Raw genomic sequence first — 57,671 nt, forward strand, 5'->3', positions numbered from 1 at the left:
CCATAGGGTGCGTCCAGCTTGACCTTCTTCGATGAATAATTGAGCAGGTAGGCGACCTGCTCCCCCAAGGCGTTGGTGCCCTCACGCACGGTGACCAGGCCGGCCAGATCCCGGGCAGGACCGCTCAGGCCAGCCACATCCGCCGCATCCGACAGCAGCAGCCGCATACCCTGGGCCGACGGTAGAGTGCCAATCCACTCCGCGCTGCCGCGACCGTAATCATGACGGGTCACAGCCGCATACCGCCCCCAGACCGGGTGGTCATAGGATGCCAGAATCTGAGTGTCGGGACGCGGATTCAGCAGCTCAATCAACCCCTGGCAGGCCGGCCCGGCCTGGTCGGTCCCATGCAAATCCAGGGTAAGACCCTTGCCGGGACGGGTGAACTGGTTGTAGTCGATGCCGAACACGTCGATCAGCAGATGCGGTGCCTTGTCATGCCAAACCTTGAGGTTCTCGTCCGCCACAAAGGAGCGCAGCGTGGCCACCAAGTGACCTCCCTGATGAACGTAATCGGCCAAGACCCTCAGCGTATCCTCATTGGTGCTGTACAAGGCTGGAACCACGATCAGGGCATAGCGACCCAGCCGGGACCGGTCAGCCTTGTCACTGATGAAATCGCACTCGATGTTGAGCTCGAAGAGAGCGTCGTAGACCCGTCTGATCACATCATTGTAGGAGATCTGCCCCTGTTGACGGGGGAAGCCAGTCTCCAGGGAGAACCAGTCCAAAGCGGTCAGGGAGTCGTTGCCCACCATGATGGCGACCTTGTTGCGCTTTTGGAGGTTGATCAGACGCTCCCCCACACCCTTTTGCGCTATCTGCCTGCCGAACTGGCCGGCCTCCTCATAGGTGGGGTTGGGTTCCATGTCCTGTGAAAGCAGCCCCTTCCAGTAGGTCTCGAAGGAGTTGTGGATGGAATGCCAGTGCCAGTACATGACCCCGTTAGCGCCCGATGCCAAATGGCTGTATGCCTGCAGCCGCAGTTGGCCTGGGTAGGGCAGCCAGCCGTTCTGCCCCTGGGCTTCGGTTTCCAGGACTAGGTAGTTGGCGCCGCCCTTCAGACTGCGGTTCATATCCCCGCCAAAGGCGATCTCCTTGCCGGTCAGGTTATCCTCCGTGGGATGGTAGATGTCCACACCGGCCACGTCCAGGCATTCGGCCGCCTCGAAATGATCGACGGCTGGCTGGATGCCGTATGACCAGCCCGGGCCCCAATCGAAATCGAAGTTGTGGGTGACGAATTGGTCCTCGCGGGCATATTCGCGCACAATGCCAGCCTGCCAGGCCAGGTAACGACTGACCTGGCTTCGGCGGAAGCGGTCGAAGGCCGAACCCAAGGATGCATTGATGGTCCCGGTCAGATCGGGAAAGTCCTCCCAGGAGTCAATTCTGTTGGACCAGTAGTCCAGGCCAAAGGTAGCATTGAGACGATCCAGATCATCATCAAATCGCCGTCGCAGATCCTTGACGAAGAGCCGCTGCACGTCGGGCGATACACAGTCGTAGTACTTAGTTTCGTTGTCTACCTGGTAGCCGATCACCTGGGGGTTATCGGACACATGACTTATCAGTTTGCGTATGACGCACTCGCCATAGTACCGGTAGGAGGGGTTGACAATGTCCATGATCTGGCGAGCGCCATACCGGTTGTGGCCGTTGGGGGTGTCCGCCAGAACATCCGGATGCATGGCAACCAGCCAGGCGGGGACGGCATAGGTGGGCGTGCCCACGATGACCTGGATGCCGAAGCGTCCTGCGGCATCCAGCACACGGTCCACATGGCTGAAGTCGAATACGCCGGGCTGGGGTTCCAGAGTGCTCCAGGTGGATTCGGCGATACGAATGGTGGTAATGCCCGCGGACTTCATCATGGACATATCCTTGTCCACCCGCTCATAGGGCATGTATTCGTCGTAGTAGGCGCACCCGAAGATGAGCCTGTCCGGAAGGCGCGTGCTGCCCGCATTGTCTGACATGATGAACTCCAATCTTGATTTACTGGACTCAATTCATAGAACGAAGGTGTTAAAGGACCGCGGCTCCAGCTTTGACTGGAAGCCTTGGCTTTCTTCGCTAGTCCATTCCGGATAGGTTGACGGCTCCGAGGAGTCCTTATGCACCTGCAGAAGTTCGGAATCACCCAATGCCTGGGTTGTTGAGTCGCTCATGGTGTCGATATCTTTCAACTAGTCTTCTCTGACACTCCAATGGCGGAAAAGCCATATCTACCAATCATTAGATAATGATATACCTAACAGTTATTCAATGGTTCTGTCAAGTCAACGACTCTATGCAGGGCCGCGGGTGCCACGACTTCTTTTCTCTCCCCAGACGAGTCAGAACCCTTGTGCTGTTACCAATACGCCCCATGTACCATAAGTATCAACATGTCCAGGAGCAGTGAAAAGGAGTCGCAAGACCAGACAATGACGAGCCGTACCAGAAAATCACCGGAGGTGAGAAGAGCGGAAATCACACAGGCCGCCGCCCACCTCATCAGCCAGCATGGGTACAACGGCATATCGCTCAAAGACGTCGCTGACATGGTAGGGATGTCGCAACCGGGCGTCCTCCATTATGTGGGCAGCAAGGAAGGCCTGCTCTCACTCCTGGTCACAGACATCTACGATGCCTATGGCACCCCTGAGGAATTCCTGCAGACAGGCCTTCCGGGATCCGACCCCGAACATCCGCATCTCCCGGCCTATTTTGACTATTTGGTCGCCCACAACGCCAGCCAGCCCGAACTCACACAGCTTTATACAGTCCTGGAAACTGAGGCTGTAGCGACCAACCATCCCTTGCATGATTATTTCATCCGCAGGCCGGCAGAGGTCTGGGAGCGCTATTCCGAATTCCCATGGCTGCTTCCCAAAGGCATGGAGTGGGCAACAGACATGCGGGTCAGGGTGAGGATGAGTCTGGAAGTCATGGACGGCATACAGATACGGCTGCTGCGTGGGCCGAAAGTCGACTACATCCAGGAATGGGACCGGTTCAAGGCGCTGATCTTCCCCTCACCACTCTGGGATGGATATCGCTGATCAGCTCAGATATTGCGGTGGCCAAACGACGGCTGCCAGACACCAGCCGGCAGGGAGGGCCAAAGAGTCAGCCATCAGTCAGCCAGCTTGATCCATCTTGAAAGGTCGGGCATCATAGGGCGCCTGATACCGACGATCCCTCCAGAAGTATTCATAATCGTGGTCATTGATGGGACGGACGACCTTACAAGGGTGGCCATAGGCGACCACGTTAGAGGGGATGTCCTTGGTGACCAGGGACCCTGCCCCGATGACCGTGTTGCCTCCGATGGACACTCCTGGCATGATGATGGCGCCTGCGCCGATCCACACATTCCTGCCTATGCTGACCGGGGCCGAGAACTGGGGCGTTCCATAGGCACGTATATCGGGGCGAATGGTGTGCCCGGTGGTGACGATGGTGACATTGGGTCCGAACATGGTGTGGTCGCCTATGTCAATGCGTCCATCGTCAACCAGAACCAGGTTGAAGTTGGCGTAGCATCTGCTCCCCCAGTAGGTGTTGCAGGCCCAGTTGGCCCGCACTGGTCCCTCAATCCAGCTGCCTTGGCCAAAGGAGCCGAACATCTTTTTGCAAAGGTTCTATTTTTTCTCCGCCTGGCTGGGACGGCAGGCATTGAACTCGAAGACCAAATCCTGCTGGGCGTCCTGGACCTGCTTCATTTCAGGCGTATCGGCAATGTAGATCTGGTCGGTGTCCAGCAGAGCCTTGATCTCCTCGCGGCTGGTCATGGTAAGCCCCTCTTTCCTTGATCTTCGTGGTTCAGCAGTTCCGAGGCCGCTGCGTTAGCTCCAGACGCCGGCCTCAACCTGGTATCTACAGACTCTCCAGAACCTTCTCTTCGTCCTGGACGGGTGCTGCCTGCCCAGCATCCAGGCCGGTCGATCCCGCAGGCTGTGATTCCACGGCATCCTTGTGGTCCCGGCTGAGTGTTTGCTGGTCGCCCGGCTTCTTGGCAGCGGCGATCATCAGCTTGATCCTGTTGAGCTGGTTGGCCTCCGATGCGCCGGGATCGTAGTCGATCGAGACGATGTTGGCCTCAGGGTAGGTCCTACGGATCTTGCCGAACATGCCACGTCCTGTCACGTGGTTGGGCAGGCAGGCGAAGGGTTGCGCGCAAACGATGTTGGGGGCGCCGGACTGGATCAGTTCAATGATCTCTCCGGTCAGGAGCCAACCCTCTCCAGCCTGAACGCCCAGGGAGGTGACTGATGCGGCCTTTTCCCTCAGCTCACTGATATGGGCGGGAATGTCGAACTTCCCATGGGAGGCCTTGAACCCGGCGATCATGGGGGCGCGGTAGGCATCCGCCGCCTTCAGGACGATCTTCTTGACACCCACCCGGCCGCCTGTGCCCAGCATCTCCTCGTTCCATTCGGCGTTTGAAATGCCGTTGACCATGAAGTCACAGACACCGGGGAGCACGGCCTCGCAGCCCTGGCTCTCAATCAGGTCGACCACATGGTTGTTGGCATCTGGATGGTACTTGACCAGGATTTCGCCTACTACCCCCACACGAGGCTTGCGGGGAATATCGCGCAGCGGCAGCTGGTCGAAAGCCCGGATCATCCTCTTCATCAGCGTGCGGTAAGGCAGATATCCATGACCGTAGACTTTCTTGGCAGTCTTGGAATACCCGTGGTTTTCGATGGTCTCTTTGCAGATCGTGTCCCAAAGCTTGTAGAGCCTGTTGGCTGATCCTGGCTCCTGCTCGTAGGGACGGACCCTGAGCAGGCACTCGATCATGGCATCGCCCAGATAGAAGGCCTTGACAGCACGATGCAGCAACGCCGGGGTTACCTGAAGGCCGGGATTGGCCTTGAAGCCCTGCACGCTCAGCGTGATAATCGGCACATAACCGTAGCCCGCATCAGCCAGGGCCTTGCGCAGAAGGCCATAGTAGTTGGTGGCCCTGCACATGCCGCCGGTCTGTGTGACGATGACCGCGCACTTGTGCGGGTCGAACCTGCCGGAAAGGAAGGCGTTGACCAGCTGCCCCACCACGATGATGGCCGGGAAGCAGGCATCGTTGTTGACGTATTTGACACCGGTGTTGATGTCTTCGGCCGTGGCATGCTTCAGAAGCTCGAAGTGGTAGTCGGCGCTGGAGAAGACTGCCTCCAGGAGAGAGAAGTGCACAGGGGACATCTGCGGTGCCACCACTGTGAATTTGTGCCCCATCTCCTTGGTGAAGCGATGCTCTGTGGCGTACTTGGACAGGGTCGGTTTGGCGGCGGCTCCGCTAGCCTGGACATCCTTGCCTTGGTTGTCGGCTTCTTGCTTCTTCTGCTGCGAAGCCATGGCCTCCCGGATGGGCCTGACGCCCATGGGATGAAGGCCTATCAGACCCTGATCGCTCTTATCGTGCAGGGCCACGAACCGGGCCAGAGCCACAATGTCGGCCTTGCGCTGAGATAGGTTGATTTTCTGCGCGTTGGTGGACCGGAACCCATCGGATTTCTGCTTGTCAGACGCACCTGCATCCATTACTGCAATATGGCTGGCAGACTCTTGAGATTCCTGAGAATCATGGGAATCAGATGGATCCTCCGGCTGAACAAGGTCAGGCAACGAATCAACTTCCTTGGCTCCGGCCTTCACATGCGCCTGCTCCATAACGGGGGCTTCCTCCTGGTCTTCGCTGTCCTCCTGGGCCAGACCCCGCTGGTGACGTTCGTCCATGGCGGCCTTCAGCGAGCGCAGACGGATCTTGGCTGCACCCAGGTTGGAGACCTCGTCGATCTTTAACTGCGTGTAGACATCGCCCTTGTCAGCTAGAATCTCCTGGACCTGGTCGGTGGTGATGGCATCCACACCGCATCCAAAGCTGACCAGCTGGACCAGCTGCAGGTCGGGATACTCGGAGACGAACTTGGCGGCCGAGTAGAGCCTGGAATGGTAGGCCCACTGGTCGGTCACCCTCAAGGGCATCTTCTGATGATCGTCACCGAAGCTTGGTACGGTCTTGCGGAACTTGGCGGCCGTGGGGTTGTTGGAGGCCAGCGCCCGCTCACCTGCCGCTGGAATGATGTAGTCACTCAGCTTAGGCAGGTCATGTACGTCCAGCTCGCAGATGGAGTCCTCGGAGAGCACGGCCATGCCCAAGGAGCAGATGGTTTCGGGAATGCCGTGGTTGACCTCGGGATCCACATGATAGGGGCGTCCGGACAGCACCACGCCTTTGACCCCATACTCCTGCATGTAAGCCAGAGCGCGAAGCCCCTCCTGGCGGATGTCCTCCTTGAACCGGGCATCCTCCCTGTAGGCCTCCTGAACGGCGATCCGGGCCTCCTCCTCGCTCACCTTGGCCCAGTCGAAGACCTTGACGATCCGCTCGACCATCTTCTCCTTGTTGGACAGGTTGAAGTAGGGCCGCATGAAGCGGACACCGTTCTCCTTGAGCTCGGCCATGTTGGCCTCGATCACCACCGGGTAGTTGGCCACGATGGGGCAGTTGTAATGGTTGTCCGTATCGGGAACCAGCTCCTGCTCGTAGGTGACGCAGGGATAGAAGATGGTCTTGATGCCCTTGTCCACCAGGGAGTGGATATGCCCGTGGACCAGCTTGGCCGGGTAGCAGATGTTCTCGGAAGCGATGGACTCCATCCCGCTCTCGAAGAGCTCATGGTTGGAACGCCCCGAGATCATGACCCGGAAGCCCAATGAGGTCAGCAGGGTGAACCAGAAGGGGTAGTCCTCGTACATGTTGAGCACACGGGGAATGCCGATATCGCCCCTGGTGGCCTTGTCCGGGGTCAGACGGCGGTAGGCGAAAGCCCGCTTGTATTTGAAGTCGTAGAGGTTAGGCCTGTCGGAGCGCTTGCGGTTCTTGTCTCCGCCACGTTCGCAGCGGTTCCCAGTCACATAGCGGCCGCCATCTTTGAATTCGGTGATGGTCAGCTTGCAGTGGTTCTGGCAGAGCTTGCAGACATCGTGGGTGGTGGTCATGGAGAGGTTATCCAAGTCGTCCCCTGCCAGGATAGAGCTGGCCACAGTCAGATCCTCGATCTCTTCATTCTGCGGGCAGTGCATACGGGCCGTGAGTGCAGCACCATAGGCTCCCATGAGCCCAGCAATGTTGGGCCTGGTCACCTTGCGGCCGGTCAGGAGCTCAAAGGCCCGCAGAACGGCATCATTGAGGAAGGTCCCTCCCTGGACAACGACCACCGGCCCCAGAGCGTTGGCATCACGCAGCTTGATGACCTTGTAGAGGGCATTCCTGACCACCGAGTAGCAAAGACCGGCGGCGATATCCTCCGGGGATGCGCCCTCTTTCTGAGCCTGCTTGACCGAGGAGTTCATGAATACCGTGCAACGGGAGCCCAGATCGGTCGGGGCCTCGGAGGCCAGCGCCTGCTTGGTGAAGTCTTGGATGCTGATGCCCATGGATTGGGCGAAGGTCTGCAGGAAGGATCCGCAGCCTGCCGAGCAGGCCTCATTGACGCAAATCGAATCAATGACCCCATCGTTGACGGCAATGTACTTCATATCCTGTCCGCCGATGTCGATGACCGAGGTAACGCCGGGGCTGATCTCCTCGGCTGCCCGGTAGTGGGCCATTGTTTCGACCACACCCTCGTCAACATGCAGACCGGCCTTGACCAGACCCTCACCATAGCCAGTAGCGCAGGCGCGGGCGATGTAAGCGTCCTCCGGCAGGGACTTCCTGACCTCCTTGACGATGTTGGCGGCAGCGATCAGCGGGCTGTCCTTATGCACCCCATAAGTGGACCAGACGATAGTCTTGTCGTCATTGATCAGCACGGCCTTGATGGTCGTGCTGCCCGCGTCGATGCCCAGGAAATGCGGCCCCTTGGCCCCAGACAGATCTCCAGTAGGGATGACCTGGGACCCATGCCGGTCGTTGAACTCCATGCGCTCGTCTTCATTCAGGAAGAGCGGCCGGATCGTTCTGGCCGTCGAGGGCATGTTCTCCAAGCCCTTCAATGCCGAAAGGACACCATCCAGCGAAGTCAGTTCAAAGTGCATGTCTTGATTTTGGCTGGCATCCTTGGCGGTTTCGGTCGCCGGAACCTTATTTTCACCGTCCACCACGGTGGTGGTGCGGCCATCCTGCATGGCATCATGCAGAGCCATCTTGTCCAGGCTCGAAGCCTTTCCGGACCGTGCCCTGTCGACCTCCGCCTGGTCCAGTCCCCAAGCCGGGCCGAAGGGGTCGTTCACGTCGGACTCAGGCGAGTAGTCAGTCTTGACCTGCGCCGCGCTGTCCTGGTCATCCTGGTCGTGGCGACCAGCCATGATGGCAGCACCATAGGCCACATAGAGGTGTGCATTCTCGGGAATGATATAGCGGCTGACCCTGTCCTGGAGAATCCGCTTAAAGGCTTCCCTGAGCTCGCTCATAAAGAAGAGGGGCCCGCCCAAAAAGATTACGTTGCCGCGGATGGGACGTCCACAGGCCAGACCGGAAATGGTCTGTGTGGCAACGGCGTTGAAAATGGATGCAGCCAGATCCTCCTTAGCGGCTCCGTCGTTGATCAAGGGCTGGAGGTCGGACTTGGCGAAGACCCCACAGCGCGATGCGATAGGATAAATAGTCTTGTATTTGGAGGCCATATCGTTCAGCCCTGAAGCATCGGTGTTGAGCAGGGTGGCCATCTGATCGATGAAAGCACCGGTCCCGCCTGCGCAGGACCCGTTCATTCGTTGTTCCGGAGTAGGCTTTAGATAGGTGATTTTGGCATCTTCGCCGCCCAGCTCGATGATCACATCCCCTTCTGGATAGGTGGCGTTGATGGCCTCGGTCTCGGCAATTACCTCCTGGGCGAATTCAGCCTGAAGCTGGCTGGCCAGCTCCAACCCGCCCGAGCCGGTGATCACCAGACTGATGGGATTGCCGGCCAAACCAACCCGCGACAGGGAAAGCTTGATGTCGGTGACCAGTTCTGCCACGCACTGCCGCACATTGGCATGATGACGGCGATAGTCATTGAAAAGCGCCTGATCCAGCCCGTCGCCTGTGCCCAGAACCACGGCTTTGACTGTAGTAGAGCCGATGTCCAAGCCCACACGCAGGAGATCCCGCGGCCCTGTGCCCTTATATCGACCTGCTATGTCGACGCCATCAGACATGAAACAACCTCAATCCGTGAGACCGCCGCATGATGGGTTCAAGAAGCAGGAACCGCACCATATCCGGCTTACTCTATTTATGCTACCGCCAGAACGTAAATAACTTCTGCGATATCAGGAATCAGTGCTGTCTCCTTTGACACAGCCGCCAGGAAACCGCCTCTGCTGCAGGTAAGCCGCAGACTAGGGCAGGTGCATCAAAGCGTTGGTTGCAACCCTCGCCTTCCATGCTTTCGCCTCAGTTCCAGCCTGCTAGCGAGTGAAAGAAATGCCACTGTGCCCTCGGCGAAATCAGCTCAGGAGCAACCGGCAGAGGGCCTCTAGAGAGCCTCCAGAGCATATGGAATTGTCCCCGTATTGAGAGACCCTGAGAGAACGTTTCCTTCACTGACCAACCCGAATACCACCTGTACAGGCATGTCAGATGAGTTGGTCAGGCTGGCGAAACCGATGGTCAGGAGGCATCAGATGCGAGCATACATGGATGCGAACATGCAGGGGTCAATGGGTGCGGCGGCTGGCACATCCTCGTCAGGGCTGGCCTCCAAACCTCTTGATCAGCTGCCCCGCCTGGCGCGCGATACCACCGAGGAAGACCCGTGGCCGGTCAGTGTGCTCAGCCAGAAGTACCACGACGCGGTGGCCCGCTGGCCCGGAGCCTGGGTGGAGGGTCAGATCGTGGAGATCAACACCCGCCGGACAGGTTCGGCATACCTGACCCTGCGCGACAACTTCGAGGACATTTCCATCAACGTCATGGGATTCCGCGCCTTCGCCGCCCAGGCCCGGGAATTCCGCCAAGGCGACCGGGTGGTAGTCCACGGGCGGCCTGACCTGTGGATTAAACAAACCCGTTTGAGCTTTATGGCCGACCGGATCAAACGTGTAGGCACCGGCGACCTGAAAGAGCAGATCGACCAGCTCAGGCGCAAGCTCAAGGGCGAGGGCCTCTTCGATGCGGAGAACAAGGTTCCCCTGCCAGAATTCCCCCGGCGCATCGGCCTGATTTGCGCACCCAAGGCCAGGGCCGAGGGGGATGTGATCACCAACGCCCGTCTGCGCTGGCCCACTATCGAATTCTCAGTGGTGCACGCCCACGTCCAGGGCCCTCAGTGCCCCCCCGAGGTGGTCGAAGCCATCCAGAAGCTGGATGCTGATCCGGCTGTGGATGTGATTATTGTAGCCAGAGGCGGCGGCAGTTTCGAGGATCTGCTGGGCTTCTCGGACGAGTCCGTGGTCCGAGCCACGGCAGCCTGCGCCACCCCCATCGTCTCGGCCATTGGCCACGAGGATGACTGGACCCTGATCGACCTGGCGGCAGATCTGCGCGCCTCTACTCCAACCGACGCAGCCAAGCGGGTGGTGCCTGACCTAGTCGAGCAAGAGGGCATCATCCAGGAGGCCCGGATGCGCATAAACGCACGTATCGAAAATATGGTCGAAGGCGAGACGCGTTTGATTGAGGGATATGCCAACCGTCCCAGCCTGACAAGGCCACAGACCATGCTGGACAAGCCCCAACGGCTGGTCGACGAGTCTCTGGTCCGACTGGACATAGCCCTGCGACGGATCGTTGATGATGCCTCCCTGACCGTCGAGAAGCTGCAATCTTCACTGACCGCCCTCTCTCCCCAGTCCACCCTGGACCGCGGATATGCAGTCGTGCAGGCCCTGGACGGGAAGGTGGTCATCAGTCCCCAGCAGGTTCAGGCCGATCAGGATCTGACTCTGACTGTCAAAGAGGGACGCATCGAGACCAGGGTCATCGACGGGCAGTGACCGATTTGACGTAATCAGCCGCATATAATCAACCGCGATAAGCATCTGCGTCATCAGGAATTGGGATAACGCATCGGATAAGAATCAGACAAGAAGAGGAGCAGGCATGAGCGATACCGACGAAGAACAGACCCAGGAGAAAGCGAAGGAACAGCCGGTATTGGCCTCGGCCCTGAGCCAGAAGGAACGCGAAACCATCGCTAAATTGCCCTATGAGCAGGCCCGGGATCAGCTGATTCAGGCGGTTCAAGCGCTGGAAGCCGGCGGCCTGGATCTGGATGCCTCCATGCGTCAGTGGGAGATCGGCGAGGCACTGGCCAAGCGCGCCCAGGAACTGCTGGGCCAGGTGAGGGCCAGGCTCGATGCCGCCCAACAGGAACAGGCCAGCGCTGGGGCACAGGCTGGCACCCAGTCCAACTTGGAAGGCTGAAAAGCCCGCTACTCCACCATCAGAGTGGCCAGCAGAGCCGCGTGATCCGAACCTGCGATGGGTATGGCCTGCAGCCGGCTGGCCCTGATGTCACGGTCCACTACAACATGATCGATGGCCGCCAACCTGGGCAGGGGGGCCTTGTCGGCCGGCCAGGTCATGCTCATGCCATGTCCGGCCTGACGTGCCCCATCGCTGAACCGCTCCCCCAACATGTCTCGGAAAACGGCATGGTCATAGGTAGCATTGAAATCTCCCATCAGCACATACCGGGTGTGGTCATGCTTTCGCAGAGTTCCCAGGTCGGATACGCTGCGTCGCCAGGCATTCCAGCTGCCCGGCTGCGGCGAGGTGGTATGGACTGAGACGAACCTGACGCTGGTCTTGCCTCTGCCGAAGTCGATGCTGGCCGCCGGCATCATGGAGGAACGAGATCCCACGTCATCCTTTGATGGCGACTGCATTGGCGCGGCCGTCCAAAGACCGTTGGCATATTCCTTCGAAGATGTGGAAAGCTGCTCGTGCGGCAGATATCGGTCGATGCCGGCCTTGTGCAATCGGTACACAAAATCCTTGCTGACCTCTTGCAAAGCCAGCACTTCGACCCGGTTGTCGCTGACGGTCTTGACTACCTGATCGGCTTCGGCCTGACCCTTGTAGACGTTCAGGGTCATGACCCGGGCCACATCATCGTACCTGTCGGGATGCTCAAGGGCTATGAGCCGATCAGCTTGCCCGTTGAGTTCAAACCCCTCCTGATAGAAGGGGTACTGCCAGTAGACATTCAGGGCCAAGGCGGCTATAAGCACCAAAGCCGTGAACCATCGTGAAGCCATCAGAGCCAGGACCAGGGCCAGCAGACCCAAAAGGACGAACCAGGGCGTCAGCGCTGCCAGATCCGGCAGATATGGGATCGATGACAGCCATGCCGGGCAGGCACGCGCCACTAAGGCCAGCAAGCTGACCAGCGCCAGCAGCCTAGCCGTCCACCCAAAGACATGCTTCACCAGGAAGGACCGTCTGAATTGCGCCATGGTTTCCTCCAGCTAATCATCGCCAGCTCGGCTCCCTTCCAAGGAACACACAGCCAGCTCGACCGTTGAGCAATTGTAAACCATGACAGTACGGCGGGCATGGATAGGAGGCTAACTTCTCCAGGAGGCGCACGGTCCTAGCCTGCACAGCAGCGACCTGCCCGAGTCGCACTTCGTGGTACAGTAGTTTCCGTTGCCCCGGTAGCTCAGGGGATAGAGCACTTCTCTCCTAAAGAAGGTGTCGTGCGTTCGAATCGCATCCGGGGCACTCTGACGAGTCAGGCATAAGGAAATACCGGGTTTACCGTCCGATTCCGTGCTTTCATCATCTAAATTCCGCGTCTTCGGTTTCCCAACGACCCGACATCCATGGGCCGCTGTACCAATACCGGGGTGCCCACACATCGGCAAAGAAGATTTCGTCTTCGAAGATGAACAATCGCGCCGGGTGAGCATTTAGGACATTTCGGCAGCTGGAATGTCGAAGAGCCAGGCCAAGGTTGTCTGCTTAATCCCGGAGTAGCAGAAAGCAGCATCTTTAGTTGTATCGGAGCACAACACCCTCATGCCGGACTTCATACAATGGTTCCTGGCTCAGCCTGACGCGATTGAGACAAGCCGGAAGGCCTTTCAACCACGACGGGCCGGCCAGGAACGGCACTGGGACGGGATGAGGCATGCGGCCATTAGTAACTGGGAGGACCATCAACCTAATCTCACTCGATGATCAACATGTTCTGCTCATCGAATTTCCAAGCCTCAGAGTAAGCGACCTCCCAGTAATATCCATCCAGGTCCTGGAAGTAACCGCTATAGCCTCCCCATGCAACTAGCTGGGCCTTCTTCACGATTTTCCCGTTGTTCTTTTCCGCCAACGAAAGGAAGTCGTCAACCTCTTCCTTGGACTTCATATTGATGGCCAGCGTGAACCCCAAGAACCCCGACCTGTCCGTCGCCGGGGGGGTATTCTCGTCTACATCCTTCGCCAGCTCATCCAATGGGGACAGTTCCAACTTGGTTCCCTGGTTATCGAAAAAGACAACCGGTGGTTCCTTTTCATTGGCATATTAGGTAAACCCAATGGACTTATAGAATTCCATCGACTTAGAAATGCTCTTGACCCCAAGAGCTATTAAATTGATCCTGTTCACTGAAGCAACCCCTGTCATTCCGATTGATCTCAACATGTTCTTCACTGCAGGAATCAGATTAGCACAAATGTTCGAATGCAGCTCCTACCCTGCGCCAGCATCGTCCCACAACCCCGACATCACCTACCGGCACCAGCCCAACCCTGAAAGGCGACCAATCGGATTACCGAACTCGGCCTGGCAATCCTGATCGACGAAGCCCCCACGAAACCAATATCTTCATGCGCTGATCGAGCCCAGAGGAGACGGGTGCACCTTGTCGGCATCAACCCGGGCTGGAAGCCACCAAGCGGGGGTAAGCCAGGAGTAGGATGGGCGGACCAGAAGGTTGCTGGAGAGGCGCCGGAAGGTCAACGCCAATCCACAGTTGGCGACGCCTTCCTCTTCCTCCCGACCGAGACCGAATCTACTGCCTGATCACAGGATGTCTGATCACGGTTTTCAGCTTAGCCGGGTCGCATTTGGAAGGATCGGACAGGTAGATCTCGTGGTGGTACCTATCCGCGGTGATACTGTCCGCATACCCCTGCTCCTGTGCGAAGGCATCCATGGCTTGGATCGTTGCGGACTCATCGTCATAACCGCCGACATGCATGCACTGGACGCACAGGCCTTCGTCATAGGTGAGGAACTCCACTGGAGAGTAATCCAGCTTCTTCTTTCGGGTTGCCTCACCGATGGCCCACTCAACATCGGAGCGTTGAATGAAGTCTGGCAGCCTGTTAAGGGAGATCCACCCGAAATCCTCCTTGTGCGCGTAATCGACCCTCTGCGCACCGTCCTGCCGCCAAAGCCCCTCCAGAGGAGGTACGACATACTCAAAGAAACCGTCAATCCTATGCGGCCCTTTGTAGCTCATCTTAAGGGTGTATGCCTCGCCATAGAGCAACTCAACCGCCTTACCGTATTCGCCGTCCTTCTAATTGGGATCGCCCTTGCCCCTGACAGCGAGGAAGTTCATCGTCGGGACTTCTATGATCGAAGGAGTCGACGATGGTCGATACAGTTCCTTGTATTCCTTCTTGAAATCAAAAGCCACGCTTTTCTCCTTTTCCAACAACGGTCATTCACCGTACATTTTCTTTTTGCCGCCCACACCTGATCAAACCTAAAGCCTTCGGAATGATCTCTCAACACACTTCCCCCAGCTTAATGCCATTCAATGCCAAGAAGCGCATCGTGTAATTAGTTGTTGTTTGGTGGTGTTTCTGATGGTGGGTTGGATACTCTGATGTGACTGTTGCTCTGGTAGGTTGATGGGTTGATGTCTGGTTATCTGGTGTTCGACTGGTGGGAAAGGTAAATGAAAATCCCTCCCCACTTGGGGAGGGACATCGTATCTGTGGTTACGCTGTGCGCCTGGCCGACTTGGGCAGACCTTCTTGTCGGCGAGACGCTTCGCCATGTTATCGAGCTCTTTGGGAGCCCGTGAAGGCCATGGCCGGATCGTCCTCCTGTCCACAAACGGCACGCCCATCTCGTCGACCACGACGACATCACCAAGCTCAACGACCGATACAGGAGCGTCTACGGCCAACCCTGAATACGATCAGCAAGTTCTGAACCATGCGAAGCGAGGCACCAGAACGGGAGGTGAAGCCTCCGTCCGGTCCCTCGCTTTTTGTCATCCATCCCAAGAGCGGTGACGAGATCGCATGCCTGCTTACTTATCAAGAGCACCTGAAGACTCCGATATGTAATCAATGATACTTCTGTACCAAACTCAAGATTAAGCATCCCTCTTCATGAAATGCCGGCAGAACTTCAGCAGGAGACGAATAGCGTTGGTCTGAGCCGCGCTGGGGAATGAACCTGGAATCAGGTAGACAGGAACCGTCAGGGGCGGGTCGATCGGCGCCGACCAGATACCCTGATATTCATGCTGTGACTCATAGTCCTCGTAGATCGGCACCCAGGCAGGCTTGTCGCAGATGGAGATCTGTGCAAAGGCGGCCTCGACCGTACTGAAGGCGAAGGCACGTGGGATGAGTTTCGGATCAACTTGGAATGCCTGCGCCACCAAATCCACCAACATGGGGTTCCTTTGGCGGGCAGTCAGGGCCATGGGAGTATGGCGCAGCGATTCTAGGGATATTCTGGAAGAGCCGAATGACTCATGCGCCCTGTTCACGGCCGCCACCAGGTAATCCTCACAGATTAGCTTGGAATCATCCATGGCCCCGGCCCTCCGACCGCGCAGGATCGCCGCATTCACTTGGCTGCTTTTCACCAGGGAGACCCTTTGAGCGGGCTTAGCTTCCATTATCTCCAGCTGCACTTTTTCAGCACGGAGGGCGTTGGCGACCTTGGTGATACGTTCCGTCATGCCCTTGCCGATGGCCAGCGATATGGTGACAAGGCCCTTGGTTTCCCGCCCGGAACCCACCTCACGGCGCAACTTACCCACGTCACGCATGACGGTGGAGGCAAGATCGACCGTGGTCCTTCCCTCGGTAGTAAGGCGCACTGCCCGGTGGGACCTGTCGAAAAGCTTCACTCCCAACTCGCGTTCTAGCCTGCCGATCTGCTCGCTGACCACCGATTGCGGCAGGAAAAGCGCCTCGGCAGCCCTGCTGAAATTCTCTTCCCGGGCGGCCGTAAGGAAAATCTCCAACTGCCGAAACTCCACTTGTCTTCCTTCTGCTCGGACAAATAACTATCGTAATCTACGATAGTTCACTTCGTGCTTTGACCCTTGTCACCGGTATCAGACCGAGAAATGATAAATAATGCAAACCGAAAACCACAAAGATAGGAAACATAATGTCAAACATGGTAGTTCTCGGATCTGGCGCCGTCGGCACTGGTATCTGCAAGGCCCTCCGTAACGCAGGGCACGCAGTCACGTCAATTAACACCTCCACCAGCAAGGAGAACGGCGCCACCGCCATTCGACAAGCGGACTTCGTCTTCCTTGCCATCCCCCTGAAGGCTGCCCTGTCCCTACAGGACAACTGGGTCGATGCCCTGACCGGCAAGACGGTCATCGACATGACCAACCCCCTCACCCCCGACTTCGCGAACCTCACCGTCGGCTTCAAGGATTCCGCCGGCGAACAGGTTACCAAGGCCCTGCCGAAGGCGAAGGTCGTCAAGGCGCTCAATGCTGTACTGGCCCCTAACCATGACCTGAGATCCTTCGAAAAGGGTCAGATGTTCGTCCCCGTCTCCGGCGAGGAAACCAGCGCCGGCACAGTCGTTGACCTGCTTCGCTCCATCGGATTCGATGCCCAATACGTCGGCGACATCACCTGCTCCCGGTATATCGAACCCATGGCCGAGGTACTGATCCGTCTGGCATACATGCAGAACCAGGGCACCGGCATTGCGCTGAAACTCATGCGCGCGTAACCCCTTTCTGCTCGAACTATTATGCAAGCGAGGTGGACACTTATGCATGCGTCCGTCTCGTTTGTTTGTCAGAATGATCGAACTGGCACAATTTAGGCAGATAGCACGTGGGTAGGGTATATTTGGAGCCGGTACAACAACCCTTGTGGTGCCAAAACCTTCTGGCTCTCCCACAACTGGTACTAAAGTTACAAATATGGAGGCTGTGCGCCCGCTGTTCCTTCAGCCCCCATATCCGACTTACAAGACGCTTATATAGCAAATCAATAAGTTAACCATTCAGTATCTCTTTGAATAGTTCGTCTTTAAATTCCTGACTTTTATACAGCTGATCGTTCTTCATTGTGGAAGAATCGAAATTCTTTGATACCTTCACAAATTTTTGTAACAGCTGCTTAAGGACATTATCTGATGGTTCATCTTTTAAGACTGAAACTGGTAATTGCTTAAAGTCTTCTGGACTCTTTACATTTGAGCTCTGCAAGGAATAATACGAATTCAAATAGAATCGAGCGTTTGTTGAATCAGATGATATATTCAGCGCTTCAGGTGTTTTCAAGAAAGCATCCACCTTATCCTGCACTTGCAGGGCTTTTAAGTACAAGGTGATATCTACATTCACAGGGAAAACCAAATCCCATCCTTTACCCCCACTTTTATTAAGGAAAGTCGTAGGACGAGCCCTTGCCTGATCAGGTTCAAGAAGCTTGTAAGCCATCACTGCTTGACTTAGCTCAGTTAAATTCCTTATCCTACGTTGAGGCTTGTGACTATTCTTATATTGGTACCTTCGACGCTCGTAGTATCAATCATAACCCGACAAATAGTTTTCGATTCTTATTTGTAACTCATCATTTGCATGAAGCTGCAGCTTTCGAATCGAGTTCTGGTTGTTTGTGCCTGTTATGATATCTTGTCTTATCCCCTCGTCTTTGCTGGTTATTACTCGCACTAATAAATATTCTTGGAGTCGTTTTGCGGTTATCGTTTTTCAGCAAACGCATCGTAGAGGGTATAAGAGGTTTGCAACCCATTAGCTATCAGAGGATTTTCTATAACCCACTCTGTATTGGTATTGTCATAAGTTTCATCTGCCAAAATAGTGATTTCGTTATTCAACCACCAAAAATGTGTATCGCTGTCCCTTGTCAGCGTTTTCTGAATTGCTTTATTAACATCAACCGCATGACCTGCATAACCCCTCACATTCTCTTCGAACATATCATCATCGATTCCGTTACCGCCCTTTTTCTGAATGAAATTCAAATAGTTCTCTAGCGTAACCAAAGCAACAAAGTTTTTGGGTTTCTTCCCATCCCCATTTTCCTTTAGATCATTTTCGATTATAGCTTGGTCGTATATATGTAACTTAACCTTGTGATTAGCAGATTGTGATCCAGCTCGGACAATTTGTATACAATCCCAATAGTCCACTTCGACCTTAGAATCTGTTGGCAGTAACTTCTTAACTGCATTTTTTAATACGTCTCCTCTTGAGAGGGCTAGTTCCGAAAGCTTGCCACGTGATCCAAATGAGACATAAATACAATGAACTCGCATTAAAGACATAACGCTATATAAGGCACGCCGTGTCTCATTCAAATTGATTGCGAACCTTTTTATGCGATCGCTCAATCCGCTCTTTTCCAGCTTATGCAAATTAGAGCTCTGCGAGAGATCACTAAGCAAAAACTTCAACGCAGAACCCATTTTCGGCCAAACGTCAGCTCTCCAAGAGAAGCTATTCTTTGATTGAATAAAGTATAAATCAAGAGGCGTCCGCTTAGGCAGAAAATGGATATCTTTTTCGTCGAGGGAACCATTGGGTAGTAATTGTCCATTGAGCAATGCAAACAGAGAATCAATACCCCCATCCTCACCACCTCCGACGATTCCGTCTTCAACAGCAGTATATGGTAATGAAAATCCCTTAAGCACCAAATGAGCAGAAAACGATTCAAAAAGCTTGGTCCTCTTCTCGCCCTGTGCAATCCTGATTATCCTCTTTAAACACTGCTTTAAAGTAATTAAATGCAACTTCTTCATCAGGTAACCGCTTAGCTTTTCCCATTTTCAGCATGTCCTTTTTGAAATCACCGGCAGAAAGAATTACGCTATTCCAATCTGGTGAACATACATATACTAACAAAGCAGACCGATTCACTAAGTGAACCAGTCTACGTTCATCTGTTTGCTCATTAATTGTCTGGCAACTTGCGAATTTGCTGGCGGCAATTAGATCCACTTAGAGAAGGACATGCGTTAGTGATTACCTGCGATCAACATAAACTCCCGAATATAGACGATCTTCATCTGATTGCATCACAAACTTTCGCGACGGCAGCAAATCCGAGCACATAGCCTGCAGCACTATCTGTGCCTGACCACGGCAGGCACCAACTATGCACACGAATTACACTGTCTAATCCGATGCATATTGGCAAGCGTCTTCAGGGGCGTGATTTGCCCCTGAAGACGTGCGGCAGCAAATGATCGACCTGATTCAGGTCGCCAGGGTGCGGGGCAGGCGGCCCCGCGTTTTGATTGCCTCCTCGCGCTGCATTGTTTGGATCTGCTCGAGTTCCAGTATTTTCTGGTCCAGCCTGTCCCGCTGCTCCCTGAGTTGTTCTATCTGGCTGGTCAAGGATGTATCCGATACGGGCAGGTAAGCATATGAGAGGTTTTCGACCACTTGGATCCGGTGTTTGGGTACGATGCGTTGGTAATGTCTGACGGCGATCTTCTCTGACGTGTGGCCCAGTTCGTCCATGGCCTCCCTCAGGGTGCCGCCCTCGATCATGAGCATGGTCGCATGCGTGGCGCGCAGCGAGTGGAAGGTGATGTCCGGTCTGCCTGCCTTGACGCGGGCCTTCCGGGACTGCTGGCCCAGCGTGGTCGGCGACATGACCCCGCTGGTTGACCTGACGGCGGGAAAGAGCATAGCCTCCGGCTCGTCGACGCAGTACCGGTCAATATGGTCGCAGATGGCCTGAATGAGCCCTGAGGGGATGGGCACGATCCTCATGCTGGGGAGGGTCTTCGTCGAGCCGAGCCTGCAGGGGCCGACGTCGTCCGGCCCTCTGCAGACCGAATGCCGCACATGTAGAAGTCTGTGGTCCAGGTCGATGTCCCGGATCTGCAGGGCGCACACCTCCCCTGTCCTCAATCCGCCCACCAGGAGCCCCAGCCAGATGCTCAGCCTGGTGCGCGCAGGCATGGCCCGGGCCAGTCTGCCGGCCTGCTCCCGGGTGATCGGTTCCTGCTCACGTCGCTTGGAAGGCGCCGGCTCCCTGAACGGAAGGACGAACGGGTTACTGTCCAGCAGCGGAGGGCCGTAGGTAGGGTTCGAGGCCTCCTGCAGGACCGAATGCAGCACCTGGCACGCCCCGTAGAACGCCCAGGGACCCTCGGGATGGTCGGCCTCATACCAGGCGCGCACTTCGGCGGTCGTGATCCCCGCGACTGGCTTGCCTTTGAAGTACGGCAGGAAGTGGGAGATGTCAGCTTTCAGGTTCCTCTTCGTTGAGCCCCGCAGGTCGGAATTACCGTTCCTTTTCCGATGGCTCAACCACTCCCGCAGGTAATCCTCGAACAGGATCCCCTTGTCCTCCGCTGGTTTGGTGTTCCTTTCCCTGGGGTGCTGCCAGTCACGTATCCCCTTCTTGTGCAGGACGACCAGGTAATGCTCTTGCTCCAGCCAAGCATGCGCTTCCGTACGGTATTCCGGCCCAAACTGCCTGCCGACCCTCCTGCCGTGGTCAAGTGGATTAGGGTACCTGGCAAGCCAGGCGGTGACGCGCCCGTTCCTGTCCTTCTTTGGAAAAACACTCCCCCACTTACTGCGAGAACGGGTCATAGCTCACCTTTCATGCTCATCGCTTCAACGGAACAAGACATGAAAGAGAGAACCGCAAGATTATAAAAGAGTCAATAATTCGGGGAGGGCACCCAAAAGCGTACCTATCGAGAAAACCCTGGGAACGCGCGCATCCCATGGCTTCCCCTCCCCTGGATAAACCCTTATCCAAGGCAAACAAATGACATGGACGGATAAATCAAATATCTCAACTACGAACAGAATTCCTAATAATAAAGTAGCAACGCAACAGACCGTTTGAGGCGGAGGGAAAACTAAAGCTGACCATCAAAATGGAAATGTTCGAATCGCATCCGTAGCACTGTGTCGGTTCGGGTATGAGGAAATACTTGGGTTCCGTGGTTCCGACTTGATTCTGCGAACCTTGGAGTGCGCCCATTTTGCTTATGGTCTTCAACACCGAGTCATCCGGAAGAGCTGCCGAAGCGGTGCCGGGGTAGTTGGCCACATGGACAATACCAGGAACAGCACATTCCGACTTGCCCTTCACCGCCAATGAAACATCAAAGACCGCAGTACGAGATAATTCGCCAGATCAGCACGCTGAGCAGAACACGCTTCCGACCCGCCTTGCACCAAACATCCCCCCCCCCGGATTGATTTCACTACTGTTTTAACCTGCAAAAAAGGCAGTTCACAAACTAAAGCCGATTTCGTGGCTGTCACAAGTGACAGCCGAAACAGCAATGCTCAAAATCATCCTCTCTTTAACGCGGGAGCTTTGGAAAAATCTGATACGGACACGGACCGGAGCGGTGCACCTCCATGCCGAACTGCATGCAAGGCTTTAGGCGCATCCCTTGCTTTTCCCCGATTGAAGCAGACCGACTCCACAAGAAGGAAGGGGAACATGAAATGTGTTAGAAAGCATCCATGAATCCACTCCCCCTCTACTTTGAGAAAGAAGCATGCAATACTCCAAAAGAAAGAGGGATCATGGACGAGGAACACACACCCGATGGCGGGGAGACTAGGACCCTGGCCGATGCCGGCGGATCCGGCGGCCAGCCTCCGCAGGTGGGTGATCCGGAGCCAGGCGGGGATGGCCTGCCTCCGGCCATAGAGCCGGTGGATGGTCAGGAGCCTGGAGGCGGTTCGGGCCCGGCAGGGAAGCCTCGCCCGAAGTGGCTGGTGCCGGTGATCGTCGTGGTGGTCGTCGCGGTGCTGGCTGTGGCGGGCCTGGCTGTTTGGAGGGTGTCCTCGAACAGGAGCCACGACCGGGCTTTGGCGCAGTGCTCCCGGCAGGTGCGCGCTGTGAAGGGGTCGGAGCAGCGGGCCGAGGCGGCCTCCTCCAGCTACCTTCAGGCCGCGGCGGTGAAAGAGGATCAGGTCAAGGACGCGGAGACCGTGACGGATATGGCCAAGGCCGTCGGGAAGGCCAAGCACACCCAGGCCCAGGCCTTCAGATGCGAGGCGTCCATGCCCACAGACGACCTGCAAGCCATGGCCGGCAAGGCGAAGAGGATCGACGGCGTCTACCGCAGCCTGGACAAGGCGTCGAAGGCGGTGCTGGCCTCCCGTGACGCGAAAAGCCTTGAGGATGCGAAGACGGCCTTGAACGCGAAGAAGGACGAGGCATCAAAACTCCTGGGCGATTCCGACGGGAAAGTGGCGGACAACGCCGTCCGCGACAGCCTGCAGCAGGCCATCAGCCAGGCCGGCGGCATCAAAGGCGACAAGGCGAAAGCCTACCAGGACGCGGCCGGCGCCCTGCAGTCGGCCATGGACCAGGTGAACGCCTCCATCCAACAGAAGAGCCAAGCCGACCAGGCCGCCCAACAGCCGACGCAACACGCGCAGGCCCAACAGGCTGCACCCTCCTATTCGGGTGGCGGTTACACGCCTTCATACAACCGTGGCGGTGGCGGATCCGCACCAGCACCCGCGCCGGCCGCACCCGTACCAGCAGCACCACAAGGGCCGCAAGGCGGAGGAAGTGGCGGATTCGATTGGAATAGCTGGGTGCAACAACACAGCCGACCGAGCCAATGCCAGAAAGGTGGTGCGTGTGGTATCGGCTGATTGATTAAGAATTTGCCAGCGAGACCGGTTGCTTGGAAGGTCTCCTATCCCGCTGGCGTTATTTGTGGGCGACCATTGAGGCCGTCCCCTTCATGATATCGGAAGGGAAACATAATGAAGTTACCAGGAGAGTTACGGATCCGGGTCGGCCGGCTCCGGCGTCTGGCTTCGGGCATGGCCTTGGAGGGCGGTTTGGGGCTTTCCGTTGGTTCAGCCTTTGGATCAGGGAGGGTGCGGGGAGGGCGGTGGAAGGTAATCCGTGGCTGTCCCCCATCTTGGGGAAGAACCGTGCAATGCTTGTATGAGCGACTGAGGAGAGAGGAATCATGGACGAGGAGCCCGATGGCGAGGAGACGAGGATCTTGGCTGATGCCGGTGAGCCTGAAGGCCGGCCTGTGCAGGAGGACGGTCCGGGGCCGGCTCAGGATGGCCTGCCTCCGGCTATTGAGCCTGAAGGCGGTCCGGGGCCGGCAAAGGGGCCGCGTCCCAGGTGGCTGGTTCCGGTGATCGCTGCTGTGGTGGTGGCCGTTGTGGCTGTGGCGGGTCTGATTGCCTGGAGGGTGTCCTCAAACAGGAGCCATGAGCGGGCCTTGGCGTCATGCTCGCGGCAGGTGCGCACCTTGCAGGCTTCGGAGAGGCGGGTCACGGGGCCCTCCTCCGACTACCGCCGGGCTGTGGCGGTGAAGGCGGACCAGGTCAAGGATGCGAAGACCGTGGACGCCTTGCGGAAGACCGTCAGGGGCATGGAGGGCGTCAAACCGCAGATCATCAGATGCGAGGCGTCCATGTCCAAAAGCGGCTTGCAAGCCGCCACGGATAAGGTGAAGAAGCTCGACGAACGGTATCAGAGCCTGGACAAGTCGGCCCGCGCCGTGATCGCTTCCCGTGATGCGAAGAGCCTGGATGATGCGAAAACGGCCTTGAACGGGAAGAAGGACGAGGCGGCCAGGCTGCTTGGCGACAGTGACGGGAAGGTGGCTGACAACGCCGTCCGCGACAGCCTGCAGCAGGCCATCAGCCAGGCCGGCGGAGTCAAGTCCGATAAGGCGAAAGCCTACCAGGACGCGGCCTCTGCTCTCCAGTCGGCCATGGACCAGGTGAACGCCTCCATCCAACAGAAGAGCCAAGCCGACCAGGCCGCCCAACAGCAAGCACAGGCCGCCGCCCAGTCGGCGCCGGCGTCGGCCGCCCAGCAACGTTCGGCGCCCTCCAACAGCCCGGGGCGACAAGGCTACACACCCTCCCGCCAGCCCTCATACAACCATGGCGGCGGAGGAGGCTCCGCGCCAGCCCCGGCCGCACCGGCTCCCGCACCAGCAGCACCACAAGGAGGAGGTGGCCAAAGCTTTGAGGAATGGAGTCACTCAAACACTACCGGAGGTCATGGTTGTAATCCGGATGGTTCGTGTGGTATCGGCTAACCGAATGTAGAGAATTTGCCGGCGGGACTGGTTGCTTTGGACGGTTCCCATCCCGCCGGCGTTACTTATGGGCGACCGTAACGGCCATTCCCTCCGCAGTAGCGGAAGGGAAACATCAATGGAATCACCAGGAGAGACAAGGGCCTGGGCCGGTCGACTCCGACCTGTTACTCCGGGCATAGCGCAGGTCGGCGACCAGTCACCGTTCGCTGGCGGCGGCACCATTCTCGTATCATGGTTAGGATACAGACAGAACAAGAATCGACCTATATAGAGTAGATGTAGACAAGCGTTTTCAGGGGCGCTGTTTGCCCCTGAACTTACGCAGCAGTCCGATGATCGACCTGAACCAAGTTGACAGGGTGTGGGGCGGAAGCTCTACCGGCGCAGCGAGCCCCTGCATTTCGCGCCTGGCTCTACCGCACTCATGCGGGGTCGGTTGTTGTTCTAGGCTTTGCTTCCACCTGTCCATGTACCGTTCGAACCGATCCATCTCGATCGGCACGGCTGGGCCGCTCAGGTCGTCGCTGTGCGCCCAGGCGACATTCATGCCCACAGCCCTCTGTATCTCGCCAATGGCCAGGTCGGCGGCCGTATTAAGGTCCAGGTGGTAGCGTTCTGAGGTCTCTGGGGTTGTGCAGTAGCCAACGATATTGCCGGAGTGGTCTCTGACCGGATCGGCTTCACCCACTATGCTTCCGTCCTGGGCCACGGCTGCCCAGTGCGAGCCGTCTGCGTGGTCCTTGGCCCAGTAAGCGAGCGTTAACATCTCCGTATTCTTATCGGCATGGTGGTCTTCAAGCCAGCATGCCGCCTTAACTATGTAGGGGTCGTATTTCTGATCCTGCGCAGCATCGGGTTCCTGAGCGGCGGCGTTTGCCATGATGATCTCCTTATCGGATCGTGCCCCCTCCCTAAGCTGCAGCTTAGGGAGGGGGGTTTGCTAGTAGAACAGCCTGCAGTCTTGCCCATAGTATGATGCCATTCTGCCATGCCTGTGAAGATCACTTGCCATCAGCATGAACTTCCGCATTGGGTTAATCCATATCTGGCAATTCAGATGATGCATCCCAAACTCACTCGACGGTACCTTATCTAAGCATGCATCCTGCCACGCCTGCTGAGCCTGGCTCCGACAGGCATCAACTGCGCACAAGAGCTGTTCGGTCAAGTCCCATACGCATATTGGCAAGCATTTTCAAGGGCGCGGATTGCCTCTTGAAGGTGTGCTGCAGCATACATTCGTACGCGGCCGGGCGGCCCGGGTACGGGTCGCCACCTAGCTTCACGCAGCTTGGGGCTGTTCGAACTTGGGTATTGTCCAATCCGGAATGTCCCGTTCTTTCTTGAGGTGTTCTATTTGGCCGGTCAGCGATGCCTTCGAAACGGGCAGGTGGGCGTATAAGAGATTTCCGACCAACTGGATCCGGTGTTTTGGCACGATATGCCGACAATGTTTAAGGGCGATCTCATGGAAGGTATGGTCCAGTCCGTCTAAGACCTTCCCCAGGGTGCTTCTTCGATCAAGGCGCACGCATGTTGAAGGTGAAGTCATCGACCCCGATTCGGAGCACTCTGGTGGCTCAGGCATAAAGAAACAGCGAAGTTCCGTGGTTCCGCCCGGATTCCGTGGACTTTAAAACGCGCCAGTGCTGTTTATGGTCCTCATCACCAGATCGTTTATCAACGCTGCCGAAGTGGAGCCCAGTTGGTTGGCTGCATGGACAAGACAAGGAACAGCACATTTCCGACTTACCCTTCACCGCCAGCGAAAACATCAAAGACCGCAGTACGAGATAATTCGCCAGATCCACACGATGAGCAGAACGACGCTTCCGACCCGCCTTGCACCAAGCACCCCCCCCCCGGATCAATTCCTCCGCTGCTCTCACATCGTTGTATTCGATATTCCGTCAGTTCTTGCCTATTAATGGGAGAATAATGCATCCTTCGTCGAATCGCTGTTATATTGACCATGATTCGACAAACGAATAGATCTCGTTCTGCCGCCACTATATTGAAGTGTTGGCTTGCTGATCAGCATAAACCTTCTCTACAACCGTCGACAGGTTCAGGTAGAGGAAAATGGACGCAGGCTGGGGATCGACGGGGATATGCATAGACTGGAAAACGTTGGAGGGATACTATCAGTTCCCTCTGGTCAAGGAGGAACATATAGAGACCATGCGGGTCGGAAAACCAGGGAGCTCGGGTTTACGGTGCGGAATGTCAAGTCCGGGCATGAAAGGCACGGGTACACGTATCAGTCGACCGAGAAGCTGCACAGGACAATGAAGCTATCCCACCTTTTTGGCCTGCTGATCCAGAGCGACGAACAGTAATCCACAGCTTTGCTCCTTCCCGCCTTGTGGGCCAAGTGTGTGACATTCCAAATGAGCTACGGAAGAAAGGGACTTATGAGCAAGACTAACCAGGATCAGGAATCCGGTGTCGAGGAAGTGAATGACCCTGCGATGTTCGAGTCCCAGAATCCGCCAGACAGGAAACAAAAACCCCGCCCGAATTGGTTGGCGCCTGTGGTGTCAGCCGGCGTGGTGGCCGTGCTGGCCGCAGCCGGTTTGGCCGGTTGGAAGGTGTACGAGTCCCGTCAGCATGAATCCGCCTTGGCGGACTGCGCGCAATCAGTCGAGACCATGCAGTCCAGCGTCAAGTCGGCCCAGGCCACCTTGAACAGGTATCGTAAAACGGCCGGTATCCGGAAGGACCAGGTGAAGGACCCGAAAACGGTGGACGACATGCAACAGTCCCTGAGCAGCGCAGAGGATATCGAACCGCAAGCCGTCCTATGTAAAGCGTCCATGCCCGCAGGCGACCTGCAGGCCATGGCCGGCAAGGCGAAAAGGAGCGACGACGTCTACCACAGCCTGGACAGGGCCGGCAAGGCGGTGCTGGCCTCCCGGGATGCGAAAAGCCTGGAGGACGCGAAGACGGCCTTGAACGCGAAGAAGGACGAGGCTTCAAAGCTTTTAAGCGACTCCGACGGGAGAGTCGCGGACAACGCCGTCCGCGACAGCCTGCAGCAGGCCATCAGCCAAGCCGGCAGCATCAAAGACAACAAGACGGAAACCTACCAGGACGCGGCCGCAGCCCTGCAATCGGCCATCGACCAGGTGAACACGTCCATCCAACAGAAAAACCAAGCCGCCCCGCCAGCCCAGGCGGCGGCTCCTGCCGCCCGGCAGCCAGCCCGGCGTTCGACGCCCGCCCAGCAGCGTCCGGCCCCTCTACTAGTCGGGGACGGCAAGGCTACATGCCCTCCCGCCGGCCCTCATACAACCATGGCGGCAGCTCCGCGCCAGCAGCCCCCGCAGCACCCGCGCCTGCAGCTGCTGCGCCAGCAGCACCGCAAGGCGGCGGCTCAAACTGGAGAGACAGACTAAAAGGAAATACAACTGGCGGGCATGGTTGTAACCCGGATGGTTCGTGTGGTATTGGCTAATGGAATATAAAGAATGTGCCTGCGGAACCGGTTGCTTGCAGGCCTCCCATCCCGCCGACGTTACTTAGGGCCAACCATAAAACAGCCGTCCCCTTCACATATCCGAAGAGACATAAATGAAGCTGCCAGTGAGAAGCAAAGGCCTGGGCGGCCCGGCTCCAGCGTCTGGCTCCGGGCACGGGCCGGACGGACTGATGCCGTTGATCACCGGCCCTCACACTGTGAAGGGTGGCGTCATCCTGTATCCATCAGGATCCGCAAGGCGTCCCTCCCCGGTATGCCGACCCATGATGCGGCGGCCCGTCGGCATTAAAAGGCCACATGTGTTTAATCATATGTCTATACTGTCATATGAACGTATGGATACGGAGGCATGTGAGCATATGGACGCTGGAACATGCAGGCATGCGCGCATGCGCACGACCGCAACCGATCGGAGGCTGACATGAAGGTCATCACATTCGCGAACGTGAAGGGGGCGTCGGCAAGACCACGGCCACCATCATGACCGCCCTGGCGATGAGCAGGCGAGGCTACCGGGTCATTGTCAAGGACCTGGACCCCTGGGGCAGCGCCTACGACTGGAACAGCCGCGCCGAGGAAGCCGGCACCCCTCTCCCCTTCCCGGTCAGGACCGCCATCGCCAGGAACATCACCGACCCGGAGGACGCACGCGACTGCGACTTCCTCCTTGTCGACACGCCCCAGGATATCCGCAACGCCATGAGCGAGGCCATCGACCGGGTCTCCGACATCATCATGATCGTCGCCAAGCCCGGATCCCTGGACACCGAACGTACCCTGGCTGCCGTCGACTCCTTCGCCTCCCCCAGGGCCATCCTGCTCAACTTCGCCAACCCCCGACAGAAGAGCACCCGCCAGGCCATCAACCTGATCGGAAGCAGGCACCTGGCCCGGTTCGGCACCCTCATCCCCCAACGCGAATCGGTCCACAGCGCCAGCAACGGAGGCAACCAAGTGCCCACGGACTCCGGATTCATCGAATTCACCTCAGAGCTGCTCGAACTACCCAACATCAAGGAATAAGGAGCCCCCATGCAGAAACTCATGACAGGCGGCAAGAAGAAGAACATCAACGAAGCGCTCATGGACGGCGAAACCCGCAAGGAGCCCAAGGTGCAGACCACTATCATGATGCGCAGAGGCATGATCCGCCGCCTGAAGACCGCGGCCGTCGAACGCGACTCCACCATGAGCGACCTCGTGGCCGACGCCCTCGAAAAGTACCTGGACGAGGGACAATGACCGACCCCACGGACCCGCCTGCACCCGTCGACCCCGGCACACGCCATGACCCCCAGACGGGCGGCAGGACGCTGCCGGAGGTGGCCAGGGACTGGATGAGCACCCATCCCACGATCAGCCGCCTCACCCTGGGACCCGAGGACGCCGACAGACTCATGGAGATCTACGCGGACTTCCTCTCACGCAACGACAGGCCGCCCCTGCCCAGCGGCACCAGCCCGGGCAGGGTCGCTGGCATCATCACGCGCTCGCCCCGTTCGCGGACCGGCCATATGCTCTTCACTGTCACCCCAACGGACGCAGACCACCCCTCCCCCATCATCAGGCTCCGCGACCGCCCGCATCGGGACTGACCAGCCCTCCCCCGCCCCGGCCGAACCTCCGGCGGGGCCGGTGCGCCGTCACCGCTGCTGCATGGCCGATGCCGACGTCGGCTCGCGCAGGCAAGGCATACATATGGTCATATGGTCATGTTTTCATCTCGGCCATCAGTCATATCTTCAGATGTACATATGAACATATGATGATATCAGCATATTCCCATCTGTCCATGGGTTGGTTATGCAGCGGCCGGGACTCGCTCGGACATCCCCGTGCCGCCTCCTGCGGCGCTCGCCATTTAGTCGGCGGGGCCGCCGTCATCTCATTCCCCCGCCTCCTGGGGACGGCCGCCGTGGCCGACCACTCCCCCTCCGGCAGCCCGAGCCAATCGACCCGGACTGCCCTTCTGCTGTCGATGATGCCTCTTGGAGCATTGAAATCACTGGAAACCTCCCCAATGGGGGTGTGCGCTGGAGCCATTGACGAGGGGAGGGCTATGGAACTGATACGACGCCACCTGCGACCGGCTGGGGGGGGGGGGGGGGGACCTGACGGACCCGGAGACCGGCAGGACGATCGGATGCCGTGACTTCCAGTACGCCTACGAATGCGCCCCGGCCACGGGGGAGGCAGGGCTGACGGGCATCACCGCCTGGGCCGTGCTCCTCGACGGATGCGGAAGGCCGGTGCGGAAAGGGCCCTTGCATCTCCTCAGGGACTGGCGCGCCCGGACCCTGAACGTCCCCATGATTGAAGACGGGGGGATCCTGCGGGGCGCCGACAGTCTCCGCCCGCGCACGGCCGCGGCGGCGGGGGTGCATGGCATCCCCCCGGCCGCCTGAAGGGGGCGGGGGACTGATCCTCGGCGGCCGGGGAAAATGCTACAATGATACCACCCACACATAATGGGAGGCGTCGAGCAAATGCGCGACGCCGGCCGATCCAAAGCCGCCTGCAGGGGGCTCGGCCGGACGTCCGGGGAAGGCCGGGCGCGCCACGGAAGGGACCATCGACGGAGGCGACATGAGCGAACACACCGACTACGGGACCCGTCTGAAGAGACTGCGCCGCGAGCGCGGGCTCACGGCGGCGGAGCTTGCCGCGGCTGTGAATGATCTGGCGGGCGGCGTGGTCACCAGCAGGGATGCGGTGACCCGTGCGGAGAACCATATTCGTCGTCGTGTGCCGTTGGCTGAGGCGGTTCTGGCTGCCCGTGTGCTGCGGGTGGGGTCCGAGCGGCTGTTGTTCGTGGGGGATGATCCCCGGGCGGAGTCGCCGTTCTTCGAGTATCGGGGGATGTCGAACCGGCGGGCTCGTGCTGCGTGGCGGGGCGGGGACGGTGGCCGGCCGGTCCGGGTGGGGGGCAGGATGCGGTCGGCGTATGCCAATCATGATGTGGTGCGGGTTGATCCGGAGAACCATGAGATTCTGGCGAGGTACAGGAGCGTGGAGGATGCGGTGCGCTGGCTGAGGGGGCATGGTGCTCCCAGGGCGTCGCATGCCAATGTCAGTGATGCGTGTCGGGGGAAGCGCAGGTCGGCCTACGGGTATGCGTGGAAGTATTGGGCGGAGCGGACCCGGCGGGTGGATGACGGTGGCGGGGGCGGCGTGCAGCCGGGCTGATGGGGCGTGTTTGTGGCGCCCGTTGGTCGTGGCCGGTGCGCAGCGGGGCGTCTTGGGGCATGGCGGTCGAATTAGGGGGAGTTGGGGGGGGGGGGGCGTGCTTGGTTCGAGAGGCTGGGCAGGATGGCCGGGTCTGGCGGGATCCGGCGGGTGGGCTCCGCGCCGGACGGTGGCGGCCTGGGGGGTCCGCGCACCCGAGGATCCGGACGAAGGCGCCGGGGCCCAGGCCGGGAAGGGGCGTCCCCGCACGGGTCAGCGTCCGGACCGGCCGGAGCCCAGGTCGTGGAGCCCGCGCCCCCGGCCGGGGGGTGCCGGCGAGGCGGGCGAGCCCCTCCCTGGTGAAGGGGTGAAGCTGCTTGCGGCGGGCAGGGCGACGGACCGGGCGCGGTCGAGGATGAGGCGGCGCCGGGCGCGCTCGGGGCAGGCCCGTTCCAGGAGGACGGCGCGCGTCTCGGGGGCGGTGAGGCTGCCGGCGGATGAGCCCGGCCCTCTCCATGCGCTCCACGGTGTGTCCGCCCGCGCTGCACAGGACCCGTCCCCGCCGGCGAGCTCGCGAAGATCCGGAATTGGGCTTCGGCCAATGCGGCCATCAGCGCTCCTTTTTTGTGTGGGTAGTATCATTGTGGCATGGGCTTGCATGATCATCTGCTCATCTTCTCATATGCTCATATGCTCATATGCTCATATGTGTATCTGTACAAGGTTTCATATGCATATGAGCATGAGCACAGGGCCGTGCATGTGTGTGTGCCGGCATCCGCGCGGGCCCCGATCCGTACGACCAGGACCGCGTCCAGGCGGTCCGATCCCGCCGGCCAGGCGGTCCGGGTCCGGCCACCACGGTCCCCTCCCCCGGCTCCACCGCGCCACCCCATGAAGAGTGCTACATTGCAGACTGAAGGGAGGATGCGCACATGCCCACCTACACTCCACAGGACATCAGGAGCATCCGGAAACGACTCCGCCTCACCCAACAGGAGTTCGGCCAGCTGCTCGGATGCAGCGTCAAGACCGCCTCATCCTGGGAATCCGGCTACCGCAACCTCAGCGGCACCGCCCGAACCGCCATCACCCAACTCGCCGCACGCAACCAGGCACCCAAAAGACGCCACCGCCCAGGAACCAGCACCACCACCATCAAACACGGCATCCTCACCACACTCAGAGGCCAACAACACACCGCCTACGGATACCAATGGACCACCAACAACCAACAACAACTACCACGACATCGCGGAAACAACACATGAAACCCACCTACATCGACATCCACCAATGGACCAACATCAGAGAAAGACCTTAATCGCCAGAGCTGCAGTGAAGCACCTTGGCTGGGGACAGCAGCAAATGAGGAAATCCCCCTATGAGCTCTCCTTCTATCAGGGAACCTTTAACTGAGCACACATAAAAGTGTGGCAGCTACACGGACGGCCCTTCGCGCGGGTTTAGGCGCTCGTTCACCAGCTGCATCAAATAGTTGACGACCACGATCGTGATGGCGAGCGAGTAGACGAGCGTGCCTGACTGGTCCGCCAGGTCCGGCATGACCCAATAGGCGACGATGAAGACGATGCCGATGATGGGGTAGATGACGGTCCGAAGCCACCAACGGTTCTGCCGGGCATCAAACCGATCACGGATGACGTCACAACAAAACACGGCCATGGCGAGCGCCTCGACTATGCCGAGGAGTGTGAGGCATGTGAGGGCTGTCGATGGTGTGGGATCCGGGCGGCCCAGTCGTGTCGTCAGGGCGAAGATGAGTGTTTCGATGTAGATGATGTGGGTGGCGGATACCGTGGTGGTTTTTGTGTCGGTCTGTGGTATGCCCACTAGGAGCGTGCCGAGCTCGAAGAGTCCCATCAGGATCAGCAGGACCGGGGCCGCGGCGAGGTTCTGGCGTAGATGCATGGTCAGGGCCATGCGGACGAACGTGGCCACGGCGAGGATGAAGCGGATGGTGAGTACGCACAGAATCAGGTCGGCGAAGACGGTGAGGTATTTGTCAGCGCCGTGTTTGCCTTTGGGTGTCAGGGCGCTTCGGGTCTGGTTTCACTATGTCGGTTCCCTGTCGGTTGCAGTCTGGTCCGTTTCGGGTTTCCCTGTCTTTTCAGTCATGCGGCGATTTTCTTGTGTTGGTGCTGGGCGGCGTCACGGCTTATCAGCAGTCTGACGTACTCGCTGGCGTTCTTCAGGCCTTCCCTGCGCACGGCCGCTCCCACGTATTCGTCCATGGCCCGGGGCAGCCGGATGGAGCGTTGACGGGTTGCGGCCCGTCCTTCCTGCCTTTGGTCCATGGACGGGCGGCCTTGGATGGTGGAGACCATGCTGTCCCAGTCCGTGTCCGGGTCGGCCAGCATGCGGCCCAGCCTGTGCGCGTCCTCCCCCGTCCAGGCTGCAAGCGGCGGGCTTTGGAAGTCCCGCTCGGGGTGGGCCATGTAGTCCTTGTATTGTTCGTATTCCCTGTCCTTGGTCATGTGTCTCTCCTATCCGTTCAGGCGGCCCCAGCGTCTCATTTTGGCCGGGGCCTGCGGGTCGTGGTCGAGCCAGTAGCGCTGCCAGATGTCGGTGAGCCGGTACAGGTGGAAGACCTCGGGATGGCCGTATTCGTCCGGCCACAGCAGGACCTCCGCCAGAGGGTGGTTCAGGGCGTCGGGCGGCAGGTGGCAGACCAGGAACAGGACCGGGCGCCAGTGGCGCATGGGCGGCACGGCTGTGTCGCGCGGGTCGGTGATGGCCGACCATAGGATGCTCTGGTCGTCGTCCGCGTCCGTCACCATTCTCCGGGCCTTGTCCTCGTCCAGGTCGAGCTCCTTGAAGTGGCGCCGATCCGTGGCGCTGAACGCCGGTCCCTTGTCTTTCCTGCTCATATCCATAGTATGCCACTTTTGCATTACACTTTTGCATTACACTTTTAGCCGGGCCGCCCGGCCCTCCACGTCGACAGCCAGACGTGCCCCTATCCACGGGGGGGGGGGGGGGGCAGCGGACGATGGGTCATCGGGACGACATCCCCTCGATCTTCGGCTCCGTCGTCAGGGGGGTGGTCGAACCCCTCGATAGGGTCCGTCCGGGAGATGCCGAAGACGCTCGGCAACGGACAGCAGGCCATCTCCCGCCATTTGCGGCAGCCGGCGACCCGCGTCGCCTTGGGCGCCTGGGCGAGCATCAGCAGGACGTTGGGGGCCGAATACGGCCGGAACCCGGCCAGGCGGTCCAGCATCCTGTCCCGTTGCCCGCTCTCTGCGAGCGCGGCTATTCCTTGGTTGGAGGTGGTACGGGTTTGTTTGGTTTTGCTGGTTGTGTCGGTGTTGTTCTGGTGGATCGTGCTGCCCCTTTTTGTGTGGGTGGTATCTATTGTGGCATGGGTGGTTCTTTTTTTCTTGTGGCGGGTCCGGTCCCGTTTTGGGGGCGGTGGTTTTCAGTTGTGGCGCGGGGTGGCCGCGTCTGTGGGGCTTTCGGGTGGGTGGTGTCTTTGTCGGATGGTGTTGTCCGGGCGCGTTTCCGGGTGGGTCGTCAGGGGCTGCTGTGCCGATCGGCGGCGGTTTTTCAGGTGCGTGCTGTTGTCGGGTCTGGGTATCCGGGGTGGTGGGTTCATTGATAGTGGGTTTTGTCGTGGCGGTGTGGGGGTCTGCGGATGAAGCCGGTCATGTCCAGGCCGAGGCGGGTGGTGTCTTCGGGCATGGGGATGTAGTCGATGCTTGGGGGGCTTCCGGCGTGGATCAGGGCGGTCATTGCAGATCTGATGCGGGCGTTGACGATCTGGACCTGCGTGTCCTTGCGGATGGCGCGCACCATGAGCAGTTCGACGGGTCCGTATGCGGCTTCGGCGAGCGCGAGGCTGGTGAAGCTGTTGATCTGGGTCATGAGGCTGGTTATCAGGTTCCAGGCTTTGGCGGAGGGCATGGCTGGTATGTCGGGTGATTCCCAGCTTTTGACGGTTTTGGGGTTGATGTGCAGGAGGGTGGCGAGCATGGCCTGGGAGATGCCGACGGTTTCGCGTGCTGCTGCGAATGCCGCCTTGCTGTGTGGCAGCAGGCCCTCTGCTTCCATGGTGTCCTCCCCGGCCCCGCTAGGTTGCGGGGTGTTTGTCATTCCTCTTTTTCCAGGATACCCTGACGGGCGGGGCCGGGAGGCTGTTCGGCTATACCCGCTGCTGGCGTGTGCCGTCGGGTTTGACGATGTGGTTGTACAGGATCCTGTAGGAGGTGTCGCGGTAGCGCACCTTGGGGCTCATCTTCAGGTAGTCGAGGATGCGCGGGTCGACCTCCGTGTCGCGGAGGATCCGGTAGCCGTAGTTGAGGCCGTCGGCGAGGATGGCCATGAGTTGGAAATGCATGATCTCGATGGAGAAGTTCTGTGCGGCGTCCCGCATGGATTCACGGCTCGCGTCGTCGCCGTGGATCATGATGTGCGATACCTCGTCGACCCACAGGTACTCGTATTTGCCGGTGTCAGGATTCGTGCAGTGGTAGCGGAAGGGCATGGCCGGCACCCCCTTCCCGTCCTTCGTTGGCGGTCGGGGCGGGTCTGTGCCACGCTCTTTCCGGGATGTCTGGTCTGATGGCCATGATGCACTCCTTCGGTTTCGTGTGAGGGAGGGCGGACGCCCCCCTCCTCCTAGCGTGGGTCCGGAGGGGAATGGCCATCGCCCGGGGATGCGTGGCGCAGCACTGCCTGGGGGGAGCTGCGGCGGGGATGCCCGGCCCGGGAAGGGGTGACGGCGCAGGTCGCGGAGAAACCATGGACGCTCCTGTATAGGGGACTGTCACACTATACACCCCCAATGGGGAGGTTAGGCGGCATATCAACCCACAGGCATAAAAAAACCGCCCCGAAGAGCGGCCGGAGACAGGCGGGACAGGTCAGCCGTTGAGGCTCTCGGGCTCGTCGGCCAGGACGGCGTCCACCCGCCCCTGCAACTCCTCGACGCTCAGGCCCGACGCCCGTTGCGCCACCAGCCTCCACGCCGCCAGCTCCATGCGGGCCCTGCCGTCCCCGTCCCGCCGATCCACGTCATCACGCTCAGCCATGCCGACCCCTTCCATCCATGCCGTCACGGCCGAGTCTACCCGGATGGCCGGCACCCCCGCAGGCAACGAACAACCCGGACACGACCACAAGCCCCACCACAAGCCGGCACCCTTCAACCCCCTGCGCCAAAGACCCCCGCCCAGTATCCCCAACCCGCATCAACCCCGCAAGAAAACAAACACCCCCCCCCCAACAACACCCCAACCAAGACAAGGCGCTTACACCCGCCACAGCATCCAGGAACACCCCACAACAACAACAGGACGGGAACAAACGCAAACGCATCCCGCACCGCATCACCCGAACCCACCCCAACCACAACACCCAACCAGACTTGCGATGACCAGCACGAGGGCGAGGCAGGCCATCCAGCATTCGGAGAGCATGGCCCAGCCGATCTTCGACAGGAAGAAGAAAACGGACGTACCACAAATCAACAAAACCAAAAAAACGAAAGCGTCAACAAAAACGCATCCGACTATACGTCTTTCCACCATCGAACAAGATGCCTCGAACACCCGACGAAACGTCTTTCAAAAACAACATGCACAGAAACGATCTTCCCGGCTGCCCTGCAAATATTCTCTAGTAAAGGAGCTAAATTGAAGATCAATTTCAAAAAACGCCAGCTCGACGACGCCTGGAATCTGATGCATGATGCCGAGGCCATCGCGCCAAAGACGCAGGCGGATGCATGGGCCCGTCGATACCATAGGATGACGCTGCGGACACGAAATCGCCCGAGGCGTCATAATGCATTATCCAATCCATTAAGTGTGAGTATTTTGATGCACACTGTTCACACGCCGGTCAGTCGTTCTCCTCTTGGGTGAGTTCGAAAAGTTGTTCGACGGTGGGATGAGTCAGGACATCATTGCTGATGCCGTTGGAAAGCACGACGACCCGGTCAGCGGTCACGGCGATCTCTAGGTCATGGGTGACCATGATCAGGGCGCTGCCGGGTGTGACGGTCTGCCGCATGAGATGCATGACCGATCGTGCGGTCGAAGGATCAAGCGATCCTGTTGGCTCGTCTGCGAATAGGATATCGGGACGGCGTAGCAGCGCCCTTGCGATGGCGACGCGCTGACGCTGCCCTCCCGACAGATTGTCCGTCCGTTCATGTCCCATCCCGTCTAGTCCCACCTGATGCAGGATTGCATCGACTTGCCCATTAGAGGCATGGATGCCGGCCATCTTGGCAGGAAGACGCACATTGTCAGCGACGTTGAGCGCGCTGATCAGGTTGAGATCCTGGAACACGAAGCCGACGTGATCGCGTCGTAGCCGTGCGAGCTGCGCGTTGGATTGTCCCATGACGTGCTGTCCGCATATGCTGATGGACCCGGAATCTGGCTTGAGCAGCCCACACAGGCAATAAAGCAGCGTAGACTTGCCCGAACCGGACCTGCCGACGATGGCCACGAACTCGCCGGGATCCACGCTCAGGTTGATGCCACGTAGCACTTCGACACGGTCTTTTCTCGTGTGGTAGGTCTTGCGGATTCCCGAGGCTGCAAGCAATGGTGATGTCATGATCTACCTTTCGTTGAGAACTACACGGATTATCTGTCTGTGGGTTATTCCTGCAGTGGTGACGGCAAGCATCATGGCAACGACGAGCATGCCGAAAACCACGATTCCTGCGGCATGCCAGCCTGGCAGAGTGAATGGTGCGGATGGTATCGGCCCCGAGGTGAGTGCTTGATCCATGGCCAGCTCGTTGGCCCACACGATTGTGTAGGCGACGACGAGCGAAAGGGCCAGATAGATCACGGTCTCGCACGCGGCTTTCATCCAGACCAGTCCATTCGTGCCGCCGCCGGCGATCAGGATCGCGGCATCCCTTTCTCTGCTGCGCATGGTGGCGAACACGACCGACGAGGCGGCGACGCATCCGACGACGACAGCACCGCCGAACAGCAACGCCATCTGTCCCGGGGGCGCAGACACGGTCTCGCCGGATCCAGAAAGGACTGAGCCCAGCTTGCCTATCCACGCCATCATCACACCGACCGCGCCGCCGGCCAGCCCGATGGGCATTATCAGCCCGCGGGTCAGGTCAGGGTGCGAGGATGCTTCCCTCACCGCCAGAAACCACGGAGTTCCGAGTCGATCGGAGCCCAGGCCGATGAGCGCGAGCAGCCCTCGTATCAGAGGGTTGGCGCAGCATGCGACTACCAGGCACACAAGCATGCCCATACCTGCGTACACGGTCATGAAATCTCCCACGGCCCGCTTCGAGGCAAGCGGCCGCTCATGGCCTATCGCCATGTAGAGCGCCGCGGTGCCCGCGATAATGACAGCTGACAGCACGGTTCTTGAGATGCGCCTTGGCAAAGAAAATCCGCTTCGCGATGTCTGACCGCCGCCGCGCACTGCCTCAAGGACATCGCCGCGCGCGATTCTCCTGGCCGAAAGCAGCCCACCCAGAACGCAGATCACGCCTGTGGATCCGGTGCCGATCCACAGAGCAAGTGGAGTAAGAGGCCGAGCCAGCGCGCCGTCCGAGGGCAGCCCGCTGGAAGAAATAAGACGCGCGAACGGAAACCATGCCAGTCCCGCCACCAGCGCACCCAGCAGGGAGGACAGTAGACCCACCAGAAGCACCTCGCCAAGAAGCACCACGAACACCGTCCGGGGCAGAACGCCCGCCAACTGCCACAGCGCCACAGAACGACGCTGCAATCCTAGACATACGCGAATCACCATCATCAGCGACAACAGACCCACCAGAACACAGAATCCCAACGCCACGCATCCGAACGCGACGAACGACTGCTGTGCTTCGCCAGATGTGCCAGCGCCGGCAACTACCAATCCAATGTCTAGAGTGACCACCACCGCCAGCATCGCAGAAGTAATGATCAACGCCAGCCACGACACCACGTCAATAGCCACGGAACGCACCGCAAGTTTCAGCAGAAGCATACGCACTTCTCAATCCCTAGGCGAACCATCTGATCACGGCCACCGCAATCCTTGCCGTGTAGAGAAAAACAATTATATATCCCACCACGACAATGCCTCTAATCCACAAAGGATTATCTGAAAAATGGCGCCACTCATTCTCCCCAGTAATAGCGAGCAACGCTTTGAATCCATCAGAATTGAGCACCGGAAGGCAATTATAGGACATGGCTACCGCATACCAAGCAACAACAAACCGGGCAGATTCACCCATTAAGAAAGTTTGAACGATGCCAAAACCAGCAAGACTCACAATTGCGTTTACTGTTATTCCGACAGTGTGCAGTACATATTTGTCAGGTCTTGTCAAAAGATGCACGTCGTTCATCCTCACGTAGAAGGCAGGGAATAGATAATAGTTCATTTTGAATCCAATAGAGTCCGGCCTTCTTCCGAATGAGAGGAACACCAAATAGTGGGAAGCCTCGTGGAAAAGAGTCTGCACAGTGGAATACATCGCAAGAACGATCCAAGCAACGAAAGGGATTCTGCTAATGTCAACGGACAGCGCCCACCAGACGCCAAGGACAATCATCCCTGCAATCGCACAGCTAGAAACGATGCAATACAAGACAAAGACAACGCCGGATACTTTGGGCTTGACCGAATCGAAATCCAAGTGACACGTCAGGTCGTCGGAATTCTCCACTTCCACGATTCTTCCGGTGGCTTTGTTCTTTATTACCAGCTTCGCGTCCTCGCGAAGAATCTCCATATCACTGTCGTTGCAGCGTGAATACGATGTCATCGTTGATCTTCACTGCTGTATTCCTGTTCGATGAGTGGAACCAGACCATTCACAATCTCAGGATTGGAGAAGATAATTCCGCACATTTCACAAGCATCGACATACTCGCGGCGGAGGAATGACTCGTCGAGTAAATTATTTTTTACGCAAAGTTCGAATAACCATTTGAAACCCTTATGGCGCATGACAGAAAACATCAGGTTTCTTTGGATTAAGGTGAGCGCTTTTTGTACGGATGTGTCATCGGCATCACCAAGCACTAGGGTGCTTCCGAACACTACAGGGGAACAGCATGGATAGACCTTGCCATCGAAATGGTACGTGGGTTCAAAACCGGGGCATCTCAGGTCATCGTTGATGCTGTATCTCCTGATTATGTCTTGCTCTGGAAATTGGAGCGCAGCACCCACTCGTTGAATCGGAAACCTCGTGACCTTTACTCCGATCAGGGAATCCCCGAGCTGGCTCAAAAGTCGGTCGGGGTTATGAGATCTGGAGACTGCTACGTTCATCGAAATCGGAATGCCAACGTTGGTGTTCGCATCCAATATGTTTTTTATCCGTTCCACTTTGAGGTTGTCCTGATGGAATTCATCAAAGCTAAGCGTTAATGCTCTGAGGCCTGATTCCTTCAATTGGCGAAGAGTGGAGTTCGCTCGTTTAATATTCTGACCCCAAAAACCGTTCGATACCAAACCGGCTGGCTTACCATGCTCTTTTGCCATGCGAAGACAATTTATAACTAATTGATGTCTTAATAGAGCTTCCCCGCCGCTGAGGCTTATCGTGTCGATTGCAGATGAATTGCAGGCTTGCTCAACGATGCTCATCACCTGATCATCTGTCAGGTGCTCGGTAGCCTTAGGCCCGGAAGAAAAGCAGCAATGACTGCAACGTATATTACATTTACGATCTATGATGATGCCCAATGCGACCATAATGAGACTTTCTCTAAAAAGAATGGCCGAGGACAGTTTCAGAATCAAGGATCGCTGTCCTCGACCCGGTTCTACTGGAAATTACCAATGGAGAACAGTGCCTTGTGTCACGAAGTAGCTGAGGTCGTCTTGGTCGGCAAGGTCAACAACATCATGATCTTGCATAAGTGAGTGAAGAAAATCAGATGAGTTCTGCATATTACACCCCCTTTCAACATCGTTTGACATTCCAAGTTATATGCTTGCTAACCCCACCTGCCAAAAAGTGCCCACTAAAAATGCTCAACCCTGCGCTATTGACCTACCTGCCTGCGCCACTCGGGTAGGCAGTCCAACCTCCGTAGGAGGGCGGGACGTGGCCCAGGCTCGAATTGCATATACGATTCGTCTAGCTTGCTCCTCTGCGCTCTTTGTACCCTCAGGGGGCCAGCCGACTATGCTGTTGCCTGGGATACTTACAAGCTGTCTGACGGCACAACCGTTCGTTTCTCCTACGACAAAACCACTGACGTGATTGATGTTTATACCAACGGCATGCACAAGGGAAGCGTCACTGGGCAAGAAGTACGCGAGAAGGCGGAGGCGGTCGACCCGGGTGTATCTTCTGCAAATCCCGGATTACAATCGCACCGTATCAGCGGCTGTTCCGCAGCCATGGCAGGTTTGGGAGTTGTCAATAGCATTATCTGGAGCGTGGCAGGCGTTACAGCACCAACTCCTGCAGGCATAGCAGCGACCATCGGAGGCTGTGTCACTGGAGCTGTAATCGGTATTGGCGAAGCATTCTGCTAACAAGTTATTCACGACACAAATGATGCTGGGTGCCTACCGGATATACGTTTATCTCGATAGGCACTTTTCTAGGTAAAGGATTTCCTATGTATCAAGACCAGACAAGCCAGGCACACGCAAGACATTGGAATACACAAGGTTTAGCAAGAGTCTGTTTTGGACAGCTTATTTTAGGTGCGGCCATCCAAGTGTTATACCCTATTTTAGGTAAGCATGATCCAGCCTTATCGATACTCACAGGCTTCCTGATGGGTTTTGGATCATTCGGGGTTCTCCTGGGGGCCATGACCAGGGGAAACAAAAAAGTAACGTCATCGACCCTGATCCTTCCGTCACTGGGGTTTCTTCTGGGTGCCTTGATTGCTGTAGCCTTGTACTTCTTTGTTTAGAAAAATGTTGGCATCTCCGGGCAGTCAGCCTCTCCCCTGCAGTACATATGAGCCCAATCCGGAAAGAACCCAATGAAATCACCTTAACGGGCTCTTCATTGGGTTCTTTTCTAATTAGGTCTGTCAGGCTGCTTGGCTTCTTAGGTTCGGGAAATGGGTTTCCAGGTCTTGGCCGCGGGCTGTTTAAATACCGCCCGTGGCCGGCCTTGGAAGATGTCGAGCAGATCGCCTTCGGTCAGGGGTTCCGCGTCGTAGCCGCGATGGACCTTCGTTCCTGGTACGGGGTGCAGTTCTCCCTGGTCTGCCATGCGGTCGAGTTCTTCGGCGTGGGCTTTGTTGTCAATCGGTTTGCTGGCGCTCATGGGGGTTTCCTCGATAACATGAAAGCCGGAATACCGTCCTGTTCACTCCGGCGTGACGGTCTATGCAGTTTTGATGAGGGGTAAAACCAAAAAACTTCGATCTGCAGGGGAAATTCCCACGAATAGGACAATATTTACAAATCTCAGCAAATTGACACATGTTCCCTAAACAAATCAGAAAAGACCGCACCCCCGCTCTTTTGCTACCACGGAATTGCCGTAGGCGCACACATCAACCAAAGGAGATTGATATTGTTTACTCTCACCAGGATCGAACGCAGGATAGGTGCCACCGCCGTGACCGTGGTCGCGACAATGACTATGTCCTTTTCGACAAACCGCTAGCGCCGCAGAACCCCATCAAGGAACCAATCGAGCAACAGTTGAACTCATGGGCTTTCCTCTCTATTAAGGCGGCCTGATCGATCAGCGCTGAAGAACTTGACCATTCCGCTGAACGGTTGGACCAGCTCCCAGACGAAGTGCGAACCATGGATCCGAGCCAATACCCGCATTTCTCTGACTGTCTGGACAATTTCCTGACCGGAGGAACATTCAGCCCTGGACAGTTCCATAATGAGATGCGGCCAATGTTCAACCTCGGCGGTTTCTACCATCAGGTCGGCGATGTCCTCGTCGAACATGAAATGCCAACTGCCGAGTTGTCCGACGGCATTCACGCGCTCCGCAGGATATGGGGAGACATTCCCAACATCCAACATGCACTCTCCAACGGACAGACGCCCCAAGTAATCGGCCGTAACGTTGCCAGCACAATGGATGACATTCTGATTCTCGACGGCAGCAATCGAAAGCTACTCTGACGATCAGTTCAATTAGCAAAAGGGCCTATAGGAACTAAATCCTATGCCGAAAATACGACGTCCCCGTATCTTACGATATAGGGACGAAGAACTTATTGCTCATATAGCAGCATAAGCATATGAATGCTGCAACACAGTCGGTCCTGGCCCTAGCGATCTCGCCCAAGCGTCTGGAGCCCTACGAGCAAGAGGCCCAGACACATCCGAAGGTCAGCGCCGCCGACAAGGCCGGACGCGCCAGCAACCGCTTGAAGGGCATCGACCGCGACTATGCGAAGGCCGGCAAGGCGGTGCTGGCCTCTCGGGATGCGAAAAGCCTGGATGATGCGAAGACGGTCTTGAACGCGAAGAAGGACGAGGCTTCAAAGCTTTTGAGCGACTCCGACGGGAAAGTAGCGGACAACGCCGTCCGCGACAGCCTGCAGCAGGCCATCAGCCAGGCCGGCAGCATCAAAGGCGACAAGGCCAGGGACTATCAGGACGCGGCCGCAGCCCTGCAATCGGCCATCGACCAGGTGAACACGTCCATCCAACAGAAAGACCAAGCCGCCCCGCCAGCCCAGGCGGCGGCTCCTGCCGCCCGGCAGCCAGCCCGGCGTCCGGCGCCCGCCCAGCAGCGTCCGACCCCCTCCCACAGCAGGGATCGGCAAGGCCACACGCCCTCCCGTCGGCCCTCATACAACCACGGCAGCAGAGGAGGCGGCTCCGCGCCAGCAACACCGCACCCGCGCCAGCAACACCACAAGGAGGAGGAAGTGGTGGATTCGATTGGAACCAATAGGTGCAGAACCATAAACCATATGGAGAAGCCTGTAATTCGGCCGGAGTTTGTGGTATCGGCTAACCGAATATAAAGAATGTGTCGGCGGGACCGGTTGCTTGCAGGTCTCCCATCCCGCCGGCGTTACTTGGAGCCAACCATAACAGCTGTCCCCACTGGTGTGGCGTCCCCTGTGAAGCGTAAACTTTGTACTGACGATTTTCATAGAGCAGTGAGCACCGGGCTTCGGCCCGGCTCCGTATCGCGGGCGACAGAGCCCGAACGGGGCCCTCTTGTCATGCCATCGACATGTTCCATCAAGCCGTATGCAAAAGTGCCGCTGCGGCATCGTCATCAGAACGATGCCATCTTCAAGGGAACATCCATCCATCGAATCATAGGAAAGAACGAAACATGACCGACAGAACACATGCCTCTTCCAGCGATGTCAGCGACAACCTGGAGAACTGGAACGATCGGGCCGAGGTCCACGCGCATGGAGGGTACGGCGACCTGGATGCCTTCGCCGACGATCCTACCGCCCTGACCCCGGTGGTCATGAAGGACATGGCCGTGCTCAGGGACCACCTGCCCGACCACACGATGCAGGGCCGCCGCCTCCTCCATCTCCAGTGCCACTTAGGCGATGACACCCTGACCTGGTGGAGGTTGGGGGCCAGAGATGTCCACGGGCTGGACTTCTCCCCCGCCGCCCTCAACCACGCCCGTCGGCTGGCCGCCCGCGCCCACGCCCCCATTACCTACGTCGAAGGTGATGCCCGTTTCGCCTCCGAGGTCATGCCCGACAAGAAGGGTTTCTTCGACCTGATCGTCACATCGGTCGGCACCATCACTTGGCTGCCCGACCTCCGAGAGTGGGCGCAATCCATCGCCTCCCTCCTGGCACCGGGAGGCATCTTCACGATCAGGGACATCCACCCCCTCCTTTTCGCCCTGGACGATGACGGCCTGACCATCGTGCAGGGTTGGTTCAGCGGGACCGAAATCACCTACGAGACCGACCAGACCTACACGATGAGACAGGATGACGGCGAGGAAGAAAGGACAGGAGGCATCGTCGGGAAAGCCGAGGCCCCGGGCCCCAGAATCACACACACGACCAACCACAACTAGGCACATGACTTCCAGGAGATGACCGGGGTCCTCATCGACGCAGGCCTGACCATCAGAGCCCTGGGAGAGCATGACATCAGCGACTGGAAGGCCCTCCCCATGCTGGAGTACGACAGGGATCGCCAGGGTTGGGTCATGCCTGGTGGCCTTCCCAGGATTCCCCTGACCTTCTCGCTGGTGGTGCAGAAGCCGGAAACTGTCTAAAGGCTCAGACCCGGATGCCCGACCTGCGGCATCCGGGCCGACGCCGCCGCGACCGGCAGAGCCAGTCGAAGCCAGCCAGGAATCCCCATCGTGCCATGGCCATAGGGATGAAACGGCCGGATGGACCTGCGGGTCGACCGATTGCGGCGCACGGGGCTCCCAGCGGGGCGCCACATCCCGGCGGCCGGGAGGGAACGACGAATACGGCCTCCAGGCAGGATTCCCGACAGAGGCGCCACGCACGCGCAGTCTGCGTTCGAAGCGGCAGGCAATTCACTGTGCCTTGCATCACCTTGACCGCCACCAACCGATACCCTACAATAAACTTCGCCAACTTTCGAAGACGAAAGATGGCCCACATAGTACAAGGAGGTATCGAATGAAACGGCATAATCTTATTGCAGTGCTCTCGGCAGCATGGTCATGCCGGCATCTGCAAGCGAATCTACATCCCAACAAATCCAAGAACTTGTTGAACTCAACCCCGGATCGTCTTACGAAGGCATGCGCAATGCCGTCAGTCAGAGGCGGACAGGGAGGGCAAACCACTTTCTGATGTCGTTAATTCAGCGCTCAAGGAGGCACGTCTACATACTAACTTGACGAGAAGTAACAACAATCAGGCAACCATACCAATTACACAAGCAAGAAACGCCGGAGCCGTTTTCTACAGCCCCGTTTCTACCGCCGACATTCATCATGGACATTCAGGTATTTTCTCTCGGAAAGACATGATTGTGCATGCTCCAGGGCCTAGAAGAACAGTTGAAGAAACTAATTATCGCAACGTTAGAGTGGCTTCCGGTGGACAGCTGCAGTATGTAAATACCTCACAGGGCAACAGGGACAGGGCCGTACGTTTGTCTCGCATCTTCAAAGGAAGGGCGTACAACTACAACTTCCCATTCAATAAGACCTCCAAGGGTTCAATGAACTGCTCGCAAGTCGTTTGGGTCAGCTACAAGGACGGCGCCGGAATCGATTTGGACTTCAACGGCGGACCCGGCGTGTATCCAAGTGACATCATGCAGTCCAAGTGGACCATCACATATAAAAGGTACTGAACATCAACTTTCCGAGGAAAGCGTCTGAATAGGTTTCGCCAATCACGTCACCGACGGTGTCAGTTTACAGAAACGGAAGTGAGGGATCCGCGATGCATCGTATCAGTCAACGAGTCAGGGCTTCCGTTTACATTCTGCTATCGCTTGTCCTGATCGCTTCCGGCGCGGGTTGTTCCCGCTTGGATGCTTCGAGGAAAACCATTGCACTCGACCAGATAGACATCTCCAAGGTGTACGCAGCTGCCTATCTGGTCCCGCAACGGGCCAGCGCCACCATTCCGGAAACACATACATGGCCTTCATCTATGCCGACGGATCCTTCAGACTGGTCAAAACCAAGGGTATGGAATACGGCAAGGTGTCTTGGACGTCAAAAGGCCTGTTCTTCGCCGACAAAGACAACGATTACTGGCTGGCTGAGGGGCAAAAGCCAAAAGTCGTTCCCAGCTCCAAAGTCGACACGCAGGCCACGCTTGGTGTGTTGCAAGACAACATAACCCATGTCGGTGTCTATAACGGGGGCTTCACCGAGGACGGTGAAGGATACAACGAGGACATCGTCCTTTTCGACGGTCAGAAAGCCGAAAAGCATCGCTTCCTGACGGACCACCCTGTTTCAAGCATCAGTGTTTGCGGAAGCTCCGTCTACGCCTATCAGCTTACCGACGATGGCGTCAATCTCAGCAAAGAGTTGATCCGCTTCTCATCTTTGATAGTTGACAATCACTATCACCCGAGAACGATAAGCACACATGAAAATATCCTGACATCCGATAATGTCGTCATCAGTAATCCATCATGCACTAATGACAGCATTGTCTTTATCTCCAGCCAAGGAGGCAATTCTTCGACAATAAAAAAGAAGCACAATGATCTGGATTATAATCTCCGCCGCTTCCTCACTGCCGAAGATACCGAAGGCGAGAACTTTTCCTATGCAACCATAGAACAGTGGGATGCAAAAACAGGAAATCGTCGTGTCCTGCCCCTTGTCGACGAGGAGGCCAGACCGGTGCATTTCCATGAAAGCCAGATAGGATACTCATATTATGACTCCCACTCACTGCACGGCGACCAGTTCTACTGGTGGTATGGGGACGGCGGCCTTTTGAGGACTGACGTCAACTCAGGAAAGACCGTCAGACTGAACAGAACCCATTGCCAAAAGGACAATTGGTCCAGATCATGTTTCTGGGCCTCTTTCTCCGACAAAACCGTGGACGTCTGGTATCACCACATCAACGAACCCGACCGGGTGACGATCACCCGCCAGGATCTTGACACCGGCAAGACCATCAACACCATCAAGGTCAAGGGTCTGGAGAAAATCATCCACGGGGCCGGTGATTCCAACACCATCGACAGGAGCTTCGCCGTCAACCCCCGTGCAGAAAAGCCCATTTCAGGCCAGAAGGTGTGATATGGCCTCCGGCCTGTACTAGACAGGGGCAAAGCGAAGAAGCGGCAGGGGCGCACAACTGCAAGAGCATGGCGCACGATGAAGAGCAAGACGAGGACAGACGAAGAAGGCCATCCCGCGAATGGGCGGACACGATGGCCACCGACGCAGGTGACTGGATGGCCAGGACCATCACACAGGATCAGAAGCTGAACGATCTGAACTCTATTAACAGCCTGACAACTTTCAACGAACGGTTATGCTTCCACTTGGTGGACGTCCCCCCGACAAGTCGGGGGACAAGGCCGATGCTGGCCACATCGAACAGGCGAAAATCAACCTGTTCAATGGCCGGAAGAACCTTCCTGGTCCGGTGGGATCAGGGATCCTGGCCTTGAAGACGGGTGCGCTGGGACTGGCCGCCGGTTTCCGCAAGGAACGACAAGGCTCCACACCACAGCCCGCTCCTCCCCGTCACCCGCTTCTCCACCTCCGCCGTATAGACTGGCAACAGTGGCCTGGCCCGAAGTTGCGACCGGCCCTATAGATAGGAACCAACAAGGTTAGGAAAAGACAGATGAGCGATAACAAGGTAGCTGTCGTCACCGGCTCGGCCAGGGGAATCGGGAGGGGCATAGCCCTCCAGCTGGCCCAGGACGGCTTCGACATCGTCGTGGCCGATCTTGAGGGCCAGAGGGAATCGGCCGAACAGACCGTGGCCGAAGTGGAGAAGATCGGCCGTCGGTCCTTCTTCCACCCTACCGATGTGTCAGACAGGGACCAGGTGTTCGACCTGGTCGATGAGGCCGCATCCAGGTTGGGTTCCTTCGATGTGATTGTCAACAACGCGGGCATCTGCCAGATAGTGCCCTTCACCGACATCACCCCCGACCAGCTGGAGCAGATTTCGAAGGTCAACATCTTCAGCGTGGTCTACGGCATCCAGGCCGCCGCGGCCAAGTTCCAGGAGTTGGGTAAGGAGCACGGCCACATTATCTCCGCATCGTCAATCGCAGGTTTCGAGGGCTTCCCGATCCTGGCAGCCTACTCGGCTACGAAGTTCGCCATCAGGGGCCTCACCCAGACGGCAGCCCAGGAGCTCTCGCCCAGGGGAATCACCGTGAACGCCTACGCCCCCGGCGTGGTGGACACCCCCATGTGGGGCTACATCGATGAGGAGATGGGCAAGCTCAACGGCAAACCCAAGGGACAGAACCTTCAGGACATGAAGGACAGCATCGACCTAGGCCGTTTGGAGACCCCTGCGGATGTGGCCGGCGCCGTCTCGTTCCTGGCCAGCGACAAGGCCAACTACGTGACCGGGCAGACCCTGATCGTCGATGGCGGCATGCAGTACCGCTGACCCATCAGTCACCGGCCCGCCCCCTTTACTCCCTTCTCGATGAAGCAGAGCACCGGGGGCGGTGCTTTACCCCCTATTCATGCGGAAGGAAATCTCAACCGCACTGCCTGCCGGTTTCCTTGCCGGCCGCCACGATCACAAAACCGAATAAATACAGGCCGATGAACCCCTCCTAGCATCCGGGGCAACCTGACGACTCAGACATAAGAACATGTGGGTCAGCGGTCCCATGCTTCCAATACGGCTTCTTATGAGCAGCTTCATAGAGGCATATATCAGCATCTATTCATGCGGTATCTTGCCATATCGGGTACATGCAAGCAAGACGAAAATAGGGATTTTCCAGGTAACCTACGACGGCATCGAAAAGCATCAGAAGTTTGAAAAGGTGCATACAGACAGTGGTGCTGAGGAGGCAACGTAGATCCAAGCAGCATCTGATGAAACAGTCGTGAAAGAGGGCAGCAGACAATATCCCCAACATAACTGCTGAAACATGGCATAGTGCCGGAGGACCCCAAGCAGCCGTCTCAATGCTTGTTCCTGGTCTCAATTACAGATGCTTTCCAGATCATACGGAATCCCTCCTTGCCATGCTTGGACACATGGCGGGGTATTCGCTGCCGGTCCTCTCAAATCGGTCTTTTCAGAGAGCAAACCACTCTTATTGAGACCCAAACGCGCAGAACGGCATGCCAATCCTGAAACCTGACTTCAGGCAAGGCAACGGGGTCCCCATCTCTGGTTCCTCAGCACCATGACGTGCCTCCTGCCACTTTCATAAACCTCAACCCGTCGCTTCCGCATTCGTCCCGCTACCGTCAACAGCACAGCCGGGCGATACCTGATCGCCTGCTGAAGTTTCACTATCATTCCGCTAGCGCATGCACTATATCCAGGACATCCCCGGCCCTGTCCAAAGGAGCGAGCCACCCTCGCCGGGGAAAAGTCTGCGCGTGGCGGTCTCGATTCTGCTCTGCAACACCAAGCCATGGTCGGGCGAGTGCACCTTGTCGTCTTCACCGAACAGGATGCTCACAGGGCATCGCACCTGGGTCATATCGATGTTCCAAGGCCTCATAGCCAGCATGGTGTCCTGCACATAGCCGACACCCTCGTGTGCAAACCCTTCGGATAGTGCCCGGCGGTACCGGGTCAGGAATGGTTCGCTGGTGTAAAATTCGGCATCCTTCGCCGTGGAAGCGCCGATTACCATATCCTCCATGGACTTCGCGGAGAAATCCTGAAGTATCTTTCGTGCGGAGTCGGGAGATGATACGGCCAGGTCGGAAAGCTGCGTGGCCTGCGGAGACAGCTTGTCATGAACGGCCGGGTATTGCACTTCATCAGCGGGAGAGACCAGCACCAATGCTGCGGCGAAACCTAGTGCCGCCAGCGCGAGACCGAACATACCGCCCTGTGAATTCGCCACCACCGGGACGGATGCGGCCCCCGTGCCGAGCAAGGCTTGGGTGAATATTCGGTAATCCTCGGCAGTTCCTGTCATCGTACGGTTCGGTTCCGGGTCCGAAGCGCCCATGCCGGGTCTGTCCATCGTCAAGACGCGGATGCCGTGCTGCGGAAGTACCTCCTCACCGAAGAGCATGGACTTGCCCATGCCGGCCCCGGCTATGAAAAGTACCGGGTCGCCGTCACGGGGGCCATAGGCTCTGCCGGAAAGCCGACGTCCCTCTTGGGTTTTCACCGTCACATTGTTGCCTTCGTCCATGTCAACCACTCTACGACAACCAGTCAAGGAAAGGGACACGCTGATGCCGCATCCGAACCTGCCTGAACAGACAGTTCCCGCTCGCATACAAGGTCCGATACCCCCCACCGATTCAGGATGCAGGCGGAGTGAATTCGCGCCTGCGCCGCAGCCATGCACAGGTCAAGGCGACGAGCAGAACAAGGGAGAACACCAGAAGCAGCGTCATATGTTTTGGAGCACCCGCGAGAGGGAGGCCATCCAATGGAGGCGCAACATCCAGGTACTGTTTATACGGTTCAGATTGATTGCCATTCGAATCCACAACCGTTACGCTCACCTCCCCAGGCTCGATCCCACTGGGGAGCAGTACCGCCCAGGCACCATCCGCTCCTGACATGACGGTATCGCTGGTCCTGCCGGCCGGGTTGGACGGCCAGGTCACGGTCACCTTGGCATTCGCGTCGACTGTTTCGGTTCCCTTCATCACCGCCCTGCCACTGACCGTTTGCCAGTCGGCGCCGATGATTCCCGGATCGGTCGGGGTCATATCCACCATCTGATCCTTGCGGGCATCGTCCGAAGGCTTTCCTGCGGGATTGACCAAACGGGCACCGAATGTATACTGCTCGCTGCCAGGGCTGCCGTCAAAGGCATTTAGGAACACCAATGGATTGATGTCGATTTTCCAGTGCCACACATGTCCTTCCGTGACGGGCTCAATGACGATGTGACCTACCGGGGATGAACCCCCTGAAGGGATGCTCGTGCTGAAATCATGTTCGCCTGAGGTTCCTAGGGAGATCTCGGCACCGGATGAGGATTGGACCATGAAGACTTCCAGCCTCGAATCCGACAGGTTCGTGTCGTTCCCCGCAAGATAGGTCGGCCTGGCTGTGCCCTCGACCCTCACCGCCGATCCCGCTGGCAGAACGCCCTTGCGGGTATGGGGTACCGTTATGGCCTGCACCACCGGAGCCGCCTCGTTCTGAGCGGCTAATCGTGCTGTTGCCAGGTTGGAAAAGCCGGAGGTGAGGTTGTAGCCGGTCGAGTGCTCGGTTATCCAGGCATGATACCGCCGACGGCCCATGTTGGTGTTGACGCCCTTGCTTGGATAGGCCGTATTGTCATCGCGGATACTCCAGGTGCCGCCCTCGTCTGGATTCCTGGCGTCGTTGGGAACGCAAGCGACGGTGCCTATGGCGAACCCACGATTGTCCGATTCGTCTGGATTGTTCGCACTGATGGGTTTCGCTGGATTCTCGCCGAACAGGGTCACCCTGTTCGGCGTTTGGGGGTCGACGGCCGGCTGACAGGTGCCGGATATGGTCGGAGTGAGACTATCGGCCCAAACGGCTCCTCCGGACCCCAGACCGGTTCCATCGATGGAATTGATGGTAGGCGCCTGTGGAGGGTTGACACTGTACCGGTAGAAGGCAGTATCGATGGTCCAGGCCGTCTGCATCCGGTGCTCAACTTCCTTGGCATCCAGGTTCTCGATGCCGGCCTCGGGATTGTAGGTGTCCTTCTCCACCTGTGTGGTGGTCTTGCAGATCTGGCCGTTCGCATCCTTGGTTATGGGCCAAGTGAGTAACTTGAAGTATCCATCCAACCCCTGCATGGACTTGGCGAGTTTGAAGTCGATGGACCCGTCCGGGCGCTGCGCCGGCATGGGCTCACCGGCATCATTGACGGCGAACAGGTTGTTGGTCTTGGCCCGCGACGAACCGGCTGCCCTGGGTTTGTCATTATATGCGGCCCCTTGCTCGGAGCCGGAGGCGGACCCCGGTGAGCTGTAGCCCGCCGGCTGTCCTTGGACTTCCACCGCTTTGGGCGTGAGCGCCTTGACCGGCACCCATGTGTTGTTCTTCAACCCCACCCATTGATACTTAAAGGAGGTGTTCTCCGTGCACCCAGGGTTTTTGGAGGACCCTGGTCCTCCCACGTTATACCAATACACGAAGAACGATTTGGCCGGTGCCACCCCTTCCGGCACGGCCGGATTGTTATTGCCCGCGGGGAACCCGAAATCGGTCACCAACCCCCAGTTCGCCTGACGCCCGCTCCACAGGAGCGGGTGCCCATCCCAGCCGACGAAAGAAGCCGGACCACTGCAGTATTTGGCCCCTCCGGACGTTCTGCAATTCTGCATATAGAGTCTGGTACTGCGCTCCCCAATGGCATCCATGATATTGACCGATCGTGCGCTGTCCAAGGAATCCGGATTGAAGGTGCCGCACATATCATCTCCATAATTCCATACAGCGTCGCCGCATAGGATGTTCCTCCCCTGACGGTCATGGTCGATGACGGCGTACACGGCGAGTTCCTGCTTCGAACCACCCGTCTTGTAGGCGTCGATCGAGGATTTGGCATCCGTGTAGTCAAGGTCGCCTTCAATGGAGATGGCCAAGTAGTCATAAACACCTGAATTGATTATTTCGTGAACGGTAAAGGCCTCATCCTGGTTCCTCGCCCATGCGAGGGCTCCATCGTAGCTGTTTGCGCCTTTCCGCCCCATGGTATTGATGTATCGGGATCGTCTGAACCCCCTTGGTTGGTCTGATCCGGAGTATTGGTACAGGAAGGACAGGGAACAACCCCTGGATGCGGCCGGCGTCGTCTGGCCTAGTGCCACGCAGTTTGGGTCGAACTCCTTGTGGGGCACCCGTAGAACCAGATCAAGGCGGAGCTCATCCTGATACGAATCGACCTTATCGTTATAAGCCATGAATTGGAAGACCTTGGGTTTGGTGTCGACCTGGGTCTCCGCACCAGCGGCCACGGCTGGAGCCCCCGTTGTTCCGATGCCGATCACCGAGGCGCACAGCACAGCCAGGCAGAGCACGACAAGCAGCGGGCCCTTGAGGAGGCGGGACATTCTCGAAAGATATCCGGCTGCCATCCGATCGCCATTACTCGCAGCTTCCTTCCCTGACATCCTGTCGATACGATTCCGGCTTTGTTGTTCTTCGGCGCGGAACATATACTTCCTTTCCTCCCCCTTGCCCTCAGACCATTCACTTCTTCATAAAACGAGCCATAGTGCCGTGATGAAAGTCGTGAATGAATTAATTCATTTACTTTTCCCTGATTATCACTTGTTATTATCCATCAATTGGCATCCATTATAAGTGGATGAAGAAAAGACGCTTCAGGCGCCACCTAGGAAGAAGGATAAGCATCCTCTATGGTCGGCCGACAGGGCGGCACACGCGGGCCGCTCCTCCACCAGCAGAAAAGCTGTGCGCACAATGTAGGCACCGCAAAGGGGATCGCGGACCTGAGCCTGTGTGCGTCGATCCGCCCGATTTCGCAGGCGCTCAAGCATCTCCCGCACCTCGTGGTGCGGTTGCGCCTGTGAACTGTCGGCATCCTCCCAGCGGGACACGGCCAGAGGTCGCTCGCCGCCACGATCGGCGATCCATTTCTGAGTCCCCTCCCCCAAGGCATCGTGCAGCATTGGAAACATCGCCTTGCTCCGATGCCCCGTGGACGGTAACCGCCACACTGGCACGCCCCGTAGAACGCCCAGGGACCCTCGGGATGGTAGGCCTCATACCAATCACGCACATCGCCGGGCCTGATCTCCGCGACTGGCTTGCCTTTGAAGTACAGCGAGAAATGAGCAATATCCGCTTTCAGGTTCCTTTTCGTGGCACCCCGCAGTTCGGAGTTCCCGTTCCTCTTCCTATGCTTCATCCATTCCTGCAGGTAATCCTCGAACAGGACTTCTTCGTCTTCTGGTTTCGACTCGGCGTTCCTGCCACTCGGAGGCCACCAGTCCCGTGTTCCCTTGTCATGAAAAACGACCAGGCAATGCTCACGTTCCAGCCAGGCAAACGCTTCCGTACGGTATTCCGGCCCGAACTGCCTGCCGACCCTCCTGCCGTGGTCAAGCGGGTTAGAATACCCGCCAAGCCAGACGGTGACGCGCCCACTCCCGACCTTCTTTAAGGAAGACACCCCCCACTTACTGCGAGAACGGGTCATAGCTCACCTTTCATGCTCATCGCTTCAACGGAACAAGACATGAAAGAGAGAACCGCAAGATTATAAAAGAGTCAATAATTCGGGGAGGGCACCCAAAAGCGTACCTATCGAGAAAACCCTGGGAACGCGCGCATCCCATGGCTTCCCCTCCCCTGGATAAACCCTTATCCAAGGCAAGCAAATGATATGGACGGATAAATCAAATACCTCGACCACGAACAAAATCCTAACAATAAAACAGCAACGCAACAGACCGCCCGAGACAGAGAAAAAACCAAAACCAACCAGCAAACAGAAACATTCAAATCACAAACAGGGCACTGTGCATTTGCTAACGAAGTGGGTGTTCAAGATATAGCAGGGTCACATAATTGTATATGACCGATTAATCTGCACTCGAAAGAGTGTTTATTATATTTCCTGGTTCGATCACCGTCGTTAGGCATCTATCCGAAAGGAACACCATGCCTCATAAAATGCACCAGGACGAGATTGTACAGGATAATCTCAACTGAAATGACGGGGCAGTTGTGCATGCCGACGGTAGTTATGGAGATCTTGACGATTTTGCAAAGGACGCATCAGCCCTGTCGCCAGTGGCCTTGCGCGATCTGGAGGTTTTGAAGCCCCACCTGCCCGAACACAGCATCAAGGGGTTGCGTCTTTTGCATCTGCAATGCCACATAGGCACTGATACCCTATCTTGGTGACGCTTGGGTCACGAGACGTTTATGACCTGGATTTCTCTCCCACCTCGCTGGATTATGCCAGGAGTCCGTCTGAACGAACCTGCGCATCCATAATCTATGTTCAAGGCGATGTTCGCTACGCTGCAAATGCCATGCCCAAGCAGAAAAGCTCGTTCGGTGTAAGCATCACCAGCAATGGAACCATCACCTGGCTTTCTAATCTGGAGGACTGGGCTCGCTCAATCGCTCCCCTGCTAGCAGACGGTTGAATATTCATGATCCGCGACAACCATCCACTGCTTTTCGCCTTGAACAATGAGGGCATGTCAATAGTTCCAAGTTATTGTGGCGGAACAGAAACGACTTATAAGACGGATCAAACCTACACGTCATCAGTCGACTCGATCGAAGATGGGACAAACCCCGAATTACACATTCCATCAATCACAGTTGGGCTCATGACTTCCAGGAAATAAGCAGCGCCCTGCTGGAGACCAGACTGACTATAGAGGCCATAGGCGAGCATAATGTGGACGACTGGCAATCACTGCCAATGCTTGAGTACAGTCCTGATCTCAGGGGATGGATCATGCCCCACAATCAGCCTCGGGTCACCCTGACCTTCTCGACGGAAGCCTAAAAGGAAACTTAACCGAGCAAGTACGAACATGGTCTGGCTTAACCCGGCGGCTCGTCCGGCAGATTGACCGATACCCCTATCACTGAAGATAGGGGTATCAGCATTTCACATCACACTGGAATGAGGCGCTATCACTTGCCCTCCATCCCGTGTCGACGGATATGCGGAATCAGCCCGAAGCTGACTAGGGCCAACAGCATGCTTAGGGCTTCCATCACTAGGAAGAATCCCGTGTTCGGCCCCGTCTCTGAAAGCCTCGAACCCTCAGAATGCTTGTGAGTTCCGGTCTTGTGCTTTAAACCGGTACCCTTACCGGGATTGATGCAGGAGCTGTCGGCCGGATTCTTAGACTTGTTGGAAGAGCTGCCTCCAACGGGGCTGACCGTGACTATCCGCTTTTCAGATGCCTGTTTGCCCCTTGAATTAGCAACCGTGTAGTCAAGCGTATATTGCCCTGTCTTAGCACTATTCACGGATCCCTGTACTTGAATCGCCTCGGTAATGTCACCTTCCAAAGAATCCACTGCACTGACCCCGGCCTTAGGATCGAAGCTGAGACCCTGATCGATTTTCACATTGGATGCTCCCGAGATCACAGGCTGCTGCTGCACAGGCACTGGTCCTAGGGGCAGCGAACCCTTGATAGAGATCCAATTAAGTATTGGCCCAGTCCCCGTAGAGGAATCCAAGGTGAAGGTGACTATCCTATTCCAGCCCTGCGGAATCTTGATCCTTCCGGAAGCAATCGTTCGTCCGCCGTTGACAGTCGCGGTCGTCAGCCGATTCTCTGTACGGAATGCCGGAAGATTGTCATACGAATAGCTAATCACAGTCGGTCTGCTCTGGCTCCACCAATCATGGAAACCGAAAGAAACCTGATGTTCGCCAGGTGCCAGTAAGACCCTGTAGGATAGTTTATCTTTCTTGCCGTTAGCGCCGGCATATATCCCTGACCTATAGGGATCGGCATTGCCGTCAGCCTGTTTTCCAAAGTTACCGGAGGTATTGCCCCACAAATCGTCAAAGCCCTGGTCGGCGGACCCATTGGCCAATTTGCCATCATGCAAAGCAGTCAGCGCCTTGTAGGTGGGCGAGGCCTCCCCTCCATTGACATCAATGAAGTAGGACAGTCCGTCTTCCACCTCCTGAATGCTGGCTCTGGCAGGCAGCGTTGTGCCTTCTACGATGCCCAGCACCTCGGTAGGCGCATAGAGGATCAAGCTCGACGCATCGGTCAGCCAGCGCACGGCCCGCTCCTCGCTTTTTCCATTCGCCTTGTTGACGCTCACCTTGTCCGGAAGCCCGGGCTGTCTTCCCCGCTTGAATGTTCTGATGCCTTGAACCTGCTGGACTGAAACCACCTGGTCGTCATCCTGCGCAGAGACTCCGATCCAACTCAGCAACGGATCGCCGCCGCCTGTGGATCTTGTCAGGAAGGTCACGCTGTCGGCATGCTCCAAGGTGAAAGTGATCGGATCGGTGGCATTCCCGGCCTGAACAGGCACAATATTCGTCTTGCCTACGGTCTTGTCATGGCAGACGACCGAGAACTCAGTTTGGCGCTTGTTGTTCCACCACTCCTGATAGCCAGCCTGAACTGTATAAGTACCGGCTGGCAAATCCGCCTGATACCGTATGTCCTTGCCGGATTTTGCCCAGTAGCCTGTTTCGTAGATACCGTTCTGGCTGGTCTCGTATGCTTCGACATCGGAACCTATGCGGCTGCTCAGACCCCACTTGCCTTGAGCAGTGTATTCCTGGTCGCTGCGGTCTGCATTCATCAG

At 57.5% G+C, this 57,671-nt stretch carries 45 protein-coding genes, 1 tRNA gene and 3 pseudogenes (2 of these 49 cut by a window edge); 21 read left to right on the forward strand and 28 right to left on the reverse strand.

The features are described from left to right. Positions 1–1,979, reverse strand: partial view of a beta-galactosidase gene (locus J3T92_RS07145; protein WP_267400745.1) — the 5' portion only. The gene continues 106 nt to the left of window position 1, outside the view; the window shows 1,979 of its 2,085 coding nt (coding positions 1–1,979); it begins with the start codon at positions 1,977–1,979; its stop codon lies beyond the left edge, outside the window. Positions 1,980–2,459: 480 nt separating this feature from the next. Here J3T92_RS07145 and J3T92_RS07150 point away from each other — a divergent pair, with 480 nt between their 5' ends. Continuing rightward, positions 2,460–3,047, forward strand: coding sequence for a TetR/AcrR family transcriptional regulator (locus J3T92_RS07150; RefSeq protein WP_324123885.1), 588 nt, complete (start codon positions 2,460–2,462; stop codon positions 3,045–3,047). 78 nt (positions 3,048–3,125) lie between these two features. Here the strand turns inward: J3T92_RS07150 and J3T92_RS07155 are convergent. Beyond that, positions 3,126–3,779: pseudogene (locus tag J3T92_RS07155) on the reverse strand (sugar O-acetyltransferase). 85 nt (positions 3,780–3,864) lie between these two features. Continuing rightward, on the reverse strand, positions 3,865–9,141 hold the full coding sequence (locus J3T92_RS07160; protein ID WP_267400746.1) for an acyl-CoA dehydratase activase-related protein: 5,277 nt from the start codon (positions 9,139–9,141) through the stop codon (positions 3,865–3,867). A gap of 504 nt (positions 9,142–9,645) precedes the next feature. Between J3T92_RS07160 and xseA the strand changes: the two genes are divergently transcribed. Continuing rightward, a complete protein-coding gene (xseA, locus tag J3T92_RS07165; RefSeq protein WP_267400806.1) occupies positions 9,646–10,920 on the forward strand; it encodes an exodeoxyribonuclease VII large subunit in 1,275 nt (424 codons plus the stop codon). A gap of 106 nt (positions 10,921–11,026) precedes the next feature. After that, positions 11,027–11,350, forward strand: a complete 324-nt coding sequence (locus tag J3T92_RS07170; RefSeq protein ID WP_267400747.1) for an exodeoxyribonuclease VII small subunit — start codon at positions 11,027–11,029, stop codon at positions 11,348–11,350. A gap of 8 nt (positions 11,351–11,358) precedes the next feature. Here the strand turns inward: J3T92_RS07170 and J3T92_RS07175 are convergent, their stop codons facing one another. Next, positions 11,359–12,384 carry an endonuclease/exonuclease/phosphatase family protein gene (locus J3T92_RS07175; RefSeq protein WP_267400748.1) on the reverse strand — a complete coding sequence of 342 codons (1,026 nt, stop codon included), beginning with the start codon at positions 12,382–12,384 and terminating at the stop codon, positions 11,359–11,361. A 195-nt stretch (positions 12,385–12,579) separates the two neighbouring features. Between J3T92_RS07175 and J3T92_RS07180 the strand changes: the two genes are divergently transcribed. Further along, positions 12,580–12,652, forward strand: a tRNA-Arg gene (locus J3T92_RS07180). Between the two features lie 448 nt (positions 12,653–13,100). On the opposite strand, the pseudogene J3T92_RS07185 reads toward J3T92_RS07180, so the two are convergent. From J3T92_RS07185 to J3T92_RS07195, 3 genes and pseudogenes are all read right to left on the reverse strand, one after another. After that, positions 13,101–13,427: pseudogene (locus tag J3T92_RS07185) on the reverse strand (VOC family protein); the annotation flags it as partial. Positions 13,428–13,941: 514 nt separating this feature from the next. Continuing rightward, positions 13,942–14,574 (reverse strand): annotated as a pseudogene (locus tag J3T92_RS07190) (GyrI-like domain-containing protein). A gap of 690 nt (positions 14,575–15,264) precedes the next feature. Continuing rightward, complete coding sequence (locus J3T92_RS07195; protein WP_267400750.1) at positions 15,265–16,164, reverse strand: LysR family transcriptional regulator; 900 nt, start codon at positions 16,162–16,164, stop codon at positions 15,265–15,267. A 143-nt stretch (positions 16,165–16,307) separates the two neighbouring features. On the opposite strand from J3T92_RS07195, the gene J3T92_RS07200 reads away from it, so the two are divergent. After that, positions 16,308–16,886, forward strand: a complete 579-nt coding sequence (locus J3T92_RS07200) for an NADPH-dependent F420 reductase (RefSeq protein ID WP_267400751.1) — start codon at positions 16,308–16,310, stop codon at positions 16,884–16,886. Between the two features lie 271 nt (positions 16,887–17,157). On the opposite strand, the gene J3T92_RS07205 is transcribed toward J3T92_RS07200, so the two are convergent. The 4 genes from J3T92_RS07205 to J3T92_RS07215 form a co-directional block, all read right to left on the reverse strand. Then, positions 17,158–17,604 (reverse strand): hypothetical protein, encoded by a 447-nt coding sequence (locus tag J3T92_RS07205; RefSeq protein ID WP_267400752.1) that lies wholly within the window; start codon positions 17,602–17,604, stop codon positions 17,158–17,160. Between the two features lie 87 nt (positions 17,605–17,691). Further along, on the reverse strand, positions 17,692–17,871 hold the full coding sequence (locus tag J3T92_RS09540; RefSeq protein WP_416378868.1) for an AIPR family protein: 180 nt from the start codon (positions 17,869–17,871) through the stop codon (positions 17,692–17,694). Next, positions 17,868–18,932 (reverse strand): AIPR family protein, encoded by a 1,065-nt coding sequence (locus J3T92_RS07210; protein ID WP_267400753.1) that lies wholly within the window; start codon positions 18,930–18,932, stop codon positions 17,868–17,870. The genes J3T92_RS09540 and J3T92_RS07210 overlap by 4 nt, the downstream gene beginning before the upstream one ends. A gap of 457 nt (positions 18,933–19,389) precedes the next feature. Then, complete coding sequence (locus J3T92_RS07215; protein WP_267400756.1) at positions 19,390–20,742, reverse strand: tyrosine-type recombinase/integrase; 1,353 nt, start codon at positions 20,740–20,742, stop codon at positions 19,390–19,392. 957 nt (positions 20,743–21,699) lie between these two features. On the opposite strand from J3T92_RS07215, the gene J3T92_RS07220 reads away from it, so the two are divergent. Beyond that, positions 21,700–22,785: a hypothetical protein gene (locus J3T92_RS07220; protein ID WP_267400757.1), complete on the forward strand. Its 1,086-nt coding sequence runs from the start codon at positions 21,700–21,702 to the stop codon at positions 22,783–22,785. Between the two features lie 326 nt (positions 22,786–23,111). Continuing rightward, the gene (locus J3T92_RS07225; protein WP_267400758.1) at positions 23,112–24,206 is read left to right on the forward strand and encodes a hypothetical protein; all 1,095 of its coding nucleotides are present in this window, start codon (positions 23,112–23,114) and stop codon (positions 24,204–24,206) included. A gap of 295 nt (positions 24,207–24,501) precedes the next feature. On the opposite strand, the gene J3T92_RS07230 is transcribed toward J3T92_RS07225, so the two are convergent. Then, positions 24,502–25,089 carry a hypothetical protein gene (locus J3T92_RS07230; protein WP_267400759.1) on the reverse strand — a complete coding sequence of 196 codons (588 nt, stop codon included), beginning with the start codon at positions 25,087–25,089 and terminating at the stop codon, positions 24,502–24,504. A 1,534-nt stretch (positions 25,090–26,623) separates the two neighbouring features. On the opposite strand from J3T92_RS07230, the gene J3T92_RS07235 reads away from it, so the two are divergent. The 6 genes from J3T92_RS07235 to J3T92_RS07260 all read left to right on the forward strand — a co-directional run bounded on the left by J3T92_RS07235 (position 26,624) and on the right by J3T92_RS07260 (position 32,126). Further along, positions 26,624–27,607: a hypothetical protein gene (locus J3T92_RS07235; protein WP_267400760.1), complete on the forward strand. Its 984-nt coding sequence runs from the start codon at positions 26,624–26,626 to the stop codon at positions 27,605–27,607. Between the two features lie 518 nt (positions 27,608–28,125). After that, a complete protein-coding gene (locus J3T92_RS07240) occupies positions 28,126–28,713 on the forward strand; it encodes a ParA family protein (RefSeq protein WP_267400807.1) in 588 nt (195 codons plus the stop codon). A 9-nt stretch (positions 28,714–28,722) separates the two neighbouring features. Then, positions 28,723–28,932, forward strand: a complete 210-nt coding sequence (locus tag J3T92_RS07245) for a hypothetical protein (protein WP_220236998.1) — start codon at positions 28,723–28,725, stop codon at positions 28,930–28,932. Continuing rightward, positions 28,929–29,285: a hypothetical protein gene (locus J3T92_RS07250; protein ID WP_267400761.1), complete on the forward strand. Its 357-nt coding sequence runs from the start codon at positions 28,929–28,931 to the stop codon at positions 29,283–29,285. Before J3T92_RS07245 ends, J3T92_RS07250 begins: the two co-directional genes overlap by 4 nt. Before the next feature lie 991 nt (positions 29,286–30,276). Next, on the forward strand, positions 30,277–30,876 hold the full coding sequence (locus J3T92_RS07255; protein ID WP_267400762.1) for a helix-turn-helix domain-containing protein: 600 nt from the start codon (positions 30,277–30,279) through the stop codon (positions 30,874–30,876). 914 nt (positions 30,877–31,790) lie between these two features. Then, a complete protein-coding gene (locus tag J3T92_RS07260; RefSeq protein WP_267400763.1) occupies positions 31,791–32,126 on the forward strand; it encodes a helix-turn-helix domain-containing protein in 336 nt (111 codons plus the stop codon). A 169-nt stretch (positions 32,127–32,295) separates the two neighbouring features. Here J3T92_RS07260 and J3T92_RS07265 read toward each other — a convergent pair whose 3' ends face one another. The 6 genes from J3T92_RS07265 to J3T92_RS07290 all read right to left on the reverse strand — a co-directional run bounded on the left by J3T92_RS07265 (position 32,296) and on the right by J3T92_RS07290 (position 35,936). After that, positions 32,296–32,817 carry a hypothetical protein gene (locus J3T92_RS07265; RefSeq protein ID WP_267400764.1) on the reverse strand — a complete coding sequence of 174 codons (522 nt, stop codon included), beginning with the start codon at positions 32,815–32,817 and terminating at the stop codon, positions 32,296–32,298. 173 nt (positions 32,818–32,990) lie between these two features. Further along, on the reverse strand, positions 32,991–33,353 hold the full coding sequence (locus J3T92_RS07270) for a hypothetical protein (protein ID WP_220236994.1): 363 nt from the start codon (positions 33,351–33,353) through the stop codon (positions 32,991–32,993). 9 nt (positions 33,354–33,362) lie between these two features. Beyond that, entirely contained in the window at positions 33,363–33,770 is a 408-nt protein-coding gene (locus J3T92_RS07275) for a hypothetical protein (protein WP_267400765.1), read from the reverse strand. Between the two features lie 700 nt (positions 33,771–34,470). After that, positions 34,471–34,971, reverse strand: coding sequence for a helix-turn-helix domain-containing protein (locus J3T92_RS07280; protein ID WP_267400766.1), 501 nt, complete (start codon positions 34,969–34,971; stop codon positions 34,471–34,473). Between the two features lie 49 nt (positions 34,972–35,020). Continuing rightward, positions 35,021–35,362 carry a hypothetical protein gene (locus tag J3T92_RS07285; RefSeq protein ID WP_267400767.1) on the reverse strand — a complete coding sequence of 114 codons (342 nt, stop codon included), beginning with the start codon at positions 35,360–35,362 and terminating at the stop codon, positions 35,021–35,023. A 379-nt stretch (positions 35,363–35,741) separates the two neighbouring features. After that, the gene (locus J3T92_RS07290) at positions 35,742–35,936 is read right to left on the reverse strand and encodes a hypothetical protein (RefSeq protein ID WP_267400768.1); all 195 of its coding nucleotides are present in this window, start codon (positions 35,934–35,936) and stop codon (positions 35,742–35,744) included. A gap of 576 nt (positions 35,937–36,512) precedes the next feature. On the opposite strand from J3T92_RS07290, the gene J3T92_RS07295 reads away from it, so the two are divergent. After that, positions 36,513–36,743, forward strand: a complete 231-nt coding sequence (locus J3T92_RS07295; protein ID WP_267400769.1) for a hypothetical protein — start codon at positions 36,513–36,515, stop codon at positions 36,741–36,743. On the opposite strand, the gene J3T92_RS07300 is transcribed toward J3T92_RS07295, so the two are convergent. The 4 genes from J3T92_RS07300 to J3T92_RS07315 are packed head-to-tail and all read right to left on the reverse strand — an operon-like array spanning position 36,721 to position 40,614. After that, positions 36,721–37,446: an ABC transporter ATP-binding protein gene (locus J3T92_RS07300; protein WP_267400771.1), complete on the reverse strand. Its 726-nt coding sequence runs from the start codon at positions 37,444–37,446 to the stop codon at positions 36,721–36,723. The genes J3T92_RS07295 and J3T92_RS07300 overlap by 23 nt on opposite strands. A gap of 3 nt (positions 37,447–37,449) precedes the next feature. Further along, a complete protein-coding gene (locus J3T92_RS07305) occupies positions 37,450–38,841 on the reverse strand; it encodes an FtsX-like permease family protein (RefSeq protein ID WP_267400772.1) in 1,392 nt (463 codons plus the stop codon). A gap of 16 nt (positions 38,842–38,857) precedes the next feature. Continuing rightward, complete coding sequence (locus J3T92_RS07310; protein WP_267400773.1) at positions 38,858–39,595, reverse strand: hypothetical protein; 738 nt, start codon at positions 39,593–39,595, stop codon at positions 38,858–38,860. A 29-nt stretch (positions 39,596–39,624) separates the two neighbouring features. Then, on the reverse strand, positions 39,625–40,614 hold the full coding sequence (locus J3T92_RS07315) for a radical SAM protein (RefSeq protein ID WP_267400774.1): 990 nt from the start codon (positions 40,612–40,614) through the stop codon (positions 39,625–39,627). Positions 40,615–41,444: 830 nt separating this feature from the next. On the opposite strand from J3T92_RS07315, the gene J3T92_RS07320 reads away from it, so the two are divergent. Then, positions 41,445–41,747, forward strand: a complete 303-nt coding sequence (locus tag J3T92_RS07320) for a hypothetical protein (RefSeq protein ID WP_267400775.1) — start codon at positions 41,445–41,447, stop codon at positions 41,745–41,747. Positions 41,748–41,887: 140 nt separating this feature from the next. Here J3T92_RS07320 and J3T92_RS07325 read toward each other — a convergent pair whose 3' ends face one another. Together J3T92_RS07325 and J3T92_RS07330 are read right to left on the reverse strand one after the other, a co-directional pair. Next, on the reverse strand, positions 41,888–42,109 hold the full coding sequence (locus J3T92_RS07325) for a hypothetical protein (RefSeq protein ID WP_267400776.1): 222 nt from the start codon (positions 42,107–42,109) through the stop codon (positions 41,888–41,890). A 389-nt stretch (positions 42,110–42,498) separates the two neighbouring features. Beyond that, positions 42,499–42,831, reverse strand: a complete 333-nt coding sequence (locus J3T92_RS07330) for a hypothetical protein (RefSeq protein ID WP_267400777.1) — start codon at positions 42,829–42,831, stop codon at positions 42,499–42,501. A 221-nt stretch (positions 42,832–43,052) separates the two neighbouring features. Here J3T92_RS07330 and J3T92_RS07335 point away from each other — a divergent pair, with 221 nt between their 5' ends. From J3T92_RS07335 to J3T92_RS07355, 5 genes are all read left to right on the forward strand, one after another. Continuing rightward, positions 43,053–43,787, forward strand: coding sequence for a hypothetical protein (locus tag J3T92_RS07335; protein ID WP_267400778.1), 735 nt, complete (start codon positions 43,053–43,055; stop codon positions 43,785–43,787). Between the two features lie 320 nt (positions 43,788–44,107). Next, positions 44,108–44,827 (forward strand): class I SAM-dependent methyltransferase, encoded by a 720-nt coding sequence (locus J3T92_RS07340; protein WP_267400779.1) that lies wholly within the window; start codon positions 44,108–44,110, stop codon positions 44,825–44,827. 18 nt (positions 44,828–44,845) lie between these two features. Next, positions 44,846–45,031, forward strand: a complete 186-nt coding sequence (locus J3T92_RS07345) for a hypothetical protein (RefSeq protein WP_267400780.1) — start codon at positions 44,846–44,848, stop codon at positions 45,029–45,031. 1,407 nt (positions 45,032–46,438) lie between these two features. Then, positions 46,439–47,515, forward strand: a complete 1,077-nt coding sequence (locus J3T92_RS07350) for a hypothetical protein (protein ID WP_267400782.1) — start codon at positions 46,439–46,441, stop codon at positions 47,513–47,515. 556 nt (positions 47,516–48,071) lie between these two features. Then, positions 48,072–48,857 (forward strand): acetoin reductase, encoded by a 786-nt coding sequence (locus tag J3T92_RS07355; RefSeq protein WP_267400783.1) that lies wholly within the window; start codon positions 48,072–48,074, stop codon positions 48,855–48,857. Between the two features lie 889 nt (positions 48,858–49,746). Here J3T92_RS07355 and J3T92_RS07360 read toward each other — a convergent pair. The 3 genes from J3T92_RS07360 to J3T92_RS07370 form a co-directional block, all read right to left on the reverse strand. Further along, positions 49,747–50,586 carry an alpha/beta fold hydrolase gene (locus tag J3T92_RS07360; protein ID WP_267400784.1) on the reverse strand — a complete coding sequence of 280 codons (840 nt, stop codon included), beginning with the start codon at positions 50,584–50,586 and terminating at the stop codon, positions 49,747–49,749. A 112-nt stretch (positions 50,587–50,698) separates the two neighbouring features. After that, on the reverse strand, positions 50,699–53,470 hold the full coding sequence (locus J3T92_RS07365) for a hypothetical protein (RefSeq protein WP_267400785.1): 2,772 nt from the start codon (positions 53,468–53,470) through the stop codon (positions 50,699–50,701). Between the two features lie 249 nt (positions 53,471–53,719). Then, the gene (locus J3T92_RS07370; RefSeq protein WP_267400786.1) at positions 53,720–54,028 is read right to left on the reverse strand and encodes a hypothetical protein; all 309 of its coding nucleotides are present in this window, start codon (positions 54,026–54,028) and stop codon (positions 53,720–53,722) included. 356 nt (positions 54,029–54,384) lie between these two features. Between J3T92_RS07370 and J3T92_RS07375 the strand changes: the two genes are divergently transcribed. After that, positions 54,385–54,522: a hypothetical protein gene (locus J3T92_RS07375; protein ID WP_267400787.1), complete on the forward strand. Its 138-nt coding sequence runs from the start codon at positions 54,385–54,387 to the stop codon at positions 54,520–54,522. A gap of 1,496 nt (positions 54,523–56,018) precedes the next feature. Here J3T92_RS07375 and J3T92_RS07380 read toward each other — a convergent pair. After that, on the reverse strand, positions 56,019–57,671 hold the end of the coding sequence (locus tag J3T92_RS07380; RefSeq protein WP_267400788.1) for an immunoglobulin-like domain-containing protein. 1,788 nt of this gene lie beyond the right edge of the window; 1,653 of the gene's 3,441 nt are visible here — the last part of the coding sequence; its start codon lies off the right edge, out of view; the stop codon is at positions 56,019–56,021.

The organism is Bifidobacterium sp. B4081, assembly GCF_026537335.1.
Lineage (GTDB): Bacteria > Actinomycetota > Actinomycetes > Actinomycetales > Bifidobacteriaceae > Bombiscardovia.

What these genes read in the sequence shown, in the direction of transcription:
- J3T92_RS07160 (WP_267400746.1), bottom strand. Translation starts at nt 9,141, where the DNA reads ATGTCTGATGGCGTCGACATAGCAGGTCGATATAAGGGCACAGGGCCG.
- xseA (WP_267400806.1), top strand. Translation starts at nt 9,646, where the DNA reads ATGGGTGCGGCGGCTGGCACATCCTCGTCAGGGCTGGCCTCCAAACCT.
- J3T92_RS07170 (WP_267400747.1), top strand. Translation starts at nt 11,027, where the DNA reads ATGAGCGATACCGACGAAGAACAGACCCAGGAGAAAGCGAAGGAACAG.
- J3T92_RS07175 (WP_267400748.1), bottom strand. Translation starts at nt 12,384, where the DNA reads ATGGCGCAATTCAGACGGTCCTTCCTGGTGAAGCATGTCTTTGGGTGG.
- J3T92_RS07200 (WP_267400751.1), top strand. Translation starts at nt 16,308, where the DNA reads ATGGTAGTTCTCGGATCTGGCGCCGTCGGCACTGGTATCTGCAAGGCC.
- J3T92_RS07205 (WP_267400752.1), bottom strand. Translation starts at nt 17,604, where the DNA reads ATGGCTTACAAGCTTCTTGAACCTGATCAGGCAAGGGCTCGTCCTACG.
- J3T92_RS07210 (WP_267400753.1), bottom strand. Translation starts at nt 18,932, where the DNA reads ATGAAGAAGTTGCATTTAATTACTTTAAAGCAGTGTTTAAAGAGGATA.
- J3T92_RS07215 (WP_267400756.1), bottom strand. Translation starts at nt 20,742, where the DNA reads ATGACCCGTTCTCGCAGTAAGTGGGGGAGTGTTTTTCCAAAGAAGGAC.
- J3T92_RS07220 (WP_267400757.1), top strand. Translation starts at nt 21,700, where the DNA reads ATGGACGAGGAACACACACCCGATGGCGGGGAGACTAGGACCCTGGCC.
- J3T92_RS07225 (WP_267400758.1), top strand. Translation starts at nt 23,112, where the DNA reads ATGGACGAGGAGCCCGATGGCGAGGAGACGAGGATCTTGGCTGATGCC.
- J3T92_RS07230 (WP_267400759.1), bottom strand. Translation starts at nt 25,089, where the DNA reads ATGGCAAACGCCGCCGCTCAGGAACCCGATGCTGCGCAGGATCAGAAA.
- J3T92_RS07235 (WP_267400760.1), top strand. Translation starts at nt 26,624, where the DNA reads ATGAGCAAGACTAACCAGGATCAGGAATCCGGTGTCGAGGAAGTGAAT.
- J3T92_RS07245 (WP_220236998.1), top strand. Translation starts at nt 28,723, where the DNA reads ATGCAGAAACTCATGACAGGCGGCAAGAAGAAGAACATCAACGAAGCG.
- J3T92_RS07250 (WP_267400761.1), top strand. Translation starts at nt 28,929, where the DNA reads ATGACCGACCCCACGGACCCGCCTGCACCCGTCGACCCCGGCACACGC.
- J3T92_RS07255 (WP_267400762.1), top strand. Translation starts at nt 30,277, where the DNA reads ATGAGCGAACACACCGACTACGGGACCCGTCTGAAGAGACTGCGCCGC.
- J3T92_RS07260 (WP_267400763.1), top strand. Translation starts at nt 31,791, where the DNA reads ATGCCCACCTACACTCCACAGGACATCAGGAGCATCCGGAAACGACTC.
- J3T92_RS07270 (WP_220236994.1), bottom strand. Translation starts at nt 33,353, where the DNA reads ATGACCAAGGACAGGGAATACGAACAATACAAGGACTACATGGCCCAC.
- J3T92_RS07275 (WP_267400765.1), bottom strand. Translation starts at nt 33,770, where the DNA reads ATGCAAAAGTGGCATACTATGGATATGAGCAGGAAAGACAAGGGACCG.
- J3T92_RS07280 (WP_267400766.1), bottom strand. Translation starts at nt 34,971, where the DNA reads ATGACAAACACCCCGCAACCTAGCGGGGCCGGGGAGGACACCATGGAA.
- J3T92_RS07285 (WP_267400767.1), bottom strand. Translation starts at nt 35,362, where the DNA reads ATGCCCTTCCGCTACCACTGCACGAATCCTGACACCGGCAAATACGAG.
- J3T92_RS07300 (WP_267400771.1), bottom strand. Translation starts at nt 37,446, where the DNA reads ATGACATCACCATTGCTTGCAGCCTCGGGAATCCGCAAGACCTACCAC.
- J3T92_RS07305 (WP_267400772.1), bottom strand. Translation starts at nt 38,841, where the DNA reads ATGCTTCTGCTGAAACTTGCGGTGCGTTCCGTGGCTATTGACGTGGTG.
- J3T92_RS07310 (WP_267400773.1), bottom strand. Translation starts at nt 39,595, where the DNA reads ATGGAGATTCTTCGCGAGGACGCGAAGCTGGTAATAAAGAACAAAGCC.
- J3T92_RS07320 (WP_267400775.1), top strand. Translation starts at nt 41,445, where the DNA reads ATGTATCAAGACCAGACAAGCCAGGCACACGCAAGACATTGGAATACA.
- J3T92_RS07325 (WP_267400776.1), bottom strand. Translation starts at nt 42,109, where the DNA reads ATGAGCGCCAGCAAACCGATTGACAACAAAGCCCACGCCGAAGAACTC.
- J3T92_RS07330 (WP_267400777.1), bottom strand. Translation starts at nt 42,831, where the DNA reads ATGTTGGATGTTGGGAATGTCTCCCCATATCCTGCGGAGCGCGTGAAT.
- J3T92_RS07335 (WP_267400778.1), top strand. Translation starts at nt 43,053, where the DNA reads ATGAATGCTGCAACACAGTCGGTCCTGGCCCTAGCGATCTCGCCCAAG.
- J3T92_RS07340 (WP_267400779.1), top strand. Translation starts at nt 44,108, where the DNA reads ATGACCGACAGAACACATGCCTCTTCCAGCGATGTCAGCGACAACCTG.
- J3T92_RS07345 (WP_267400780.1), top strand. Translation starts at nt 44,846, where the DNA reads ATGACCGGGGTCCTCATCGACGCAGGCCTGACCATCAGAGCCCTGGGA.
- J3T92_RS07350 (WP_267400782.1), top strand. Translation starts at nt 46,439, where the DNA reads ATGGAATACGGCAAGGTGTCTTGGACGTCAAAAGGCCTGTTCTTCGCC.
- J3T92_RS07355 (WP_267400783.1), top strand. Translation starts at nt 48,072, where the DNA reads ATGAGCGATAACAAGGTAGCTGTCGTCACCGGCTCGGCCAGGGGAATC.
- J3T92_RS07360 (WP_267400784.1), bottom strand. Translation starts at nt 50,586, where the DNA reads ATGGACGAAGGCAACAATGTGACGGTGAAAACCCAAGAGGGACGTCGG.
- J3T92_RS07365 (WP_267400785.1), bottom strand. Translation starts at nt 53,470, where the DNA reads ATGGCAGCCGGATATCTTTCGAGAATGTCCCGCCTCCTCAAGGGCCCG.
- J3T92_RS07370 (WP_267400786.1), bottom strand. Translation starts at nt 54,028, where the DNA reads ATGCTGCACGATGCCTTGGGGGAGGGGACTCAGAAATGGATCGCCGAT.
- J3T92_RS07375 (WP_267400787.1), top strand. Translation starts at nt 54,385, where the DNA reads ATGCTCACGTTCCAGCCAGGCAAACGCTTCCGTACGGTATTCCGGCCC.